General features: G+C 72.7%; 52 protein-coding genes (2 of these 52 cut by a window edge). 24 read left to right on the forward strand and 28 right to left on the reverse strand.

Annotation, left to right across the window (positions count from 1 at the left end):
• A protein-coding gene (locus ABT122_RS02600) for a TetR/AcrR family transcriptional regulator (RefSeq protein ID WP_351544160.1) crosses the window boundary here: on the forward strand, positions 1-97 show its 3' portion. Its footprint begins 512 nt before the window's first position; 97 of the gene's 609 nt are visible here — the last part of the coding sequence; its start codon lies off the left edge, out of view; it ends in the stop codon at positions 95-97.
• A gap of 172 nt (positions 98-269) precedes the next feature.
• Here the strand turns inward: ABT122_RS02600 and ABT122_RS02605 are convergent, their stop codons facing one another.
• Positions 270-3260 carry a bifunctional [glutamine synthetase] adenylyltransferase/[glutamine synthetase]-adenylyl-L-tyrosine phosphorylase gene (locus ABT122_RS02605; protein WP_351544163.1) on the reverse strand — a complete coding sequence of 997 codons (2991 nt, stop codon included), beginning with the start codon at positions 3258-3260 and terminating at the stop codon, positions 270-272.
• Between the two features lie 223 nt (positions 3261-3483).
• Between ABT122_RS02605 and ABT122_RS02610 the strand changes: the two genes are divergently transcribed.
• Positions 3484-3999, forward strand: coding sequence for a pyridoxamine 5'-phosphate oxidase family protein (locus tag ABT122_RS02610; RefSeq protein WP_351544165.1), 516 nt, complete (start codon positions 3484-3486; stop codon positions 3997-3999).
• Positions 4000-4250: 251 nt separating this feature from the next.
• On the opposite strand, the gene ABT122_RS02615 is transcribed toward ABT122_RS02610, so the two are convergent.
• From ABT122_RS02615 to glnA2, 3 genes are all read right to left on the reverse strand, one after another.
• A complete protein-coding gene (locus ABT122_RS02615) occupies positions 4251-4442 on the reverse strand; it encodes an antitoxin (RefSeq protein ID WP_351544168.1) in 192 nt (63 codons plus the stop codon).
• A gap of 156 nt (positions 4443-4598) precedes the next feature.
• Complete coding sequence (locus ABT122_RS02620) at positions 4599-5516, reverse strand: SAM-dependent methyltransferase (protein ID WP_351544171.1); 918 nt, start codon at positions 5514-5516, stop codon at positions 4599-4601.
• A 236-nt stretch (positions 5517-5752) separates the two neighbouring features.
• The gene (glnA2, locus tag ABT122_RS02625; RefSeq protein WP_351544174.1) at positions 5753-7114 is read right to left on the reverse strand and encodes a gamma-glutamylpolyamine synthetase GlnA2; all 1362 of its coding nucleotides are present in this window, start codon (positions 7112-7114) and stop codon (positions 5753-5755) included.
• Positions 7115-7344: 230 nt separating this feature from the next.
• Between glnA2 and ABT122_RS02630 the strand changes: the two genes are divergently transcribed.
• The 3 genes from ABT122_RS02630 to ABT122_RS02640 all read left to right on the forward strand — a co-directional run bounded on the left by ABT122_RS02630 (position 7345) and on the right by ABT122_RS02640 (position 9089).
• The gene (locus tag ABT122_RS02630) at positions 7345-7716 is read left to right on the forward strand and encodes a hypothetical protein (RefSeq protein WP_351544177.1); all 372 of its coding nucleotides are present in this window, start codon (positions 7345-7347) and stop codon (positions 7714-7716) included.
• 66 nt (positions 7717-7782) lie between these two features.
• Positions 7783-8430 (forward strand): thioredoxin-like domain-containing protein, encoded by a 648-nt coding sequence (locus ABT122_RS02635; protein WP_351544180.1) that lies wholly within the window; start codon positions 7783-7785, stop codon positions 8428-8430.
• A gap of 5 nt (positions 8431-8435) precedes the next feature.
• Positions 8436-9089, forward strand: coding sequence for a DUF305 domain-containing protein (locus ABT122_RS02640; RefSeq protein WP_351544182.1), 654 nt, complete (start codon positions 8436-8438; stop codon positions 9087-9089).
• 130 nt (positions 9090-9219) lie between these two features.
• Here ABT122_RS02640 and ABT122_RS02645 read toward each other — a convergent pair whose 3' ends face one another.
• Entirely contained in the window at positions 9220-9651 is a 432-nt protein-coding gene (locus ABT122_RS02645) for a DUF5990 family protein (RefSeq protein WP_351544185.1), read from the reverse strand.
• Positions 9652-9765: 114 nt separating this feature from the next.
• Between ABT122_RS02645 and ABT122_RS02650 the strand changes: the two genes are divergently transcribed.
• Positions 9766-10185, forward strand: coding sequence for a CBS domain-containing protein (locus ABT122_RS02650; RefSeq protein WP_351544188.1), 420 nt, complete (start codon positions 9766-9768; stop codon positions 10183-10185).
• A 21-nt stretch (positions 10186-10206) separates the two neighbouring features.
• Here the strand turns inward: ABT122_RS02650 and ABT122_RS02655 are convergent, their stop codons facing one another.
• Both ABT122_RS02655 and ABT122_RS02660 read right to left on the reverse strand, forming a co-directional pair.
• Entirely contained in the window at positions 10207-11031 is an 825-nt protein-coding gene (locus ABT122_RS02655; RefSeq protein WP_351544191.1) for an alpha/beta fold hydrolase, read from the reverse strand.
• Entirely contained in the window at positions 11031-11693 is a 663-nt protein-coding gene (locus tag ABT122_RS02660; RefSeq protein ID WP_351544194.1) for a DUF998 domain-containing protein, read from the reverse strand. The genes ABT122_RS02655 and ABT122_RS02660 overlap by 1 nt, the downstream gene beginning before the upstream one ends.
• Before the next feature lie 290 nt (positions 11694-11983).
• Between ABT122_RS02660 and ABT122_RS02665 the strand changes: the two genes are divergently transcribed.
• Positions 11984-13741, forward strand: a complete 1758-nt coding sequence (locus ABT122_RS02665) for an NAD+ synthase (RefSeq protein ID WP_351544197.1) — start codon at positions 11984-11986, stop codon at positions 13739-13741.
• Positions 13742-13805: 64 nt separating this feature from the next.
• Here ABT122_RS02665 and ABT122_RS02670 read toward each other — a convergent pair whose 3' ends face one another.
• A complete protein-coding gene (locus ABT122_RS02670) occupies positions 13806-14831 on the reverse strand; it encodes an endonuclease/exonuclease/phosphatase family protein (RefSeq protein ID WP_351544200.1) in 1026 nt (341 codons plus the stop codon).
• Between the two features lie 430 nt (positions 14832-15261).
• Here ABT122_RS02670 and panB point away from each other — a divergent pair, with 430 nt between their 5' ends.
• The 3 genes from panB (at position 15262) to ABT122_RS02685 (ending at position 18167) form a co-directional block, all read left to right on the forward strand.
• Complete coding sequence (gene panB / locus ABT122_RS02675; protein ID WP_351544203.1) at positions 15262-16122, forward strand: 3-methyl-2-oxobutanoate hydroxymethyltransferase; 861 nt, start codon at positions 15262-15264, stop codon at positions 16120-16122.
• Positions 16123-16260: 138 nt separating this feature from the next.
• Entirely contained in the window at positions 16261-17280 is a 1020-nt protein-coding gene (locus tag ABT122_RS02680) for an ATP-binding cassette domain-containing protein (protein WP_351544206.1), read from the forward strand.
• On the forward strand, positions 17277-18167 hold the full coding sequence (locus tag ABT122_RS02685) for an ABC transporter permease (protein WP_351544209.1): 891 nt from the start codon (positions 17277-17279) through the stop codon (positions 18165-18167). The genes ABT122_RS02680 and ABT122_RS02685 overlap by 4 nt, the downstream gene beginning before the upstream one ends.
• A 50-nt stretch (positions 18168-18217) precedes the next feature.
• Here ABT122_RS02685 and ABT122_RS02690 read toward each other — a convergent pair whose 3' ends face one another.
• On the reverse strand, positions 18218-21481 hold the full coding sequence (locus ABT122_RS02690) for an AfsR/SARP family transcriptional regulator (protein ID WP_351544212.1): 3264 nt from the start codon (positions 21479-21481) through the stop codon (positions 18218-18220).
• Positions 21482-22199: 718 nt separating this feature from the next.
• Here ABT122_RS02690 and ABT122_RS02695 point away from each other — a divergent pair.
• Positions 22200-23000 carry a site-2 protease family protein gene (locus ABT122_RS02695; protein ID WP_351544214.1) on the forward strand — a complete coding sequence of 267 codons (801 nt, stop codon included), beginning with the start codon at positions 22200-22202 and terminating at the stop codon, positions 22998-23000.
• Positions 23001-23034: 34 nt separating this feature from the next.
• Here ABT122_RS02695 and ABT122_RS02700 read toward each other — a convergent pair whose 3' ends face one another.
• Together ABT122_RS02700 and npdG are read right to left on the reverse strand one after the other, a co-directional pair.
• Positions 23035-23214: a hypothetical protein gene (locus ABT122_RS02700; RefSeq protein ID WP_351544216.1), complete on the reverse strand. Its 180-nt coding sequence runs from the start codon at positions 23212-23214 to the stop codon at positions 23035-23037.
• A gap of 85 nt (positions 23215-23299) precedes the next feature.
• On the reverse strand, positions 23300-24013 hold the full coding sequence (npdG, locus tag ABT122_RS02705) for an NADPH-dependent F420 reductase (protein WP_351544219.1): 714 nt from the start codon (positions 24011-24013) through the stop codon (positions 23300-23302).
• A gap of 107 nt (positions 24014-24120) precedes the next feature.
• On the opposite strand from npdG, the gene ABT122_RS02710 reads away from it, so the two are divergent.
• Together ABT122_RS02710 and ABT122_RS02715 are read left to right on the forward strand one after the other, a co-directional pair.
• Positions 24121-24723 (forward strand): hypothetical protein, encoded by a 603-nt coding sequence (locus ABT122_RS02710; protein WP_351544222.1) that lies wholly within the window; start codon positions 24121-24123, stop codon positions 24721-24723.
• Between the two features lie 497 nt (positions 24724-25220).
• A complete protein-coding gene (locus tag ABT122_RS02715) occupies positions 25221-26504 on the forward strand; it encodes an MFS transporter (RefSeq protein ID WP_351544225.1) in 1284 nt (427 codons plus the stop codon).
• A gap of 6 nt (positions 26505-26510) precedes the next feature.
• Here ABT122_RS02715 and ABT122_RS02720 read toward each other — a convergent pair whose 3' ends face one another.
• On the reverse strand, positions 26511-26759 hold the full coding sequence (locus ABT122_RS02720) for a hypothetical protein (RefSeq protein ID WP_351544228.1): 249 nt from the start codon (positions 26757-26759) through the stop codon (positions 26511-26513).
• Positions 26760-26840: 81 nt separating this feature from the next.
• Here ABT122_RS02720 and map point away from each other — a divergent pair, with 81 nt between their 5' ends.
• A complete protein-coding gene (map, locus tag ABT122_RS02725) occupies positions 26841-27698 on the forward strand; it encodes a type I methionyl aminopeptidase (protein WP_351544231.1) in 858 nt (285 codons plus the stop codon).
• Positions 27699-27839: 141 nt separating this feature from the next.
• Positions 27840-28517: a biliverdin-producing heme oxygenase gene (locus tag ABT122_RS02730; protein WP_351544234.1), complete on the forward strand. Its 678-nt coding sequence runs from the start codon at positions 27840-27842 to the stop codon at positions 28515-28517.
• 97 nt (positions 28518-28614) lie between these two features.
• Here the strand turns inward: ABT122_RS02730 and ABT122_RS02735 are convergent, their stop codons facing one another.
• The 3 genes from ABT122_RS02735 to ABT122_RS02745 all read right to left on the reverse strand — a co-directional run bounded on the left by ABT122_RS02735 (position 28615) and on the right by ABT122_RS02745 (position 32675).
• On the reverse strand, positions 28615-29376 hold the full coding sequence (locus ABT122_RS02735; protein WP_351544236.1) for a PhzF family phenazine biosynthesis protein: 762 nt from the start codon (positions 29374-29376) through the stop codon (positions 28615-28617).
• A gap of 93 nt (positions 29377-29469) precedes the next feature.
• Entirely contained in the window at positions 29470-31176 is a 1707-nt protein-coding gene (locus ABT122_RS02740) for an HtaA domain-containing protein (RefSeq protein ID WP_351544238.1), read from the reverse strand.
• A 23-nt stretch (positions 31177-31199) separates the two neighbouring features.
• Positions 31200-32675, reverse strand: a complete 1476-nt coding sequence (locus ABT122_RS02745) for an HtaA domain-containing protein (protein WP_351544240.1) — start codon at positions 32673-32675, stop codon at positions 31200-31202.
• Between the two features lie 179 nt (positions 32676-32854).
• On the opposite strand from ABT122_RS02745, the gene ABT122_RS02750 reads away from it, so the two are divergent.
• From ABT122_RS02750 to ABT122_RS02765, 4 genes are all read left to right on the forward strand, one after another.
• The gene (locus tag ABT122_RS02750; RefSeq protein WP_351544242.1) at positions 32855-33949 is read left to right on the forward strand and encodes a heme/hemin ABC transporter substrate-binding protein; all 1095 of its coding nucleotides are present in this window, start codon (positions 32855-32857) and stop codon (positions 33947-33949) included.
• Entirely contained in the window at positions 33946-35127 is a 1182-nt protein-coding gene (locus ABT122_RS02755) for a FecCD family ABC transporter permease (protein ID WP_351544245.1), read from the forward strand. The genes ABT122_RS02750 and ABT122_RS02755 overlap by 4 nt, the downstream gene beginning before the upstream one ends.
• Positions 35124-35957 (forward strand): heme ABC transporter ATP-binding protein, encoded by an 834-nt coding sequence (locus ABT122_RS02760; RefSeq protein ID WP_451068008.1) that lies wholly within the window; start codon positions 35124-35126, stop codon positions 35955-35957. The genes ABT122_RS02755 and ABT122_RS02760 overlap by 4 nt, the downstream gene beginning before the upstream one ends.
• Before the next feature lie 405 nt (positions 35958-36362).
• A complete protein-coding gene (locus ABT122_RS02765) occupies positions 36363-37379 on the forward strand; it encodes an SCO2278 family lipoprotein (RefSeq protein ID WP_351544251.1) in 1017 nt (338 codons plus the stop codon).
• Positions 37380-37518: 139 nt separating this feature from the next.
• On the opposite strand, the gene ABT122_RS02770 is transcribed toward ABT122_RS02765, so the two are convergent.
• Both ABT122_RS02770 and ABT122_RS02775 read right to left on the reverse strand, forming a co-directional pair.
• Entirely contained in the window at positions 37519-38343 is an 825-nt protein-coding gene (locus ABT122_RS02770) for a bifunctional DNA primase/polymerase (protein ID WP_351544254.1), read from the reverse strand.
• A 127-nt stretch (positions 38344-38470) separates the two neighbouring features.
• Positions 38471-39154, reverse strand: coding sequence for a TetR/AcrR family transcriptional regulator (locus ABT122_RS02775; protein WP_351544257.1), 684 nt, complete (start codon positions 39152-39154; stop codon positions 38471-38473).
• A gap of 157 nt (positions 39155-39311) precedes the next feature.
• Here ABT122_RS02775 and ddaH point away from each other — a divergent pair, with 157 nt between their 5' ends.
• Positions 39312-40136, forward strand: coding sequence for a dimethylargininase (gene ddaH, locus ABT122_RS02780; protein WP_351544260.1), 825 nt, complete (start codon positions 39312-39314; stop codon positions 40134-40136).
• A gap of 55 nt (positions 40137-40191) precedes the next feature.
• Here ddaH and ABT122_RS02785 read toward each other — a convergent pair whose 3' ends face one another.
• The 3 genes from ABT122_RS02785 to ABT122_RS02795 form a co-directional block, all read right to left on the reverse strand.
• A complete protein-coding gene (locus ABT122_RS02785) occupies positions 40192-41244 on the reverse strand; it encodes a small ribosomal subunit Rsm22 family protein (RefSeq protein ID WP_351544263.1) in 1053 nt (350 codons plus the stop codon).
• 42 nt (positions 41245-41286) lie between these two features.
• Positions 41287-42567, reverse strand: a complete 1281-nt coding sequence (locus ABT122_RS02790) for a Bcr/CflA family multidrug efflux MFS transporter (protein WP_351544266.1) — start codon at positions 42565-42567, stop codon at positions 41287-41289.
• A 570-nt stretch (positions 42568-43137) separates the two neighbouring features.
• Entirely contained in the window at positions 43138-44805 is a 1668-nt protein-coding gene (locus ABT122_RS02795) for an alkaline phosphatase D family protein (RefSeq protein WP_451068004.1), read from the reverse strand.
• 405 nt (positions 44806-45210) lie between these two features.
• On the opposite strand from ABT122_RS02795, the gene ABT122_RS02800 reads away from it, so the two are divergent.
• On the forward strand, positions 45211-45537 hold the full coding sequence (locus ABT122_RS02800) for a MazG-like family protein (RefSeq protein WP_351544271.1): 327 nt from the start codon (positions 45211-45213) through the stop codon (positions 45535-45537).
• A 16-nt stretch (positions 45538-45553) separates the two neighbouring features.
• Here ABT122_RS02800 and ABT122_RS02805 read toward each other — a convergent pair whose 3' ends face one another.
• Together ABT122_RS02805 and ABT122_RS02810 are read right to left on the reverse strand one after the other, a co-directional pair.
• Positions 45554-46213, reverse strand: a complete 660-nt coding sequence (locus ABT122_RS02805; RefSeq protein WP_351544273.1) for a CGNR zinc finger domain-containing protein — start codon at positions 46211-46213, stop codon at positions 45554-45556.
• 98 nt (positions 46214-46311) lie between these two features.
• A complete protein-coding gene (locus ABT122_RS02810; protein WP_351544275.1) occupies positions 46312-46956 on the reverse strand; it encodes a TetR/AcrR family transcriptional regulator in 645 nt (214 codons plus the stop codon).
• Between the two features lie 185 nt (positions 46957-47141).
• Between ABT122_RS02810 and ABT122_RS02815 the strand changes: the two genes are divergently transcribed.
• Positions 47142-47747 (forward strand): CatB-related O-acetyltransferase, encoded by a 606-nt coding sequence (locus ABT122_RS02815; RefSeq protein ID WP_351544441.1) that lies wholly within the window; start codon positions 47142-47144, stop codon positions 47745-47747.
• Between the two features lie 281 nt (positions 47748-48028).
• Here ABT122_RS02815 and ABT122_RS02820 read toward each other — a convergent pair whose 3' ends face one another.
• The 5 genes from ABT122_RS02820 to ABT122_RS02840 form a co-directional block, all read right to left on the reverse strand.
• Entirely contained in the window at positions 48029-48955 is a 927-nt protein-coding gene (locus tag ABT122_RS02820; RefSeq protein WP_351544277.1) for a GlxA family transcriptional regulator, read from the reverse strand.
• A 10-nt stretch (positions 48956-48965) separates the two neighbouring features.
• Positions 48966-49565: an isochorismatase family protein gene (locus tag ABT122_RS02825; protein ID WP_351544279.1), complete on the reverse strand. Its 600-nt coding sequence runs from the start codon at positions 49563-49565 to the stop codon at positions 48966-48968.
• 132 nt (positions 49566-49697) lie between these two features.
• Complete coding sequence (locus tag ABT122_RS02830; protein ID WP_351544281.1) at positions 49698-50606, reverse strand: S1 family peptidase; 909 nt, start codon at positions 50604-50606, stop codon at positions 49698-49700.
• Positions 50607-51404: 798 nt separating this feature from the next.
• The gene (locus ABT122_RS02835; protein WP_351544282.1) at positions 51405-51752 is read right to left on the reverse strand and encodes a DUF397 domain-containing protein; all 348 of its coding nucleotides are present in this window, start codon (positions 51750-51752) and stop codon (positions 51405-51407) included.
• A gap of 4 nt (positions 51753-51756) precedes the next feature.
• The gene (locus ABT122_RS02840) at positions 51757-52641 is read right to left on the reverse strand and encodes a helix-turn-helix domain-containing protein (protein ID WP_351544285.1); all 885 of its coding nucleotides are present in this window, start codon (positions 52639-52641) and stop codon (positions 51757-51759) included.
• 283 nt (positions 52642-52924) lie between these two features.
• On the opposite strand from ABT122_RS02840, the gene ABT122_RS02845 reads away from it, so the two are divergent.
• Both ABT122_RS02845 and ABT122_RS02850 read left to right on the forward strand, forming a co-directional pair.
• On the forward strand, positions 52925-53413 hold the full coding sequence (locus ABT122_RS02845; RefSeq protein ID WP_351544288.1) for an ATP-binding protein: 489 nt from the start codon (positions 52925-52927) through the stop codon (positions 53411-53413).
• A gap of 63 nt (positions 53414-53476) precedes the next feature.
• Complete coding sequence (locus tag ABT122_RS02850) at positions 53477-54013, forward strand: NUDIX hydrolase (protein ID WP_351544291.1); 537 nt, start codon at positions 53477-53479, stop codon at positions 54011-54013.
• Between the two features lie 220 nt (positions 54014-54233).
• Here ABT122_RS02850 and ABT122_RS02855 read toward each other — a convergent pair whose 3' ends face one another.
• Positions 54234-55571, reverse strand: the 3' portion of a protein-coding gene (locus tag ABT122_RS02855; protein WP_351544294.1) for an APC family permease. Its footprint extends 48 nt past the window's final position; only the last 1338 of its 1386 coding nucleotides appear in the window; its start codon lies beyond the right edge, outside the window — the gene reads right to left on this strand; its stop codon occupies positions 54234-54236.

Genomic DNA, 55571 nt, shown 5'->3' on the forward strand with positions numbered 1-55571 from the left:
GGCGCTGGAGGCGGAGCCGGAGGGGCGGGCGGAGGCCGCGTTCGAGCTGGCGCTCGGTGCCTGTGTCCGGGGTTTCCGGGAGCTGCTGCTCCCGTGACCCGCCGCCGAGCCGAGGCGCGCCATCCAGCCCCTCCGGCGATTGAGGAGCGGGGGCTCGGGGGCCGGCCCCCGCCCCGGACCCGCACCGTGCGGGTCTCGTGTCGCACAGGGCCGTCCCCGGACGCGGGACCGGTCCGGGCTGCCCGGTCCTGTGGAGCGGGGTCCCGGGGTCAGGCGTCGTAGAAGAGACTCTCCATCACCGCGCGGGCGCGGCGCGTGGTGCGGCGGTAGTCGTCCAGCATGTCCCCCACATGCCCGGGCTCATACCCCAGATACCTCCCCACCGCCGCCAACTCCCTCCCGTCCGACGGAAACGTGTCCCCCGCCCTGCCCCGCACCAGCATCACCCCGTTCCGCACCCGCGAAGCCAGCACCCACGCCTCGTCCAGAATCTGCGCGTCCTCCGTGGAGATCAGCCGCGCGGCGTGCGCCGCCGCCAGGGCGCGGCGGGTGCGGGTGGTGCGCAGGCCCGGTTCGGCCCAGGCGTGGCGCATCTGGATGAGCTGGACCGTCCACTCCACATCGCTGAGCCCGCCCCGGCCGAGCTTGGTGTGCAGGGTGGGGTCGGCGCCGCGCGGCATCCGTTCGGACTCCATCCGGGCCTTCAGCCTGCGGATCTCCCGTACCGCGTCCTCCCCGATCCCCTCCAGGGGATAGCGCAGCGGGTCGATCAGCTCGATGAAGCGGGCACCCAGCTCCCGGTCCCCCGCCATCGGCTCGGCGCGCAGCAGCGCCTGCGCCTCCCATCCGAGGGACCAGCGCCGGTAGTAGGCCTCGTACGACGCGAGGGTGCGGACCAGCGGGCCGCTCTTGCCCTCCGGGCGGAGGTCGGCGTCGATCAGCAGCGGCGGGTCGGCGGCGGGGAGCTGGAGGAGCCGCCGCATCTGGGTGACCACCGCGTTCGCGGCGTTCCGCGCCTCCTGTTCGTCGTCGCCCTCGCGCGGCTCGTGGACGAAGAGGACATCCGCGTCGGAGCCGTACCCCAGCTCGTGGCCGCCGAAGCGGCCCATCCCGATGACGGCGAACCGGGTCGGCAGCCGGTCGCCCCACTGCTCCCCCACCGCCGCCCGCAGCGCGCCGGCGAGTGTCGCCGCGTTGAGGTCGGTGACGGCGTTGCCGACCTGGTCGACCAGGGCGCCCGTGTCCGTCTGCGCCGGGTTCTCCTCGGTGCCGTACGAGCCGATGAGGTCGGCGGCCGCGGTCCGGAACAGCTCCCGCCGCCGCACCCCGCGCGCCACCGCGACCCCGGCCTCGGCGGTCTGCGCCCGGCCGACGGCCGCGAGGATCTCCGGTTCCAGGTGCTCCCGGCCGCGCGGCTTCAGCCCGCCGGGGTCGCCCAGGATGGCGACCGCCTCGGGGGCCCGCAGCAGGAGGTCGGGGGCGAACCGTCCGGCGGAGAGCACCCGCGCGAGATTCTCCGCCGCCGCGCCCTCGTCGCGGAGCAGCCGCAGATACCAGGGCGTCTTGCCGAGCGCGTCGGAGACCTTGCGGAACCCGAGGAGCCCGGCGTCCGGGTCGGCGGAGTCGGCGAACCAGCCGAGCAGCACCGGCAGCAGCGTCCGCTGGATGGCGGACTTGCGGGTGACGCCGGAGGCGAGCGCCTCCAGATGGCGCAGGGCGGCGGCCGGGTCGGCGTAGCCGAGGGCCTCCAGTCGCTGCCCGGCGGCCTTGGTGCTCAGCCGGGCCTCGCCGGGCGCGAGCTGGGCGACCGCGTCGAGGAGCGGCCGGTAGAAGAGCTTCTCGTGCAGCCGGCGCACGACGGAGGCGTGCCGGCGCCACTCGCGGTTCAGCTCGAAGACGGGGTCCATCCGCATGCCGAGGGAGCGCCCGAGCCGGCGCAGATCGGCCGGTTCCTCCGGGACGAGGTGGGTGCGGCGCAGCCGGTAGAGCTGGATGCGGTGCTCCATGGAGCGGAGGAAGCGGTACGCCTCGTCGAGCTGTCCGGCGTCCGCGCGGCCCACATAGCCGCCGGCGGCCAGCGCCTGGAGGGCCTTCAGGGTGGAGCCGCTGCGCAGGGTGGTGTCGCTGCGCCCGTGCACCAACTGGAGGAGCTGGACGGCGAATTCCACGTCCCGCAGCCCGCCGGGTCCGAGCTTCAGCTCCCGTTCCACCTCGGCGGCGGGGATGTTGTCGATGACCCGGCGGCGCATCTTCTGGACGTCGGGGACGAAGTTCTCCCGCTCGGCGGCCTGCCAGACGAGCGGGGAGACGGCGTCGATGTACGCGTCGCCGAGTGCGGGGTCCCCCGCGACGGGCCGGGCCTTGAGGAGGGCCTGGAACTCCCAGGTCTTGGCCCACCGCTGGTAGTAGGCGAGATGGCTGGAGAGGGTGCGCACCAGGGGGCCGTTGCGCCCCTCGGGGCGCAGATTGGCGTCCACCGGCCAGATGGTGCCCTCGACGGTGGTCTCGGAGCAGATCCGCATCAGATGGGAGGCGAGCCGGGTCGCGGCCTGGATCGCGGGGTTCTCCTCGGCGCCGCCCGCCGGTTCGGCGACGAAGACGACATCGACGTCGGAGACGTAGTTGAGTTCATGGCCGCCGCACTTGCCGAGCGCGATCACGGCGAGCCGGCAGAGCGCGGCGTCCTCGGGCGCGGCGGCGCGGGCGATGGCCAGGGCGGCGCGCAGGGTGGCGGTGGCGAGGTCGGCCAGTTCGGCGGCGGCCTCGGCGACATCGGTGGTGCCGCAGACGTCGCGCGCGGCGATGGCGAGCAGACAGCGCCGGTAGGCGATCCGCAGCGACACGGGGTCGTCGGCACCGGCGAGGCCCTGCTCGAACTCGGCGACGCCGGGGTGCAGATCGACCGACTCCCAGGTGGTGAGGGCCTGCCAGTCGCCGGGGTGGCGGGCGAGGTGGTCGCCGAGGGCCTCGGAAGCGCCGAGGACGCCGAGGAGCCGGTCGCGCAGGGGTTTCGCGGTGACGAGGGTGTCGAGGAGTACGCGGCGGTCGGCCTCCCGCTCCGCGTCGACCAGGCGGACCAGGCTGCGCAGCGCGAGATCGGGATCGGCGACCGCGCCGAGCGCCTCCAGCAGTACCGCGTCGTCGTGGACGGCCGCCATGTCGGGGAGGTCGAGCAGCCGCTCGGCGACACCGGGGTCGGTGAAGCCGTGCCGCAGCAGCCGTGTGAAGGTACTGCTCCTGCGCCCGGGTGCCGCCGTCATGGTCGCCGTCTCCTCGTTCTGGGAGGGGTGCCGCATCACCCGTCCCGTGTCTCGCGCACCGCGCCCCGTCCTGCGATCAAGGCCCGTGGGACCGAGACTAGCCGCAGGGCGGCCCCGCCGAACGAAATGATCATCCCTGGAGCGATGAGTACCGGCCGCTCCGGCGGTCGGCACCACGGCGGCACGACGCCGGCACCGCGCTTTCGAGGAAGAGGTCACGACCATGACGGAGACAGCCCCGCGCACCGAACTGGACGCCCGCTACAGCGAGGAGGGGGCGGCGGCCGAGGGGTGGTCCGGCGCGGTCGGGCGGCTGACGGCGGCGGAGGTCTTCTGGCTGTCGACGGTACGCCCGGACGGCCGCCCGCATGTCACCCCGCTGATCGCCGTCTGGCTGGACGGAGCGCTGCACTTCTGCACCGGGCCCGACGAGCGCAAGGCGCTGAACCTCCGGGAGAACCGGGAGGTGGTGCTCACCACCGGCACCGACACCCTGAGGGAGGGGTTCGACCTGGTGGTGGAGGGGGAGGCGGTCGCGCTGACGGACGAGGCCCGGCTGCGGGAGGTGGCCGCCGCGTTCCTCGGGAAGTACGGCGAGGAGTGGACCTTCGAGGTCCGGGACGGCGCCTTCGTGGGCGACGGCGGCCGGGCCCTGGTGTTCCGGGTGGAGCCGCGCACGGCCTTCGGATTCGCCAAGGCGCCCTATGCCCAGACCCGCTGGCGGTTCACCCGGCCGTAGTGGCCGCGCGCTGACGCGGAGGGGCGCGGAGGCGAAGGAGCGCCGGCGCGGAGGAGGTGCCGGCGCGGAGGAGGTGCCGGCGCGGAGGAGGTGCCGGCGGGTCACCGCCCGCCGGCACCTCCTGTCGCTCACCGGTCGCCCTCCGGTCACCGCTCCCGGCTCTCGCCGGTGATCCGGGCCGGGCAGCCGCTGTCCGGGCCGCGCGGGCGGGCGCCGCCGCTGTCGCTGTCGCCGGGGCCGTACCGGCCGGGTCAGACCTGTGGCGGCTGGTCCTTGCGGCCCGTGCCGTACTGGTCCTTCAGCTTGTCCTGACCGGTGTCGACCTGGCGGCTGTACTTGCCCTGGGTCTTGGAGTCGACGGCGTCTCCCGCCTTGTCGACCCCCTTGTCGACCTGGGACTCGTGGCCCTTGAGCATCTGCTTGAGCTTGTCCATCACGGACATGGGTCATCCCTTTCACCGCGTTTCCCCCACGTCTCCAGGGTCACCGCACACCCCGGACTCCGCATCCCGGGGAGCCGCGGCCACCTCGCGCGGCTCCCCGGACGCCCCGGACGCCCCGGACCGGCCGGTTCCGCCGGGAGGGAGGGACAGGCGGGGTCAGGGCTTGACGGCGACCATCCCGCAGATGTTGATGTCGGTCTCGGTCACATCGTGGATGTCCAGGTACTTGGTGCGGTCCAGCTCGTCCAGCTCCTCGGCCCCGTCCCCCGCTCCGGCGGGCTCGGCGGTGAGCCGGACCGCGTCCGGCGCGTGGTCCGGGCGCCAGCGGTAGGTCTGGACGACTCCGGGCTCGACGATCTCCAGTCCGTTACGGGTGGCGAACTCGGCGACCCGCTCCCGGCTGCGCAGGACGAAGTCGACCCCGCGCCCCTTGTAGGACGCGGCGACCGCGCGGGCGGACTCGGGGTTGAAGTCGTCACTGAGGTGGCTGAAGATCAGCGCGCTGCCGGACGGCAGGGCGTCGAGGAGGTTCTTGGCGGCCCGGTGGGCCGGCTCGTCCTCGACGAAGTGCAGAATCGCGGCGAGGACCAGGGCGACCGGCCGGTCGAAGTCCAGGGTCCGCGCCGCGCCGCTCAGGATGTCGGCGGGCTCGTGCAGATCGACATGGAGGTAGTCGGTGCGGCCCTGGGGCCCGGAGGCGAGCAGGGCGCGGGCCTGGGCGAGGACGACGGGGTCGTGGTCGGTGTAGACGACCCGGGACTCGGGGGCCAGGCGCTGGGCGATCTGGTGGACATTGTCCTGCGTGGGCAGGCCGGTGCCTATGTCGAGGAACTGGCGTATGCCGGCCTCGGTGACCAGGTGGGTCACCGCCCGCCGTAAGAAGTCGCGGTTGTGGCGGATGTCGAGGTACCCGCGGGGATTGTGGGCGAGCGCCGCCTTGGCGGCCTCGCGGTCGACCGGGAAACTGGCGCTCCCGCCGAGAAAGACATCGTAGATCCGGGCCGTGTGCGGCTTCGATGTGTCGATGTCGCGCAGCGGGTCGGCGGGGTCGTGGGCGCGGGTGGCACCGGGCATGAGGACTCCCTGAAGATCGTCGAAGGCTTCAGCATCGGAACTTCCACATCACTGTAGATGCCGGACGCGATCACAGACAGACCGCCCTTTTCGGCGTATCCCCTGCTGGGAAAGGGGAGTTGGGGAGCCTTGGACGAGAGGCCCCCGCCGGCGGCCGGACCGCTCCGGCCACCGCCGGGGGCCACCTGCGGGGGACGGCCGCCGGCGGGGGACGGCCGCATGGCTGCGGCGCGGGACTACAGCACCGGCAGGTTCTTCCGCAGCTCGAAGGCGGTGACCTCGGAGCGGTACTCCTCCCACTCCTGCTTCTTGTTGCGGAGGAAGAAGTCGAAGACATGCTCCCCCAGCGTCTCGGCCACCAGCTCGCTCCGCTCCATCAGGGCGATCGCCTCGCCCAGGTTCTGCGGCAGCGGCTCGATGCCCATCGCGCGGCGCTCGGCGTCCGACAGCGCCCAGACGTCGTCGTCGGCGCCCGGCGGCAGCTCGTACCCCTCCTCGATGCCCTTGAGGCCCGCCGCCAGCAGGACCGCGTAGGTCAGATAGGGGTTGGCGCCGGAGTCGATGGAGCGGACCTCGACCCGGGAGGAGCCCGTCTTGCCGGGCTTGTACATGGGGACGCGGATCAGCGCGGAGCGGTTGTTGTGGCCCCAGCAGATGTACGAGGGTGCCTCGCCGCCGGCGCCCGCGCTGCGGGCCGAGCCGCCCCAGATGCGCTTGTAGGAGTTGACCCACTGGTTGGTGACGGCGGAGATCTCCGCCGCGTGCCGGAGCAGACCGGCGATGAAGGAGCGGCCGACCTTGGAGAGCTGGTACTCGGCGCCGGACTCGTAGAAGGCGTTGCGGTCGCCCTCGAAGAGGGAGAGGTGGGTGTGCATCCCCGAGCCGGGGTACTCGCTGAACGGCTTCGGCATGAAGGTCGCCTGGACACCCTGCTCCAGCGCCACCTGCTTCATCACCAGCCGGAAGGTCATGATGTTGTCGGCGGTGGAGAGCGCGTCCGCGTACCGCAGATCGATCTCCTGCTGGCCGGGGGCGCCCTCGTGGTGGCTGAACTCCACCGAGATGCCCATCGACTCCAGCATGGTGATCGCCTGGCGGCGGAAGTCCATGCCGACGTTCTGCGGGGTGTGGTCGAAGTAGCCGGAGTTGTCCGCGGGCGACGGGCGGCTGCCGTCCAGCGGCTTGTCCTTGAGCAGGAAGAACTCGATCTCGGGGTGGGTGTAGAAGGTGAAGCCCAGATCGGAGGTCCGCGCCAGGATGCGCTTGAGGACATAGCGCGGATCGGCGAAGGACGGCGAGCCGTCGGGCATCAGGATGTCGCAGAACATCCGGGCGGTGCCGGGGGCCTCCGCGCGCCAGGGGAGGATCTGGAAGGTGGCCGGGTCCGGCTTGGCGATCATGTCGGACTCATAGACCCGGGCGAAGCCCTCGATCGCCGAGCCGTCGAAGCCGATGCCCTCGTCGAAGGCCTGCTCCAGCTCGGCGGGGGCCACCGCGACCGACTTCAGGAAGCCGAGCACATCGGTGAACCACAGGCGCACGAACCGGATGTCACGCTCTTCGAGCGTGCGGAGCACGAATTCCTGCTGCTTATCCATTTCCACCCAATCCTTGCTGGTCAAGCCGCCTGCTCCCCCGAGCATCCCATCCATGGGTTTCCGGCACATTGCGAACCCCGGGCCGAGCCCCATTGTGGGTCAGCGGTCCCGGGGAAACGAGCCCGGAGGTCCCGGACCGGTCCCGCACCGGGCCCGCACCGGTCGCGGGGTGGCCGTATCCCCGCCCCGTATGAGGTGCGCGGCGCCCGTGCTCGCTACGATCTGCGAGCATGGGGGGTTCGCCGCTCGGGCCGATAGCCCGCACCAGGCGTCCCACGGCGCTGCTGAGCGCCGTGGCGACGTTCCTCGGCGCGCTCTTCATCTGCCTGGGCCCGGCCGCCGAGCACCACTCCACCACGGTCACGCTCGCCCTCTCGGCCGAGCAGGTGCCCGCCTTCTCGTGCCCGTACGACCGGGGTGCCTGCGGGCTGCTGCCGGTGGCGGGACCCGCGGTGCTGACCGCGCCGCCGCCGGACGCCCCGCCGGCCGCCCGGGAGCCGCTCCCGCGCCTCGGGCAGCTCGACCGCCGGGGGCCGACGGCGCTCGCCATGGCCCAGCCGCGCGCTCCTGACCTGTACGTCCTTCAGGTGCTGCGGACCTAGACACCCCCGCTTCCGCATTCGCCCCGCGTACCCCCCTTGATCATCTCTCCCGTGAAGGACGACACCATGGCTTCCCGTAAGAACAGCGACGACCGCCGCGCCCGCATAGAGGCCATGCGCCGCGCGGAGCAGTCCCGCGAGCGGCGCAGCCGCATCATCACGATCGCCCTCAGCGGTGTGGTCGTGGCCGGTCTCGTCGGCTTCGGCGTCTATGTCCTCAACAAGGAGTCCGAGGAGAAGGAGCAGGAAGTCGCGATGGCCAAGGAGCCCATCGCGCAGGAGAAGTCCTGGGACGCCAAGAAGCTGGGCCGCAACCATGTGGACAAGACCGTCAGCTATCCGCAGAAGCCGCCGGTCGGCGGGGACCACCACCAGGCGTGGATGAACTGCGACCGCAATGTCTACAAGGAGCCGATCCCCAACGAGAACGCGGTGCACTCGCTGGAGCACGGCGCGGTGTGGGTCTCCTACAACGACAAGGCGCCCCGGGCCGAGGTGAAGAAGCTGGAGGACAAGGTCAAGAAGACCTCGTACACGATGATCAGCCCGGTCAGGGACCAGGCCGACCCGATCATGCTGACCGCGTGGGGCAAGCAGGTGAGCGTGGACAGCGCCGACGACAAGCGCGTGACGCAGTTCTTCGGCAAGTACATCCAGGGCCCGCAGACCCCTGAGCTGGGCGCGGCCTGCACCAACGGGGTCAGCGGCAAGTGAGGGGGATGACGCGTACGCACGGGGCCGCGATCGCGGCGGTGGTGCTCGCCCTGCTCTTCGCGGGCGCCGCGACGGTCGCCTCCGCCGGTGACGGCGAGCGCTCCGGGCCCGCCACCCCGGTGTCGGGCTCGGCGGACGCCGGGTTCGCGCGGGACATGTCCATCCACCACCAGCAGGCGGTGGAGATGTCGTTCATCGTCCGGGACCGCACGGACGACGAGGACGTGCGCCGTCTCGCGTACGACATCGCCAACACCCAGGCCAACCAGCGCGGCATGATGCTGGGCTGGCTGGATCTGTGGGGTCTGCCGAAGGTCGCCCCGGACGCCGAGCCGATGGCGTGGATGGCGGACGGGGAGGGCGGGCACGGCGGTCACTCCATGGCGAAGGCCGAGGAGGGGTCGCTGATGCCCGGGATGGCGACCGATGAGCAGCTCGCCCGGCTGGGGAAGCTCAGCGGGAAGAAGGCGGAGATCGAGTATCTCCAGCTGATGATCGTCCACCACAACGGCGGGGTCGACATGGCCGAGGGCTGTGTACGGCTCTGCGCCGTGGGAGCGGAGAGGACGCTCGCGCAGGGGATGGTGGACGCCCAGCGCTCGGAGGTCGAGCTGATGGTGGATCTGCTGCGGGAGCGCGGCGCCCAGGTCCGTACCTGACCACGCGTGGCGGACCGACCCGTGTCCCGGCCCCGGCGGTTCGTCCGCCGGGGCCGGGCCCGTGCCGGAGGCCGTCAGGAGCCGGGGGCCGTGCCGGAGGCGTCAGGGGGCGGGGCCGTGCCGGAGGCCGTCAGGGGGCGGTCAGGGACCAGGTGACCAGGGGTGGGCGGAGGCCGGCGCACCGGGGCAGGCCCTGGTCGTCGGTGAGGCCGAGCACCGTCTCGGCCGTGCCCCCGTCCGCCGCCCCGGGGGGCAGATCCGCCAGGAAGAGCTTCGCGCGCCGGAACATGGTGAACTCCCCGCCCGGCGGCAGTTCGCCCCAGGTGAGATAGACGAACCGGGCGCCGCGCCGGCCCTGCGCGTACGGGCCCCGGAAGTCGGGCGTGCCGTCGGCGGCGGTGACGGTCTCGACCGGGATCTCGAAGACCGCCTCGGCGGCGTCCGCGCGCACCAGCTGGTCGGGCTCGCGCCCGCGCTGGGTGCCGAGGTGGACGTGCCGGTACCCGCCGCAGTCGGCGCCGGGCAGCTCGCGCGCCGTGATCCGCAGGGTCAGCTCCGCCATCGCGCTCCCTCTCCCCCATCACCCGTTTGGCCTACACCGGTCGCGTACTCCGAATGGCCCCGCGGACGATGGTCTGGCCTGTACACAGACCGCCCGTGAGGAGGCGCGTACACCATGACCACCGCCAAGGACATCATGCACCCCGGGGCCCAGTGGATTCCCGCGCACGAGACGCTCGACCGGGCCGCGCAGCTGATGCGCGAGCTGAACGTGGGCGCGCTGCCCATCGCCGACGCCGATGAGCGGCTCTGCGGCATCCTCACCGACCGGGACATCGTCGTCGGGTGCGTGGCCATGGGCCACGACCCCGCGAAGGTGACCGCCGGGGAGATGGCGCGGGGCACCCCGCGCTGGGTCGACTCGGGCTCGGGGGTGGAGGAGGTGCTCCGGGAGATGGAGGGGCACCAGATCCGGCGGCTGCCGGTGATCGAGGACAAGCGGCTGGTCGGGATGATCAGCGAGGCGGATCTGGCGGGGCATCTGTCGGACGAGCAGCTCGCGGGGTGGGTGGAGCGGGTCTACGCCAGGGGGTGAGCCTCCCCGGGGGCGCGGCGGTCATCCCCGGTCGCCGAGGATCGCGCGGGCGACCGCGTCCGGGCGGTCCAGCATCAGCAGATGCCCGGCGGGGGTGATCTCGCGGAAGCGGGCGCCCAGCTCCAGGGCCAGTCCGCGCTGGCGGGCGGTCCAGCGCCGGCCGCCGTCCGTCCCCGCGAGGACGGTGACCGGCGCGGCGGGCGGCAGGGGGCGGTGCGCGCGCAGGGCGAGGAGTTCGGCGGCGACGGCCCGGTAGTGGGTGTTCTCCAGGAGGGCGCCGCGCAGCACGCGTGAGGTGGAGTAGCAGCGGCGCACCAGGCCGGCGGGGGCCGGGTCGCCGCCGCCGGTCCTGGAGAGCCGCACCACGGCCCGCCGGGCGGACGGCCCGAGGGCGGCGGGCAGCCCCAGGGCGCCCAGCGCGCCCCCGGCGGCCCGGGTGAGGGCGGTGCGCAGGGCGGGTGCGGCGGGGGTGGTGGCGTGCTCCTCGACGCTGGAGTCGACCAGCACCACGGCGGCGGTACGGGCGGGGTGGAGCCGGGCGAACGCCTCCGCGTGGAACCCGGCGATGGAGTGCCCGACGACGGTGGCGGGGCCGTCCGCGCCGAGGGCGTCCAGCACGGCCGCGACGCGGTGCGCCTCACCGGCGGCGGACGGGGGGACCCGGGCGGGGCCGCTGAGCCCGTGCCCGGGGCGGTCGAAGCGGACCACGGTGCGGTGCGGGGCGAGCAGGGGGACGACGGGGTCCCAGTCGAACCAGCTCAGCGCGAGGCCGGCGGAGAGCACACAGACGGGGCCGCTGCCCTCGGCGACCACATGGTGCGGTACGCCTCCGATCCGTACGAACATCACTGGACCGCCTTGTCGGTGCGCTCCCGCGCCAGGGAGAGCGCGAGCAGTCCCAGCCAGACTGCCACGAGGAGCACCTGGAGCCGCTGTCCGGCCCCCAGGCCCCAGGTGCCGTGGCCGGCGGTGAAGGCGGCGACGGAGGCGAGGGTCCAGACGGTGGCGGCGAGTTCGAGGGCGACGAGCAGCGGGCCGGTACGGGCGAGCAGCGGCCACCAGCCGTGGCGGCGGGCGGCGACGGTGAGGGCGGCCATGCCGATGACCGCGCCGGTCATGGCGACGGAGGAGCTGACGGCGTGGGCGGTGTGGGTCGCGGGGACGAGTCCGGCGGCCTCGCGGGCGGCGCAGGCGGCGTCGTCGGTGGGGGCGCAGCTCAGCGGGAGCCGTGAGTCGATGGCGGTGGCGGCGCCGAAGAGCGCGACGCCGCCCCACCCGATCAGGGCCCAGGGCGTGCGGGGGGTGCGGAGCAGGGCCCAGAGGGCGCCGGCGAGGACGAGGAGGCCGGCGAGGAGGTCGGTGGTGCGGAAGAGGGTGCCGAAGGGCTGGTTCTGGGCGGCGAGTTCGCTGACGTAGGAGTGGAGGGGGTGGAGGCCGGTGTTGAGGGCGGGTTCGATGAGCCAGGCGGTGTAGACGAGCGCCCCGCCCCCGAGAAGTGCGGCGATCATCCCTCCATGATCCCCGAGCCCCCCGCCGGGGCAGCCGCCACCCGGCGCGGGGGACGCGGCCCCTGGGGTCCGCCCGGCGCGGGGAGGCCCGGCCCCTCGGGTCCGCCCGGCGCGGGCTCCTGTGGCCCGGGGTCCGTCCTCAAACGCCGGACGGGCTGGGTGTGCCGGACCGGCTGGATCTCTCAGCCCCTCCGGCGATTGAGGAGCGGGGGCTCGGGGCCGGCGCCCGAGCTGGGTTCGGGGGGGGCGGGGAGGGGCATTGCGTCAGAGAGACGATTACACTGGGAGGCGTGCCTCAACTTCGCCTCGCCCTGAATCAGATCGACTCCACCGTCGGCGACCTCCCCGGCAACACCGAGTCAATCCTCCACTGGACCCGGCACTCCGCCGAGCAGGGCGCCCACCTGGTCGCCTTCCCCGAGATGGTGCTCACCGGCTACCCGGTGGAGGACCTCGCCCTGCGGTCCTCCTTCGTCGAGGCCTCCCGCGCCGCCCTGCGCGCCCTCGCCCGGCGGCTGGCCGAGGAGGGGCTGGGCGAGCTGCCCGTCCTCGTCGGGTATCTGGACCGCTCCGAGAGCGCCCAGCCGAGGTACGGGCAGCCCGCCGGCACCCCGCGCAACGCCGCCGCCGTGCTGCACCGGGGCGAGGTGGCGCTGCGGTTCGCCAAGCACCACCTCCCCAACTACGGCGTCTTCGACGAGTTCCGCTACTTCGTCCCCGGCGACACCCTCCCCATGATCCGCGTCGGCGGCATCGATGTGGCCCTCGCCATCTGCGAGGACCTCTGGCAGGACGGCGGCCGTGTCCCCGCCGCCCGCTCCGCCGGCGCCGGCCTGCTGCTCTCCATCAACGCCTCGCCCTACGAGCGCGACAAGGACGACACCCGGCTGGAGCTGGTCGCCAAGCGCGCCCAGGAGGCCGGCTGCACCACCGCCTACCTGGCGATGATCGGCGGCCAGGACGAGCTGGTCTTCGACGGCGACTCGATCGTGGTCGACGCGGCGGGCGAGGTCATCGCCCGCGCCCCGCAGTTCTCGGAGGGCTGTGTCGTCCTCGACCTGGAGCTGCCGGCCGCCGGCGAGATCCCCTCGGGCACCGTCGACGACGGCCTCCGCGTCGAGCACGCCGTCATCTCCGCCGACCCCTTCCCGGCGTACGAGCCGGAGCTGACCGGCGGCTACGCCGAGCGCCTCGACGACGACGAGGAGATCTACTCGGCACTGGTGGTCGGCCTGCGCGCGTACGCCGCCAAGAACGGCTTCCGCTCCGTCCTCGTCGGCCTCTCCGGCGGGATCGACTCCGCGCTGGTCGCCGCCATCGCCTGCGACGCGGTCGGCGCGCGGAACGTCCACGGCATCTCCATGCCGTCCAAGTACTCCTCCGGGCACTCCCGGGACGACGCCGCCGAGCTGGCCCGCCGCACCGGCCTCAACTTCCGCACCGTGTCGATCGAGCCGATGTTCGACGCGTACATGGGCTCGCTGGGCCTGACCGGCCTCGCGGAGGAGAACCTCCAGTCCCGGCTGCGCGGCACCCTGCTGATGGCCGTCTCCAACCAGGAGGGCCACATCGTGCTGGCCCCGGGCAACAAGTCCGAGCTGGCGGTGGGGTACTCCACGCTCTACGGCGACTCCGTCGGCGCGTACGGCCCCATCAAGGACGTCTACAAGACGACGGTCTTCCGGCTGGCCGAGTGGCGCAACCGGGCCGCGGCGGAGCGCGGGCAGACCCCGCCGATCCCGGAGGCGTCCATCACCAAGCCCCCGAGCGCGGAGCTGCGCCCCGGGCAGATGGACACCGACTCGCTGCCGGACTACAACGTCCTGGACCGCGTCCTGGAGCTGTATGTGGACCGGGACCGGGGCAAGGACGAGATCGTGGCCGCCGGGTTCGACGAGGAGCTGGTGGCGCGGACCCTGCGGATGGTCGACACCGCCGAGTACAAGCGGCGGCAGTACCCGCCGGGCACGAAGATCTCGGCGAAGGGCTTCGGCAAGGACCGCCGGCTGCCGATCACCAACCGCTGGCGGGAGTCGACGGCGCGCTGACGCCGCACCGCGACGGCGAGGGGCCCCGGAGCGCGCTGCTCCGGGGCCCCTCGCCGTCCGCCGTTCAGAGCTGGACGCGCGCCGCGACCGGCAGATGGTCGCTGTCCGTGCGGGGCAGCGTCCAGGACGACACCGGCTCGACGCCCTTCACCAGGATCTGGTCGATCCGCGCCAGCGGGAAGGAGGCCGGCCAGCTGAAGCCGAAGCCGTCGCCCGCCGCGCCCTGGGTCGAACGCATCTGGGAGGTGACCGCGTTCAGCGCCCGGTCGTTCATCGTGCCGTTGAGGTCGCCGAGCAGCACCACCTTGCCGGAGCGCTCCCGGGAGATCGCCTCGCCGAGCGCGTCGGCGCTGTCGTCGCGCTGCCCGGCGGTGAAACCGGCGCGCATCTTCACCCGTACGGACGGCATATGGGCGACGTACACCGCGACTTCGCCCTGGGGGGTCGCCACGGTGGTGCGCATCGCGCGGGTCCACCCCATCCGGATTCCCACCGGCTTGGTGCCGGCCAGCGGGTACTTGCTCCACAGCCCGACCGTGCCCTGCACCGAGTGGTACTTGTAGGTGGAGGAGAGCGCCTTCTCGTACGTCTTCACCTGACCCTGGGCCAGCTCCTGGAGCGCCAGCACATCCGCGCCGGACGCGGCGACCTTCGCGGCCGTGCCCTCGGGGTCGGGGTTCTCGGCGTTGACGTTGTGGCTGGCGACGGTCAGATCGCCGCCGCCGGTGGACTTGTCGGTGAGCAGCCCGCCGAAGAGGTTGAGCCAGACCACGGCCGGCAGCAGCACCGCGATCAGGGCGGTCGCCGAGCGCCGCCAGAGCGCGGCGGCGAAGAGCACCGGGACGAAGATCACAGCGAGCCAGGGGAGGAAGGTCTCCCCGAGACTGCCCAGATTGCCGATCCGGTTGGGGATCTGCGCGTGGAAGATCATCACCAGGGCGACCAGGACCGCGCAGACCGCCAGCACGATCCCGCGCCGCCAGATGCCCCGGTCACCGCGCCAGCGGGCGAACGGACGCCGGGCACGGGGTCCGCCGACGAGGGTCTCCGGGCCGCCGCTTCCGGTCTCCGTCTTGTACGCCTGCACCATGGAGCTGTCCTTACTGCCTTGCTGCCATCACACGAGCCTCGCCAATGACCCTAGGCGATGACGGTACTTGTCCTGCCGCCCCGGGTGCGGCGGTTCTGTGCCCATGACGAATGGGCGACACCCGTGGTTCCTGATATCGGTCCAGGTGGGGGACGTGTCACACCATCCACACACCGTGCGGGGAACCACGGTGCGCGGGGCCTCTTCCGGCGCGGCGCCCGAATCGACGCGATCATGTCAGAAATCCAGCGCCCCGGGCACCCCCCGGACACCCTCTGGCACGCCGTGCCGGGGACACGCGCCGTGACAGACGCGGGACCCTCCGTGCACCTGCCCGCCCCCTTCCGCGCGAGCGGCACGAAGTGCCACCATGGAGGTGGTCCGGGGACGCCGTCAGGGCGCCTCGAGATGACGTAAGGAGCCGTTGGCCATGTCGCTTCAGGCTGCCCGCAACCCCGCCGACAGCAGCAGAGCGCTGTACGGCGGCAAGGGCACGCGCCGCCTCACCGTCCACGACATCGCCGCCGCCAAGGAGCGCGGCGAGAAGTGGCCGATGCTCACCGCCTACGACGCGATGACCGCGTCCGTCTTCGACGAGGCCGGCATCCCGGTCATGCTCGTCGGCGACTCCATGGGCAACACCCACCTCGGCTACGACACCACCGTCCCGGTCACCATGGACGAGATGACCCTGCTCTCGGCCGCTGTCGTCCGCGGCACCAGCAGGGCCCTGATCGTCGGAGACCTCCCGTTCGGCTCGTACCAGGAAGGGCCCGTACAGGCCCTGCGCAACGCCACCCGGCTGGTCAAGGAGGCGGGCGTCGGCGCGGTCAAGCTGGAGGGCGGCAAGCGGTCCCTCCCGCAGACCGAGCTGATCATCGAGGCGGGCATCCCCGTGATGTCGCACCTCGGGCTGACCCCGCAGTCCGTCAACACCATGGGCTACCGGGTGCAGGGCCGTGGCGACGAGGCGGCCCACCAGCTGCTGAACGACGCCAAGTCGGCGCAGGACGCGGGCGCGTTCGCCGTCGTCCTGGAGCTGGTGCCGGCGGAGCTGGCGGCCGAGGTCACCCGCTCCCTGCACATCCCGGTCATCGGCATCGGGGCGGGCCCCGACACCGACGCCCAGGTTCTGGTCTGGACCGATATGGCCGGTCTCACCGGAGGCAAGGTGCCGCGCTTCACCAAGCAGTACGCGGACCTGCGCCGCACCCTGGGCGACGCGGCGAAGGCGTTCGCCGAGGATGTCGCCGGGGGCGCGTTCCCGCAGGAGGAGCACACCTTCCACTAGCCGCGGACCGGACCCGCCGGCCCCACCAGCCACTCCCGGCACAGACGACAGCCCGCCGAACTTCCCCCGTCGGCGGGCTGTCGGGTTCTGTCGGCGGACTGTCGGCGGGCTGTCGGTGGCGGGCGCCAGGGTGGGGGCATGACACAGATCGACAGGAACCCGGGCGGCGGCAGGGGCCTCGCCGTCGAGGTACGGGGGCTGGTCAAGCACTACGGCGAGACCAGGGCACTGGACGGTGTGGACATCGACGTCCGCGAAGGCACCGTCCTCGGAGTGCTGGGACCCAACGGCGCCGGCAAGACCACCCTCGTACGCTGCCTCGCCACCCTCATCGTGCCCGACGCGGGCACCGCCACCGTCGCCGGCTACGACGTGGTGCGCCAGCCCCGCCAGCTGCGCCGCACCATCGGGCTCACCGGGCAGTACGCCTCGGTCGACGAGAAGCTCTCCGGCTGGGAGAACCTCTACATGATCGGGCGGCTGCTCGACCTCTCCCGGTCCGCGGCCCGCGCCCGCGCCGACGCGATGCTGGAGCGCTTCTCGCTCACCGAGGCCGCCAGGAAGCCCGTGATGCAGTACTCCGGCGGAATGCGCCGCCGGCTCGACCTCGCCGCCTCCATGATCGGGCAGCCGTCCGTGCTCTATCTGGACGAGCCGACCACCGGGCTCGACCCCCGGACCCGCAACGAGGTGTGGGACGAGGTCAAGCGGATGGTCTCGGAGGGGGTGACCGTCCTGCTCACCACCCAGTACATGGAGGAGGCCGAGCAGCTCGCCGACGCGCTGACCGTCATCGACCGGGGCAAGGTCATCGCCAACGGCCGGGTCGCGGAGCTGAAGGCCAGGGTCGGGGGACGCACCCTGCGGATTCGGCCCAGCGACCCGGCGGTGCTGCCCGCGATGGCGGCGGCGCTGCGCGAGTCCGGGCTCGACGGGATCGCCGGCGCGACCGTCGTCGCCGACGAGGGACGGCTGTACGTGCCCATCCTGGCCGACGAGCAACTGACCGCCGTGGTGGGCCTGCTGGCCGCCCGCGGCTTCGGCATCGCCGACATCGGCACCCATCTGCCCAGCCTGGACGAAGTGTTCCTGGCGATCACCGGAGAGAAGGCGACGGTGTCCGCACCCGAGCCCCAGAGCGCGGAGGCCGCGGCATGAGCACCGGAACCACATCCCGCCCGGAGAAGACCGGCCCGGCCACCGGCCCGGCCACCGATACGGCGGTGAGCACGGCGGGGCCCGGAGCGCCGGGCCGGCCGCGCGGCGAGGGCCGGATCGGGCCGCGCTCCCATCTGCGGCACATCGGCGCCCTGGTGCGCCGCAACGCGCTCCAGATCAAGCAGGACCCCGAGTCGATGTTCGACGCGCTGATGACGCCGATCGTCCTCACCCTGCTCTTCGTCTATGTCTTCGGCGGGGCGATCTCCGGCAAGGGCAATCAGGACACCTATGTCAACTATGTCGTCCCCGGCCTGATGGCGATGATGGGGCTGAGCATCGCGATGGCCGTGGGCACCGGCATCAACACCGATGTCACCAAGGGGGTGATGGACCGCTTCCGGTCCATGCCGATCGCCCGCTCATCGGTGCTCGTCGCGAAGATCGTGGTCGAGATAGGCCGGATGTCGATCGCGATGGTCATCCTGCTGGGCATGGGCTTCCTGCTCGGGCTGGAGATCAAGACCTCCGTCCCGCACCTGCTCGCGGCGATGGGGCTGTCGATCGTCTTCGGCGCGTCGCTGATGTGGATCTTCATCCTGCTGGGTCTCGCGATGAAGACGGCTCAGGCCGTTCAGGGAACGGCCATGCTGATCCTGATGCCGCTCCAGTTCGGCTCGTCCATCTTCGCCCCGCCGTCGACGATGCCCGACTGGCTGAGGACCTTCACCGACTACAACCCGCTCTCCAATCTCGCGGACGCGTCCCGGGCCCTGATCAACGGGGGCCCGGTGGCGAGTTCGGTGTGGTGGACGCTCGGCTGGGCGGTGGCCATCACGGCGGTCACCGCGCCGATCGCGGTCGCGAAGTTCGTCAAGAAGAACTGAGGCGCCGGACCGCGCGGGTCCGGACGGCCCGGGCGCGGACGGCCCGGGGCTCAGACGAGGTCGGCGGCCTCCTCCAGCGTGAGGCGGCCGCCCTCGGCGTGCGCGGCGTCGAAGGCGGCGCCGCCCAGCAGGGCGCGGATCTCCGCCTCCGCCCGCTCGCGGCCGATCCGCTCGTACATCGCGGGGTGATGCCCGCCGGGGAGCATGGCATCGGAGGCGCCGAGCAGCCGGGCCGCGTCCGCCGCCCGGCCGGGGTCGCTCGCGGCCACGGCACCCGCCGCCGTCACCAGATGCGCCGAGGCCAGCTGGGGCGCCACCACCACGGAGAGCGGGTCCTTGGCCCGCTCCAGCGCCTCCCGGACCCGCTCCAGGGCCGTGGCCCAGTGGCCGTCGCCCAGTTCGATCCAGGCGAGCAGGCCGATGACCATGCCCTGGAAGACGGCGAGGGTGTTGGGGTGGAACTGGGTGCGCAGCGCCTCAATGTGCTCGCGCGCCTCGGCGCGGCGGCCCGTGTGGCCGAGCCAGAGCGTGAGATGGATACGGGACACGGCGGTGCACTCGTTGACGGCGCCGCCGTACTCGGCGAGGACCTCGCGGATCATCGCCTCACCGCGCTCCCCCTCCCCCAGCTGGAGCAGCACACCGCCGAGCCGGGCCCGGCAGAGCGCCAGATGGGCGCGGGCGCCCATCCGCTCGGCGTAGCCGACGGCGGCGGTGAAGTCCTCGGCGGCGAGCGCGTACTCGCCGCGCCGCTCCCGGGTCTCGGCGCGCGCGCAGAGCGCCTCCGCCGCGCCCCAGGCGTCCCCGATCCGGGTGAAGATCTCCAGGGCCTCCTCGGCGTCGCGTGTCGCGTCCCCGCCCCCGGTGCCCCGGTTGGCGAGGATGTTGGCGCGCTGCTGGAGGCCGGCGGCCAGTTCCCACTCGTAGCCGAGGTCCCGGCAGGTGCGGACGGACTCGTCCAGCAGCTCCCACAGCTGCTCGGCCCGCCCGCCCATGACGACGGCGAAGAACCAGAGGATGCCCGGGCCCCGGCAGGTCTGCGGCAGACCGGGCCGGTAGGCCTCGGCGACCCGGGCGAGACGCTCCAGGGTGTCGCCCCCGCCGACACCGGCCTCGTTGACGAGGAAGACCAGATGGATCATGGTGGCGGCCCGGCGGGCCTCCTGGAGCAGCTCGGGTCCCATCGGCGGCGGCGCGTCGGTGAACCGTTCGTGGACGGGGGGCACGGGTGCCACGGGCGGAGCGAACGGGTCGGGCCCCAGCGCGGCGGCGGCGCCGGCCCAGTGGCTGGCCTCGGAGGTCAGATCCCGCAGCTGCCAGTACCAGAAGAGGCTGAGGACGAGGGAGAGCGACTCCTGCTCGTTCCGGGCGGCGGTGGCGCGGCGCAGGGCGGTGCGCAGATTCTCGTACTCGCGCTGGAGCAGCTCGATCGCGGCGCGCTGGGCGGGGCCGCGCAGCAGGGGGTCGGTGGTGCGGGCGAGTTCGCGGTAGTGGACGAGGTGGCGCTGTTCGGCGGCGGGGCGCTCGCCGGCGTGGTCGAGGCGTTCGGCGGCGTACTCGGCGACGGTCTCCAGGAGGCGGTAGCGCATGCCGCGCGCGCCGTCGGGGGCGGCGACGACCAGGGACTTGTCGACGAGCGCGGCGAGGGCTTCGAGGGTGTGGGGGCCGCAGACGGCCTCGGCGGCGGCGAGGTCGCAGCCGCCCGCGAAGACGGACAGGCCGCGCAGGACGGCCTGCTCGTGCCCGTCGAGGAGGTCCCAGGACCAGTCGACCACCGCCCGCAGGGTCTGCTGGCGCGGCAGGAGGGTGCGGCTGCCGCCGGTCAGGAGGCGGAAGCGGTCATCGAGACGGGCGGCGATCTGCCGGGGGGTGAGCAGCCGCAGACGGGCGGCGGCCAGCTCGATCGCCAGCGGGAGGCCGTCGAGCCGGCGGCAGATCTCCGCGCAGGCCTCCGGGTCGTCGTCCGTGCGGAACCCGGGGCTCGCCGCCGCGCCCCGCTCCCCGAGGAGCCGCAGCGCGCTCGGCGCGGCCAGCGGGCCCACCGGCCGCACCAGCTCACCGGGGACCCCCAGCGGCTCCCGGCTCGTGGCCAGCACCCGCACCCCGGGGCAGTGCGTCAGCAGGGCCTCCGCCAGCGCCGCCGCCGCACCCACCACATGCTCGCAGTTGTCCAGCACCACCAGCATCCGCCGCCGCGCGCAGTGCTCCACCAGCCGGGTGACGACGCTGTCACCATGGCGTTCGGCGGCCCACAGCTCCTCGGTGGCGCCGCGCAGCACGGTCTGGCGCCCGCCGAGGACGGTGAGGACCGCCTCGGGGACGTCGTCGGGGTCGTCGACCGGGGCCAGCTCAGCGAACCAGACGCCGTCCGGGGCCCGCTCGGCGACCAGCTCGGCGACCTCCTGCGCCAGCCGGGTCTTGCCCGCTCCCCCGGGTCCGAGGAGGGTCACCAGCCGGGCCGCCGCGAGATCCTCCCGCAGGACGGCGATGTCCCGCTCCCGGCCGACGAAGGAGGTCAGCCGGGCACGGAGGTTGCCCGGGGGCGGGGAGCCGGCGGGTATGGAGCCGGGGGCGGGGCGGGCCGCCAGGAGTTCGGCGTGGAGGGCGCGGAGGGCGGGGCCGGGGTCGGTGCCCAGGCGGGCGGCGAGATCGCGGCGGAGGGTGTCGTAGGCCGCGAGGGCCTCGGCCGGGCGGTCCGTGGCGCGCAGGGCGCGCAGGCGCAGGGAGTGCAGGGCCTCGTCGATGGGGTGGGCCTCGCAGAGGGCGGTCAGCTCCGGGAGGGCCTCCTCGGCGCGGCCGAGCGCGAGCAGGGCGGTGAGCCGGGCGCGGCGGGCCTCCAGGCGGCGGGTCTCCCAGCGGGCGGCCTCCGCCGCGCGGTCGGGCAGGTCCGCGAGGACGGGGCCGCGCCACAGCTCCAGCGCCTCGTCGAGCAGGGTCGCCGCCTTGGACGCGTCGCCCTGCTCCAGGGCGCGGGAGCCCTCGCCGGTGAGCCGGTCGAAGCGGTGCAGATCGATCTGGTCGGGTTCGGCGAGCAGCCGGTAGCCGCCGCCTTCGGCCGAGGCGACGGCCTCCCGTCCGATCGCGCGGCGCAGCCGCCCCACGAGGGCCTGGACGGCGGCGGGGGCGTCGGCCGGGGGTTCGCCGTCCCAGACCTCGCCGATGATGAGGCCGACGGGGACGGTGCGGCCGGGGCGCATGGCGAGCACGGTGAGCAGCGCGCGCAGCCGCGCGCCGCCGAGGGGGACGGGGGTGCCGTCGCCCCGGAGGGCGTGGGTGGTGCCGATTACCGAGAAGCGCACCCGCTCATTCTCCATGCGCGGGCCGCGCCCCGGGCGCCCCGAGCCGGAGCCCCCTCCGTGCGGGGCCCGTCCGGAGCTGCTTCTGGGGGTGCCCTCGGACGGGCTGGGGTTGTTCGGCCCCGCCGATCCGTGAGGCACCCCCACCCGGCTCCCCACCCCACGAGCCGCGCCCCTCGGCCCCGCTGGCGTCCGAGCCGCGCCGACTCAGCCTCTCCGGGCGAGCCGAGGCACAAGAACCAGCCCCCGCCGGAGAGCTGAGGCACGAAACCCAGCCCACCGGGCGAGCCGAGGCACAAGAACCAGCCCTGGCCGGCGAGCCGAGGCACGAAACCCAGCCCCTCCGGCGATTGAGGAGCGGGGGTTCGGGGGCCGGCCCCCGACCGTGGCCCGCGGGATGCGGGGTCCTGTCGCACAGGGTCCGTCCGCAAACTCCCCCAGAGCTGCCTCTGGGAGGTGCCCCCAGACAGGCTGGGCGTGCCTGGACAAGCTGGGATTGCTCGGGCCGCCCGTGGCGCGGGGTCCGTCCTCAAACGCCGGACGGGCTGGGGTATGCCGGACGGGCTCGGGGTGGCCGGACGGGGCGGGATTGCTCGCGGGCCCGTGGGTGCGGGAGGCCCGGGCGCGGGGGCCCCGGGTGTGGGGCCCGGGGGTGCGGGGCCACGGGGATGGGGGCTTGGGGTGGGAGGGGGCGGGTACGGTTCGGGGCGCAGGTCCCCGCACCCCAGGAGCCCCCATGCCCACCCCCCACAAACCCCCCACCCGCGTCAGCCCCGTCTTCCTCGGGATCACCGCGGTCATGGCGGTCACCGCCTGGGCGGTGTGGACCGACTTCTCCGCCTCCCCCGGCCTCGCCGTCTTCCTCTTCGTCACCTCGGCCTGGATCGTCTCGCTCTGTCTGCACGAGTACGCCCACGCCCGCACCGCCCTCCACAGCGGTGACCTCTCCATCGGCGCCAAGGGCTACCTCACCCTCAACCCCCTCGCCTACACCCACGCCATGCTCAGCCTCGTCCTCCCGGTGCTCTTCGTGATCCTCGGCGGCATCGGCCTGCCGGGCGGCGCGGTCTTCATCGAGCGGGGCCGTATCCACGGGCGCTGGAAGCACAGCCTGATCTCGGCGGCCGGTCCCCTGACCAATGTCCTGTTCGCGGTGGTGTGCACGGCCCCGTTCTGGCTGGACGCGCTGGACGGCGTGCCGGTGCTCTTCCAGTACGCGCTCGGATTCCTGGCGCTGCTCCAGGTCAGCGCCGCGATCCTGAACTTCCTCCCGGTGCCGGGGCTGGACGGCTACGGAGTGGTCGAGCCCTGGCTCTCGCACCGCGTCCGCCGCCAGGTGGAGCCGCTCGCGCCGTTCGGGCTGTTCCTGGTCTTCGCGCTGCTCTTCATCCCCGAGGTGCACGGGGTCTTCTTCGACGCGGTCCACGCGATCCTGCGGGGTCTGGGCGTCGACGAACTCGCGAGCGGCTGCGGCTTCGACTACTACCGCTTCTGGCAGGGCGAGAACGAGTACTGCGCCTCCTTCACCGGCCGCTGACCGGCTGGAGGGGGAGGCGGGGGCGGCGGCCGGTTCAGCCGGCCGCCGCGCGCTCCAGCTTCGCCTTGCGGAGGTAATACCAGGCCATGTTGGACGAGAGACCGGCGATCAGCACCCAGACGACACCGAGCCACAGGCCCTGGGTGAAGGAGACGACGGCCGCCGCGACGGCGAGGGCGCAGACGACGAGTGCGTAGAGAGCGAGGCGGGGCATGGGGTGAGGCTCCTGTCGGGGGTGTGTCCGTCCCGTCCAGTGTCCCCCATGCCCCCGGCGGGCCCGCACCTCACCCGGGCATCGCTCAGACGTCGGTGATCCGCAGTCCCGCGTGGGCCTTGTAGCGGCGGTTCACCGAGATCAGGTTGGCGACCAGGGACTCCACCTGGTGGGCGTTGCGGAGCCGGCCGGCGAAGACTCCGCGCATCCCGGGGATGCGGGCGGTGAGCGCCTGGACGAGATCGGTGTCGGCGCGGGACTCGCCGAGGACCATCACATCAGTGTCGATCCGCTCCACCGACGCGTCCTGGAGCAGGACGGCCGAGAGGTGGTGGAAGGCGGCGGTGACGCGGGAGTCCGGCAGCAGGGCCGCGGCCTGCTCGGCCGCGCTGCCCTCCTCGGGCTTGAGGGCGTAGGCGCCCTTCTTGTCGAAGCCGAGCGGGTTGACGCAGTCGATGACGAGCTTGCCGGTCAGCTCCTCGCGGAGGGCTTCGAGGGTCTTGGCGTGGCCGTCCCACGGCACGGCCACGATCACCACGTCGCTGCGGCGGGCGCACTCGGCGTTCTCCGCGCCCTCGATGCCGAGGCCGAGTTCGGCGGCGGCGGACTCGGCGCGCTCGGCGGCGCGCGAACCGATGATCACCTTCTGGCCGGCCCGGGCGAGCCGGTAGGCGAGGCCGCGCCCCTGGTCGCCGGTGCCACCGAGGACACCGACGACCAGGCCGGACACGTCGGGGAGGTCCCAGGGGTCCTTGGGGGTGGGCTTGGCGGCTGCGGCTGTGTTCTCACTGGAGGTCATGGGGTGACCCTACTTCGCGGGTACGGACCGTGGCCGGGACCCTCGTACGGGTGAGCCCGGGCCGACGCCCCGACGCCCGGGCGGCCGGTGGCGGAGGATGCGGGGGCATGGACGCGGTACGAGTGGCGCTGCTGCGCGAGGTTCTGGCGGGCACCGAGTGGCCGGGGGCGACCCGGCGGTTCGCGAGGGTGCTGAGGTCGTCGGTGGTGCCGCAGGGCGGCGGGCTGCTGCTGGTCGGCACGGAGAAGTACGAGCCGTGGCACCTGGCGGCGCATCTGGTGGACGAGGCGGCCTGGTCGGGGCTGCCGGAGCTGACGCCGACGCTGGTGCGGCACCGGGCGCGGCCCGGGGACCCGGCGCATCTGGCGGTGGGGCTCGGGCGGCTGGAGGCGGTGCGGCGGGGGGAGACGGTGCTGGTGGTGGCGCCGGGGGCGCCGGAGGAGGGGTTGCTGGAGCGGGTGGGGGACGCGCGGCGGGCGGGGGCGAGGGTGCTGGTGCTGGAGGAGGGGGGCGGGGGGTTGGAGGGGGTGGCGCATGAGTGGCTGGCGGTGCCGGGGGGTGGGGAGGTGGACATGGACATGGTGCAGCACCTGGTGAGCGCTGCCGCGGGCGAGAACAGTCTCCCGGTGCCGAGGGGCCGCCTCCGCTTCCGCGACCGCCTCTCCCGCTTGGCGGACCAGCTGACGTCTCCCCCGCCTTCCCCCTGGTGACCCCCGAGCCAAGAGCCACCCGAACAACCCCGGCCCACCGGAGCAAACCCAGCCCACCCGGCAAACCCAGCCCGCCCGACCACCCCAGCCTGTCCGGGGGCACCTCCCAGAGGCAGCTCTGGGGGAGTTTGAGGACGGACCCCGCACCACAGGACCCCGCATCCCGCGGGCCACGGTCGGGGGCCGGCCCCCGAACCCCCGCTCCTCAATCGCCGGAGGGGCTTGGGTTGCTCAGGTCGCCAGCGAGGCTGGATTTCGCGCCTCGGCCTGCCCGGAGGGGTGGGGGTGGCGCGCCTCAAACGGCGGCGGGGCCGGGGGGCCGCCTCCAGGGGAGCTTGAGGGCGGACCCCGCACCACGGGCAACCCGGGCCGGCACCGGGAGCAGCAACCCCGAGCCGACGCGGGCCCCGAACCCGGGGCCCCCCGGCAGGGACATCGCCCAGGTCACAGGGAAATCAGTTGCTCGGGGCAGCGAAAGAGACCGACGATGGTCCGTTGTGACCTCGAAGCTCTCCGCGATACTCCCCGACCTCTCCCCCTGGCGCTCCTCCCCCGACTTCCGCCTCCTCTGGATTCAGGGCCTCATCGCCCACTTCGGCAGCGCCATGGCCATGATCGCCCTCCCCCTCCAGATCAAGCACCTCACCGGGTCACCGCTCGCGGTCGGGGCCATGGGGGCCGTGGAGCTGATCCCGCTGATCGTCTTCGGGCTGTACGGCGGGGCGCTCGCCGACTCCGCCGACCGGCGGAAGCTGATCATCTGGACGGAGGCGGGGCTCGGGGTCCTCGCCGTGGTCCTCATGATCAACGCGCTGCTGCCGGAGCCCATGCTCTGGCCGCTCTATCTCGTGGCGGCCGGGGTCTCCGCCATGGCTGGGCTCCAGCGGCCGGCGCTGGACGCGCTGATGGCGCGGATCGTCCCGCACGACCAGCTCACCGCAGCCGCCGCGCTGAACAATCTCCGCTGGCAGCTCGGCGGGATCGCCGGGCCGTCGGCGGCCGGGCTGGTGGTGGCGTACTCGGGGCACGCCACGGCGTACGGGATCACGATCGCCGGGTTCACGGTCTCCGTGCTGATGTGTCTGCGGCTGCGCCCCGCCCCGCCCGCGCACGACGCGGAGAAGCCGTCGCTGCGCGGCATCGTGGAGGGCGCGCGGTACGCCGCCTCCCGCCCCGTCCTGCTCGGCACCTACGCCATCGACCTGGTCGCGATGATCTTCGCCTTCCCGATCGCGATCTTCCCCTTCCTCGCGGACGACCTGGACGCCCCCTGGTCCCTCGGCCTGATGTTCGCCGCGCTGTCGGTGGGCTCGGTGCTGCTGAGCGCCATGAGCGGCTGGACCACCCGGGTGCGGCGGCACGGTCTGCTGGTGATCTACGGCGCGGGCTCCTGGGGGCTGGCGATCGCCGCGGCGGGGTGGTTCGACAATGTGTGGCTGGTGCTGCTGGCGCTGGCCTTCGCGGGCGCGGGCGACACACTCAGCGGTCTGGGCCGGATGACGATCTGGAACCAGACGATCCCGGACGAGCTGCGGGGGCGGCTCGCGGGCATCGAGGTGCTCTCCTACAGCGTCGGCCCGCAACTGGGACAGGTCCGCTCGGGCGCGATGGCCGGCTGGACCGGGACCCGGGCGGCGATCTGGAGCGGCGGTGTGGTCTGTGTGGCGGGTGTGGTGCTGCTGACGGCGGCGCTGCCGAAGCTGCTGCGGTACGACTCCGCCACGGACGAGGACGCCCTGCGCCGCCGCGCCCAGTCGGAGGCGGCGGCGCTCCCGGAGTAGGGGCGCTCAGGCGCCGGGCCCACGCCGAGGGCCGCCCTGGGGGCCCTCGGGGGCGTCATGCCACTTGGGGTCGGTCTCCCACTCCAGATTCCGCTCCCGGGCGGTCTCCATCGCGTGCTCCGCCTCCTTCCGCGACCCGTACGGGCCGAAGCGGTCCTTCGCCGGACAGTCCGGCCCCTCCTCGACCTTCTGGTGCTTGAGGCAGTAGTACCACTCGCCCGGTTTGCCCACCGTGCGCCTCTTGAACAGGGCCATGGTCCGCTCCCTTCCCGTCGGGTCCTGGTCGTGCCGTCAGTAGCCATGCTGCCCCAGACCCCCCTGGTTAGACTCGCTGGCATGTCTGGCCAGTCACTGCTCGTGCCCGGGGAACTCTCCCCCCACCGCCCCGTCCCCGCCGCCATCCGGCGCCCCGAGTACGTCGGGAAGTCCGCCCCGACCCCGTACACGGGCCCGGAGGTCCAGGACTCCGACACCGTCGAGCGCATGCGGATCGCCGGCCGTATCGCCGCGCGGGCGATGGAGGAGGCCGCCCGGCACATCGCCCCCGGGGTGACCACGGACGCGTTGGACCGGGTCGCCCATGAGTACATGTGCGACCACGGCGCCTACCCCTCCACCCTCGGCTACCGGGGCTTCCCCAAGTCGCTCTGCTCCTCGGTCAACGAGGTCATCTGCCACGGCATCCCCGACTCCACGGTGCTGCGCGACGGCGACATCGTGAACCTCGACGTCACCGCGTACATCGGCGGGGTGCACGGCGACAACAACGCCACCTACCTCTGCGGCGAGGTCGACGAGGAGTCCCGGCTGCTGGTGGAGCGGACCCGTGAGTCGCTGAACCGGGCCATCAAGGCGGTCCGGCCCGGCCGCCAGATCAATGTGATCGGGCGGGTCATCGAGTCGTACGCCAAGCGGTTCGGCTACGGCGTGGTCCGCGACTTCACCGGCCACGGGATCAACACCGCCTTCCACTCCGGTCTGATCGTCCCGCACTACGACTCCCCGCACGCCACCACCGTGATCCAGCCCGGTATGACCTTCACCATCGAGCCGATGCTGACGCTGGGGACGCACGAGTACGACATGTGGGACGACGGCTGGACCGTGGTCACCAAGGACCGCAAGCGCACGGCCCAGTTCGAGCACACGCTGGTGGTGACGGAGACCGGAGCGGACATTCTCACCCTGCCCTGAACAAACGGCGCGGAATCTTTTTACCGACAGGACGTCGGGAACCCATTGACTTAGGTAAGCCTAAGTAGGATGATCGGAGGCGGTACCGGCCATGGCCGCGTGCCGCCCGTTCGTCCGCCCCCTGTCCTGGAGGTCCCTGCCTTGGACGCCACCGCCACCGCCACGCCCACCGGCACACCTTTCTCGACGCTGATCCGTGTGGCATCGCACGAACAGCACACCGAGGCGGAGAGCTCCCCGTTCATGGGGCACCTCCTCGGCGGCAGACTCGGAGTGGAGGCGTACGCGCGCTACACCGAGCAGCTCTGGTTCGTGTACCGCGCGCTGGAGGGAGCGGCGGAGGCGCTGCGGAACGACCCGGTCGCCGGGCCGTTCATCCAGTCGGAGCTGTTCCGCACCGCCGAGCTGGAGCGCGATCTGACGCATCTGCGGGGCGAGGGCTGGCAGGCGAGCGCGACCCCGCTCCCCGCGACGGCGGCGTACGCCGAGCGGGTCGAGGAGTGCGCCCGCGTCTGGCCCGCCGGTTACATAGCGCACCACTACACCCGCTATCTGGGCGACCTCTCCGGCGGCCAGATCATCCGTGACCGCGCGGAGAAGACCTGGGGCTTCGAGCGCAAGGGCGACGGCGTGCGCTTCTACGTCTTCGAGGGCATCGGCAACCCGGCGGCGTTCAAGCGGACCTACCGCGAGCTGCTGGACGCGGTGCGCGCCGACGACCTGGAGAAGCAGCGGATCATCGACGAGTGCAAGCGCGCGTTCGACTTCAACGGCGCGGTCTTCCGCGAGCTGAACGGCGAGTTCCCGCTCAGCGCCTGAGCCCTGAACCGCTCCCGCGCGACCGCGCACCCGCGACCGCGCGGCGGCACCCGCACCCGCACGCACGAGCCCCGGGGCCTTCGAGAGGCCCCGGGGCTCAGCTCATGAGCCGCAGCGCCTCGGCGACGCTCAGCCGGCGGGCCGGCACCGGGGCCGGGCCCGCGATGCCCCGCGCGCGCGGGGGCGCGGGCGCGGCGAGCCGTACCCGTCCGCCGATCTCCACCGTGCCGTCGGGGCCGGGGGCCGTGAGAATCTGCGACCCCCGGCCCTGGGTGATGTTCAGGGCGCGCCCGAGCAGGTCGGTGAGCAGCAGGGCGGCGGCGCCGGTCGCCTCGTCCTCCGCGATGCCGTCGTCGCGCCGGGGGAAGCCCCGGGCGCGCACCCGTCCCGCGGCCTCGTCCTCCCACGCCCAGGCGTAGAGCCAGCCGTCGCCGGGGGGCGGCGCGGGCAGGGCGTCGACCTCCGCCGGGGTGGCGTACCGCTCCAGGAGACGCGGGGGCGCCCAGGCGGCGCGGGCGGTGATCCAGGTGAACTCGCCGTCCCCGCGCGCCCACACGGGCCCCGCGGGCGGGTTCAGCTCCTCCAGGTCCAGCAGCCAGGCGGCGCCCACGAGAGGGTGTCCGGCGAAGGGGAGCCGGAGGGTGGGAGTGTAGATGTCCACGGTCCCGCGCTCGGGGTCGTCCACGAAGACGGTCTCGCTGAAGCCGAGTTCGGCGGCGAGTCTCTGCCGGGACGCCCGGTCGGGGAAGCCGCGCGGATCGCGGACGACCCCGAGGGGGTTGCCGTGCCGGCCGTCGGCGTCGCAGAAGACATGGAGCACATCGAGCACATGGCGCAGCTCGCGATCGCGTTCGTTCACGGGGGCATTGAAGCACCAGCGGGGCCGCGATCCGCGCGAAGTGCGCTGATCGCGGCCCTGTTGTCACCCTGAGGCGGTGCCGTGCGGGCGGTGTCAGGAGGCGGTGGTCCCGGTGCCCCGGCGGCGGACGGCGAAGACCACGCCCGCTCCGGCCGCGACGATGCCCGCCGACGCGGCGATCAGCGCGGTGGCGGGGAGGTCGGCGCCGGTGGAGGCGAGCGCACCGCTGGTGGAGCCGCCCGTCGAGCCGCCGGTCGCACCGCCCGTGGTGCCACCGGTCGTGCCGCCGCCGGTCGAGCCGCCGACGGAGCCCGAGCCGCCCGTGGTCCCGCTGCCGGTCGTGCCACTGCCCGTGCCACTGCCCGTGGAGCCGCCGGTGGTGCCACCGGTGGAGCCGCCGCCCGTCGAGCCGCCGTCGGAACCGCCGGAGGTGTCGGGGACCTCGGTGTCCTTGTCGAGCGAGACCGCGAGCGTGATCGGGTCGAGCGGCTCGTTCACCTCGTACAGGTCCTCGAAGCCCTTCCTGGCGCCCTCGGCGGTGAGCTTGCCCGGGACGGCGGTGAGCTTCACGATGTTGTTCTCGGCCTTGAGGCCGCCGGCCGGGATGGTCAGCGCGCCCAGTTCGACGTCCTTGTGGACGGAGACCTTGCCCGTGTCGCGGGACTTGGTCCTCACATCCACGACGATCGAGCCCTTGGTGCCGCTCGCCCTGACCTCGATGCCGCTCATCGTCAGGTCGAGGCCGTAGGCGCCGTCCTTGAGGTGGCCCAGGAAACGGACGCTGCCGTCGAAGGAGGCCGCGAGGGTCTTCGTGCCGGCGTCGAAGGTTCCCGTGCCCTTGGTGAAGCGGTAGAGGTCGCCCGACTTCACCGCGCCGTCCGCGAATTCGGCCTTGCCGTGGGCGATCGGGCCGGAGACGTACTTGCGCCAGCGCTCCATCAGGCCCCAGTCGAGATTGCCGTCGGCGATCACACCGTTGCGCGCGGCCGGGCCGCCGGAGGAGCCGGTGCCGCCGGACGGCTTCGCCTCCGGCCTGAACCCGGAGTTCTTCGTGTGCGAGGGCGCGGGGGAGGCGGAGGTGGTGGCCTCCGGCTCGGTCTCCGGCTCGGTCTCCGGGTCCGGTGCGGGGGAGGTGGAGGTGGAGGTGGACGGGGAGGGCCGGGTGCCGCCGCCCGCCGTCTTCACCGAGAGGGAGACCGTGTCCAGCACCTCGTCCTCCGGGTAGTTGAGGAACGCCTCGGCGCCCTCGGCGGTCAGGGTCGCCGGGATGGACCCGAAGAGCATCTCGCCCTTCCCGCCCGAGCCCTTCGTCGCCTTGGTCATGTCGAGGTCGGCGATCGGCACGTCCTGGGTGGTCTTTCCGTCCAGGGTGATGTCGCCCTGGATCGTCCCCGCCTCCCGGTCGCTGATCATCCGCACATCGGAGAGCTTGAGGGAGAAGTGGCGGGCGGAGAAGAGCACACTGCCCCGGAAGGCCACCTTGTTGACATGGGTGCCCAGGTCGTACGTGCCGGTGCCGTCCGTGAAGCCGAAGGGGCCGTTGCCCGCGGCCTGCTCGGCGCCGTCGGCGACCGTGATGTTCTCCGCCTTCACATACTCGCGGAAGGACTTCTTGAAGCCCCAGTCCAGCCGGCCCGCCTCCAGCTGGTACACGGTGGAGCCGGACGGAGCGGACGCCGCCGGGGCGGCGGGCTTCGAGGTGTCGGCCGCGACCGCCGGGAGGGCGAGGGCACTGGCTCCCAGCGCCGCGGCGGTGGCCGCGGCGGCGGCGAGGACGAGGGGACGGCGGGTGGCTGGCATGGTGCGTTGCTCCTTGGGGGGAATCAGTTCTGCGGCGTCGTGCGGCGACGGCGCACAACGGTCAGGGCGATGGCGGCGGCGACGAGCAGCCCGGCGCCCACGGCGATGTACACCCAGGTGAGGGAGGAGGAGTCGGAGGAGTCGGCGGCGGGGGCCGCGTCGTCGGCGGACTTCCCGGCGGACTTCTGGGCCGTCTTCTGCTCGCTCTGCTCCGCCGCCGGGCTCGGCTCGCTGCCGAGGTCGGGCAGCGCGGGCAGTTCGGCCTTCTTGTCGACGGCCACGGCGAGCGAGACCGGGTCCATGGCGGTGCCCGCCTTGTACATCGAGCCGAACGCCTTGGCGCCGCCCTCGGTGAGCGTGGCCGGGGCCTCGGTGAGGGAGGCGAGCCCGTCCTTCACGGCGAAGTCCTTCGCGGCGAAGGTGACCAGCTCCACGTCCTTCTGCGTCCTGCCCTCGCTCGCCACATCGGCGCTGAGGGTGCCCCTGCCGTCCTTCACCTCGGTGGTGACCTCGGAGAGGGTGAGGTCGAGGTGCTCGCCGGTGAAGCGGACGGCTCCGGCGAAGGAGGCGTTCAGGGACTGCTTCCCCGCGTCGTAGGTGCCCTTGCCCCGCGGGAAGCGGAAGAGGGCCCCGCCGTCCTGGGCGCCTTCGGTCAGGGTCCACTTGCCCTGGGCGATGGAGCCGGTGACGTACTCGCGGAAGGTGCGGCGCACGCCCCAGTCGACGGCCCCGTCCCGCACCGGGCCCGAGCGCTGCCCGGACGCGGCGGCCCCCTTCTCCGTCCTCTCCGTCTTCTCCGCCTTCTCGGCGGGCTCGCCCGCCTCGGTCCCCTTCTCGTCGGCCGGCGGCGCGGCGGGGGTCTCCCGCCGCTGGTCGGCGGCGACGTCGACGCTGAGGCTGATCGGGTCCAGCGGGGTGCCCGCGGTGTAGAAGCCGGCGAAGGCGTCGGCGCCCTGCGAGGTCAGCGTGGTGGGGATGTTGTTGAGCCGGACCGGCCCCGTGCCGCCCTTCATGTTGATGCCGGAGAGGTTGAGCGCGGCGAAGGGGACCTGGGTGGAGGTGGTGACCTCGCCGGTGCCCCGGGCCTTGCTCACCATGTCGACATGGAGCGTGCCCTTCCCGCCGGAGACGCGGACCGTGGGGCGGCTGACCTTGAGGTCCATCTCCCGGCTGCCGTCGGGCTTCTCGTGTCCGGTGAAGTGGACACCGCCGCTGAAGCGGGCCTCGAACGCTCCGGTCGCGGGGTCGTAGCCGCCCTGGGCCGAGTGGAAGCGGAAGAGGCTGTCCCCGACGGTGGCCGCGCCGCCGGTCAGGGTGAAGTTGCCCTTGGCTATGGGGCCGGTGACGTACTTCTGGAAGGAGGACTTCAGCCCCCAGTCGAGTCTGCCGCCCTGCACCGAGCGTTCCGCCGCGTGGGCGGTGCCCGTCGGGAGCAGGGTTCCGAGCAGGGCCGCGAGGATGGCGGCGGCCGGCACACGGGCCCGTCTGTACGGCAGCATGAGGTCCCTCCGGGGGGTACGGCATCTAGCAGAGCGAGGTAAGGCTAACCTAAGCTATGTCCAGCCTGTGCCGGTAGCCCCATGCATTCCGGTTTTGGCCATTCGGGTCCGGTTCCGGCGCAGTCGGCGAACCCGGGACAACCAGGGGGAATCGCCCCCAGCGCCACGCCGACAACGGCATGGAACGGAACGACAGGACGGTGCTCTCGGTGCTCTCGCAGGCCTCGGTGCCCTTGGTGCCCTCGGTGCGCAGATTTCGGCTGGTGGGTGCGGCGCTGACCGCGTTCACCGTCGCCCTGGTGGCGACGGGCTGTGGCGGTGGTTCCGCTTCGCCCGCCGGGGACGGATCGGGGAAGGCGAAGCCGGCCGCTTCCGCGACCGCCGACCGGGTCGAGCCGCTGGGCGGCACACCCACCCCCGAACTGCCGGTCACCGTGGACTCGGCGGACGGGCGGAAGGTGACCGTCGCCTCCACCGAGCGGATCGTTCCGCTCACCGGATCGCTGAGTGAGATCGTCTTCACCCTGGGGCTGGGCGAGCGGGTGGTGGCCCGCGATGTCACCGCCACCTTCGAACAGGCCGAGAAGCTGCCGGTGGTGACCCGGGGCCACGATGTCTCCGCCGAGAGCGTGCTCTCGCTGAAGCCCACCGTTGTCCTCGCCGAGACCGTCTCCGGTCCCGCTGAATCCATTCAGCAGATCCGCGACGCGGGCATTCCGCTGGTGGTGGTGGAGACCGCGAAGGGCCTCGACGACGTGGGGACCCGGATCGACGCGGTGGCCGGGATGCTGGGTGTGCCGGCCGCGGGCGAGGAGTTGAGGGAGCGTACGCGGGACCGGATCGCAGCGGTCCAGAAGAACATCCCGGAGCCGGCCGAGGGCAAGAAGCCCCGGGTGGCGTTCCTGTATCTGCGGGGCACGGCCTCGGTGTACCTGCTCGGCGGCGCGAACTCCGGCGCCGCGTCGCTGCTGGAGGCGGCGGGCGCGGTGGACGCGGGCAAGGAGTCCGGACTGACCAAGGACTTCACCGCGATCACCAGCGAGGCGCTCGCCAAGGCCGCGCCCGACGCGATCCTCGTGATGTCCAAGGGGCTGGACTCGGTGGGCGGCGTGGACGGCCTGGTGAAGATCCCGGGCGTGGCGCAGACCCCGGCGGGCATGGACCGCCGCGTGGTGTCGGTGCCGGACGGGGTGCTGCTCAACTACGGGCCCCGCACGGACGAGGTGCTCCAGTCCCTGGTGGACCAGTTGTACGCGGGCGGTAAGGGACGATGACGACAGAAGCCGCGTCCCGTACGCCGGAGCCGGCGGGGACGCCCTCGGCCGGGGAGCCCGCCGGAAGACCTCCCGTACCGCTCGCCGGGGAAGCACCCGCCGGTGCCGGGGAATCCCCCGGGAAGCCGGTGCCGGTGGTGCCCGCCGGGCGGCGCACCACCGCGTATCTCCTCACCGCCGGGATGCTCGGCGCGCTCTTCCTCATCACGCTCGTCTCCGCCGGATACGGCGCCTACGACATCCCCGTCGGCGATGTCATCGCCTCCGCCCAGCACCGTCTGGGCCTCGGCGGACAGGCCCTGGACCGGGTCGGCGAGAGCGTGCTGTGGAACGTGCGGCTGCCCCGGGTGGTGCTCGCGCTGCTCGTCGGGGCGTCGCTGGGGTGCGCCGGGGCGCTGATGCAGGGGGTCTTCGGCAATCCGCTCGCCGAGCCCGGCATCATCGGCATCTCCTCCGGTGCCGCCGTGGGCGCGGTGGCCTCCATCGCGCTCGGGCTGAGCTTCTTCGGCAACTGGACCATCACCGCCTGCGCCTTCGTCGCGGGGCTCGTGACGGTGCTGCTGGTGTACGCGCTCTCGCGCTCCGGCGGGCGGACCGAGGTCGTCACGCTCATCCTCACCGGTATCGCCGTCAACGCCTTCGCGGGCGCGCTGATCGGTCTCTTCATCTTCTTCGCGGACAACGCGCAGATCACCCAGATCACCTTCTGGCAGCTGGGCTCGCTCTCCCAGGCGACCTGGCCCAAGGTGCTCGCGGTGCTGCCGTGCACCGTCCTCGGACTGCTCATCGCGCCCTTCTACGCGCGGAAGCTGGATCTGCTGGCCCTCGGTGAGCGGCCCGCCCGCCATCTCGGCGTCGATGTGGAACGGCTCCGTATCGTGCTCATCCTGGTCGTGGCGCTGCTCACCGCCGCCGCGGTCGCCGTCGCCGGCATCATCACCTTCGTGGGGCTGCTCGTACCGCATCTGCTGCGGATGGCGAACGGGCCGGGGCACCGCTTCCTGGTGCCCGGCTCCGCGCTCGGCGGGGCGCTGGTGCTGGCGCTCGGGGATCTCGCGGCGCGGACGATCGCCGAGCCCGCCGAGCTTCCGCTCGGGGTGCTCACCGCACTCTTCGGCAGCCCGTTCTTCTTCTGGCTGCTGCGCAGGACCCGTCGCAGGCAAGGTGGTTGGGCGTGAGGGCTCTCTTCGGTATCCGCAGGCGCGAGTTGCCCGGGCGTCCCGCGCCCGGGGAGGTGCTCGCCGAGGCGAGCGGGCTGCATGTCCGGCTCGGGGGGCGTGAGGTGCTCGCCGGGATCGAGATCGCGGCGCGCGCGGGTGAGGTGCTGGCGCTCGTCGGGCCCAATGGCGCGGGGAAGTCGACGCTGTTCGGGGCGCTCGCCGCCGATCTGGCCGCCGACCGGGGCTCGGTACGGATCGCCGGGCGGCCCGCCGGGGAGTGGACCGCCGGGGAGCTGGCGCTGCGGAGGGCGGTGCTGCCGCAGGCCGCGGCGCTCTCCTTCCCCTTCCCGGTGGAGGAGGTCGTCCGGATGGGGCGGGCGCCGTGGGCGGGGACGGAACTGGACGAGGAGGACGACGCGGCGGTCGCGGAGGCGATGGCGGCGACGGAGACCGGGGAGTTCGCGGGGCGTCCGTTCGCCGCGCTCTCCGGGGGCGAGCGGGCCCGGGTGGCGCTGGCCCGGGTGCTGGCCCAGCGGGCCTCGCTGCTGCTGCTGGACGAGCCGACGGCGGCGCTGGACCTGCGCCACCAGGAGCTGGTGCTGCGGATCTGCCGGGAGCGGGCGGGGGCGGGGGACGCGGTGGTGGTGGTCCTGCACGACCTGGGGCTGGCGGCGGCGTACGCGGATCGGGTGGCGGTGCTGCACGAGGGGCGGGTCGCGGTGGAGGGGGGGCCGGCGGAGGTTTTCGAGGAGGGCTTGCTGAGCCGTGTCTACCGCCAGCCGGTGGAGGTGTTCCCCCACCCGCGCTCGGGCACCCCGGTGGTCCTCCCCCACCGCGCCACCCCCTAGGTCGTCTCTTTCGGATCGTGCCGGGCTCGCGAGCCCTGACCCGTCCGACCCGTGAGGACGGCCCCCTGTGCCACAGGCCCCCGCATCCCGCAGGCCACGGTCGGGGGCCCACCCCCGAACCCCCGCTCCTCAAACGCCGGAGAGGCTGGGTTCGCTCGGGCTTCCAACAGCCTGAGTGGGTGCACCCCAGCCGGTCCGGGGGCACCTCCCAGAGGCAGCTCTGGGGGAGTTTGAGGACGGACCCCGGGCCACAGGACCCCGCACAGTGCGGGCCCGGGTCGGAGGCCCCCGTGGCTCAGTCGGCCGGCCGGGCCGGGGGCGCCGGTGTGGACGGGCGAGCACTCGTCACCCCGCCCCACCCCGGTAGGCTTCGGGCGTTCACCGGGGGCGAGGAGAAGACGACGGATGAGAAGGCAGCCGAACCGCCGGAGCCGGGCGGCGACGGGTGGCCCGGTGGTCGCGGTGGCGCTCGCGCTCGCGCTGGCGGCGAGCGGGTGTGTGACGGTGCACGGCGAGCGGGCGATCGTCCCGGCGGCCACCCGCGCCGAGGCGGCCGAGGCGCTGAAGGAGTTCACCGCCGCGTACAACGCCGCCGACAAGGCGTACGACCCCGCCCTCAGCGCCCCCCGCGTCACCGGCGCGCTCGGCGCCATCAACCAGGCGGGCCTGCGGTCCCGGAGCGTCACCTTCCCCGACGGCAACAAGGACCATGTCCCCCTGGAGCTGACGGACGCGAAGTTCACCGTCCCGAAGAAGGCCGGCTGGCCCCGCTACTTCCTCGCCGACGCCGACTCCAACCGCGACGACGACGTCGGCCCCGCCGACAACCGCTGGGTGATCGTCTTCCTCCGCAACGGCCCGGACCAGCTCTGGCGGGCCGCCTATCTGACGATCCTCGCCCCGGCCGACATCCCCGCGCTGAAGACCGACAAGGACGGCTTCGGCGAACCGGTCGCCGTCGACACCACCGCGCTGTCCCACGCGCCGGGCGGACTCGGCGAGCAGTACGTCTCCTACCTCCGGACCGGCGAGCCGGCCGCCTTCGAGGACGGCCCGCACACCTCCGTCTGGCGCGAATCCCGCGCGAAGGCCGCCAAGCGGCCCGGCCGCTCCCGGCAGTATCTGGACGAACCGGTGGACCGGGGCGACTACGCCCCGCTGGCGCTGGCGACCGAGGACGGCGGGGCGCTCGTCTTCTTCACCGTGCGGAACTTCGAGCGCGAGACCACCGCGAAGGGGGTCCGGATCGAGATCGGCCCCGATGTGCGGGCGCTGCTGAACGGCGAGGTCACGAACTCGCTCACCAAGGAGATGGTCTCCGGCCAGGCGGTGCGCGTCCCGCCGGCGGGCGGCGGGGCGGCGGACGGCAGGGTCGAGGTGCTGGGCAGGCTGACGGGGATGACCTCGGCGAAGGGCTTCTAGGTCGTCTCTTTCGGATCGTGCCGGGCTCGCGAGCCCCGGCACCGCGCCTCGCCGATCCGGCCCGATCCGAAAGAAACTCCCCAGCGCCCCGGGAAATCCCGGACACCCCGGACATCCCGGGGCCCCCGGAGGCCCGGGATCAGCGCCGCCCGCCCATGGGCCACGCCACCCGGTGTCCCGACAGCCCCTTCTCGTACCGCTCGTACTCCGCGTACGCCTCGTCCGCCGCCAGCGCCTGCACCTCGCCCGCGTACCGCGCGCACGCGTCGGTCAGCGTCTCCAGCAGGGTCAGCGGGTCGGGCAGCGGATGCTCGGGGCCGCGCACCCACCGCACGTCGTGGTCGCCGGGCAGCCGCGCGGGCGGTACGAGGACATAGCTGCCCCGGCAGTGCCAGCGCAGCCCCGGGTGCTCGTCCATGGTCTCGGGGCGGCAGTCCAGCTCGCAGGGCCACCACTCGTCCTCGTCCTCCGGGGTGCCCCGGGTGGCGGTGAAGAAGAGCGCGCGCCCCTCCTCGCCCTCGCCGCCGGACTCGGCGACGGGCCCGACCTCGACGCCCTCGTCGAGGAGCCGCTCCAGGGCGGCGCGCCCGGCGTCCAGCGGGACGTCCAGCACATCGTGGATCATGCCGGTCGCGGTGATGAAGTTGGCGTCCGGCTCGCCCTCGGCCCAGCGCTGGATCTGCGCGCGGTCGGTGGTGGACTGGGTCTGCCAGGCGAAGGAGACGGGGTGCCGGCCGGGGGTGGGACAGCCGATCCGCTCACACGAGCAGCGGTACGCGACGGGGTAGGCGGCGGGTGCCAGTGGCATCCCGGCGGCGGCGACGGCAAGCAGCAGATTCTCGCGGCGGGAGCCGTCGGTCTCGGTGGTGTCCTTGGGGCGCCTGCGCAGCCACTGGGGCAGCCGGCTCTCCCAGGTGAGCCTGTTCTCCGTGCCGCTGGTGTTGCGGCCTTTGCCGTCGCCCATCTATCCCCTCACACCTCACACTCGCCCCAGGTGGTCTCTACCATCGTCCCACCATCCTGCGCTGTGGGTGTCCACAGTTTCCCACCGGGGGGTTCCCGGCGCGGGGGGCGGCCGGGGGCGGAAAGGGTCAGTCGTGGGGCGCGAGGCCGCCGAGGGCGTAGTCGACCAGGGTGTCCGCGTACGCGTGGGTGAGCGGAAGGGTCCGCAGCAGCCAGCGGTGCATCAGCGGTCCGACAAAGAGTTCGAGCGCGATCCGGAGATCGAGTTTGGGCCGCAGTCCGCCCGCCTCCTCGGCCGCGCGCAGCCGGTCGGCGTAGAGCCGGAGGGAGGGTTCGAGGAGCTTCTCCACGAACTGCGCCCCCAGCGCCGGATCGACCACTCCCTCGGCGGCGAGCGCCCGGGTGGGGCCGTCGTAGACCGGGTCGTTCATCTCGTCGACGGTGGCGCGCAGCACCGCCTTGAGGTCGGCGGCGAGATCACCGGTGTCGGGGATGGCGGTCTCGCCCCCGGCGGCCCGGTCGGCGAGGTCGAGATAGGCCTCCAGGAGCACGGCGGACTTGGAGGGCCACCAGCGGTAGATCGTCTGCTTGCCGACCCCGGCGCGGGAGGCGATTCCCTCGATGGTGGTACGGGCGTAGCCGGCCTCGGCGACCATGGCGAGGGCGGCGTCGTAGATGGCACGGCGGGAGCGCTCGCTGCGGCGGCCGGCGTCGGGCGCCTTCGCGCCCGGGGCCCTGCCGCTCCGGGCGCCGCCGCCGGGCGCTGCTGTGGTGCCGTGCGCCTGTGCGCCCCGCGCCTCGGAATCGTTCATGGGCCCAATCTAGCAATGCCGAATCCGAGACGTTTCGTCTTCTTTCGATTCCGGTGGTGTCCGCTCCGGAGCGCCTCCGGCGAATTGGCCTCACCATGGCTGGAACACGCACGCCGACCGCGTGCCGACCACCGCAGTCGTATGTGAGGAGCCCTCATTGCGCTCATCGCTCCATGACGCATCGCCGCGCCGCTATCTGATGTGCCCACCCGCGCACTTCATGGTGACGTACTCCATCAACCCGTGGATGGACCCGGCGAAACCCGTTGACCTGCCGCTGGCCATGACCCAGTGGGAGGATCTGCGGGACCGTTACCGCTCGCTCGGCCACACCGTCGAGCTGCTCGGCCCGCGCCCCGGCCTGCCGGACATGGTCTACGCCGCGAACGGCGCGACCGTCGTCGACGGCAGGGTCCTGCTCGCCCGGTTCGCCCACCGGGAGCGGGAGCCGGAGGCCGAGGCCCATCTGGACTGGTTCCGGGGGGCCGGGTTCACCGAGATCCGGGAACCGGTCCACATCAACGAGGGCGAGGGGGACTTCGCGGTCACCTCGTCGTACGTCCTGGCCGGGCGGGGGTTCCGGTCGAGCCCGCTCTCCCACGGAGAGGCCCAGGAGTTCTTCGGCAGGCCGGTGATCGGCCTGGATCTGGTGGACCCGCGCTACTACCACCTCGACACCGCGCTCGCCGTGCTCGACGACGCGGCGGACGAGGTCATGTACTACCCCGGGGCCTTCTCGCCCGGCAGCCGCGAGGTGCTGGCGAGGCTCTTCCCGGACGCGCTGCTCGCACGGGAGCGGGACGCGGCGGCGCTCGGTCTGAACGCGGTGAGCGACGGGCTGCATGTGCTGCTGCCGCAGGCGGCGGTGGGCCTTTTCGAGCCACTGCGGGACCGGGGGTATGAACCGATCGGGATGGATCTGGGCGAGTTGCTCAAGGGCGGCGGCAGCGTGAAGTGCTGTACGCAGGAGCTGCGGCCGTGAGCTGAGACACCCGCCGGGCCCGGCGCGCCGGCTCCCGCCCTCCCTCCCCCCGGGCTCAGCCCCGGGGCGGAGCCGGGGGCGGGGGCCAGGGGTCGCCCCACTCGGCGTCGCGGGCGGCCTTGTAGAGAGGGCCCTGCCGCTTGGTGACGTTCTCGCGGCCCAGGGACCCGTCCGCCGCGCAGAGGTCCAGCTGGACCAGGCCCTTGCGGATCTGGGGGCGGCGGGTGACGCGGGCGGGCGCCGGGGCGGGCGGGAAGCGGGTGGCGGCGACATAGCTGAACTTCTCGTCCTCGTAGGGCAGCGATCCGCCCTTCACCTGCCGGTGGAGCGAGGAGCGGCTGACCCGGGCCGCGAAGTGGCACCAGTCGGAGCCGGGGACGATGGGGCAGTCCGCGCTGTGGGGGCAGGGGGCCGCGACGGTCATGCCCGCGGCGATCAGCCGCTCGCGGGCCTCGATCACACGGCGATAGCCGTCGGGGGTGCCGGGCTCGACGATCAGCACGGCGCCGAGGGCGGCCCGCGCGGCCTCGGTGACGACGGCGGCGCGGTCGCCCTCGGTCAGCTCCTTGAGGACGTACGACACGGTGACGAGATCGGTGCTCTCGATCCGGAGCGACGCACTGATACGAGAGCGCTCCCAGCGGGCGGTGGTGAGCCCCGGCACCCCGGAGGCCATGGCCAGCTCCCGGCCGAGGGCGAGCGCGGGCTCGGCCCAGTCCAGGACGGTGGTCCGGGGCCCCTCGCCGTCGCCGCCGCCGTCGCCGTCGCCCGTGGGTGTCTCGCCCTCCCATGCCTCCGCCACCGCCCAGCTCGCCGCGCCGGTGCCGCCGCCGATGTCGGTGTGGGTGGCCGGCACCCAGGCGGGGGCGGCGTCCCGGAGCGCGGCGAGCGCCGACCGTACGGCCTCGAAGGTCGCGGGCATCCGGTACGCGGCGTAGGCGGCGACATCGGAGCGGTCCCGCAGCACCGGGGCGTCGGTCGGGGTGGTCCCCCGGTAGCTGGAGATCAGCCGGTCGACGGCCCGGGCGGCCTGGGTCGGCGGCAGCCCGTCGAGCAGCCCGGCGAGGGCGGAGCGCAGGGCTTCCGCAGGGGGGAGGGTGGAAGGCACTGGGAGATTCTAGGCGCCGGGCACCCGGGCCCCGGGCCGGGCTCACATCAGCGGGGCCCCGGACCTGCGCTGCTGCTGCCAGGGGCGGCAGAGCCCCAGGAAGCACCCCACCGCCGCCAGCGCGCACACCAGCTGCACCACGGCCATCGGCACGGCCGTGTCCTCCCCCGCGATCCCGACCAGCGGCGAGGCGATCGCCCCGATCAGGAACGAGGAGGTCCCCAGCAGCGCGGAGGCGGAGCCCGCCGCGTGCGGGGTGCGGTTCAGGGCCAGCGCGTTGGTGTTGGGCATGCCCAGGCCCATGGCGGCCATCAGCACGAAGAGCCCGGCGGCGATGGGGAGGAGCCCGACCTCGCCGAAGACGCCGAGGGTCATCAGCAGCAGCGCGAGCGCGGCGAGGACGATCACCGCGAGGCCGGTGCCGAGCACCTTGTTGAGGCTGACCCGCCCCACCAGCAGCCGGCCGTTGACCTGGCCGACCAGGACGAGACCGATGGAGTTGACGCCGAAGAGCAGGCTGAAGGTCTGCGGCGACGCGCCGTAGATCTCCTGCACCACGAACGGGGAGGCGGCGATGTAGGCGAAGAGCGTGGCGAAGGCGAGCCCGCCGGTGAGCATGTACCCGGTGAAGACCCGGTCCGCGAGGAGCCCGCGCATGGTGCGCAGCGCCTGCCCGACCCCGCCGCCGTGCCGGCGCTCCGGGGGCAGGGTCTCGGGGAGCCACTTGACGACCACGACGGTGAGCAGCACCCCGACGGCGGCGAGGACGACGAAGATCCCGCGCCAGTCGGTGACCCGGAGGACCTGCGCGCCGATCACGGGCGCGATGACCGGCGCGACCCCGGAGACCAGCATCAGGGTGGAGAAGAAGCGCGCCATCGCGACGCCGTCGTAGAGATCGCGCACCACCGCGCGGGCGATGACGATGCCGGCGGCCCCGGCGAGGCCCTGGAGCAGCCGGAAGCCGATGAGGAGTTCGGCGGTGGGGGCGAAGGCGCAGATCGCGGTGGCGACCACGTACACGACCATCCCGATGAGGAGCGGTCTGCGCCGCCCCCACCGGTCGCTCATGGGTCCGACGACGAGCTGCCCGAGCGCCATTCCGGCGAGACAGGCGGTGAGGGTGAGCTGAACGGTGGCGGCGGGCGAGGAGAGGGATTCGGTGACGGCGGGGAGCGCCGGGAGGTACATGTCCATGGAGAGCGGCGGGAGGGCGGTGAGGCCGCCGAGGACGAGGGTGAAGAGGAGGCCGACGCGGCGGGGGGAGGTGAGGGGGGGTGGGGGGGTGCCTGGGGTGGGGGTGGGGGTGCCTGGGGTGGTCATTTCCAGGGCGGTGATGTGGGGGTGGGGTATGTGGCTTTCGCTGCTGTCTGGGCTGCTGCCCGGCTTCCGCATCACAACTCCGTATCGTCGAATCCCCCCCATGCTCTCAGCTCCCTCACCCACCCGGACCCGCACCGTGCGGGCACCTGCGGCACAGGGTCCGTCCTCAATCGCCGGACGGGCTGATCAAACCCGGCCCGTCCGGGGGTACCTCCCAGGGGCAGCTCTGGGGGAGATTGAGGCTCACCACTCCAGCACCGCCGGCGTTTGAGCCCGCACCCTTCAGCCTCGCCGGAGACCTGAGCAAATCCAGCCCCGCCGGAGACCTGAGCAACCCAAGCCTCGCCGGAGACCTGAGCAAACCCAGCCCCGCCGGCGATTGAGGCGCGGGGGCTCGGGGGCTGGCCCCCGACCGTGGCCCGCAGGATGCGGGGGTCCTGCGGCACAGGGTCCGTCCTCGAACGCCGGGCGGGCTGATCAACCCAACCCCGCCGGCGATTGAGGCGCGGGGGCTCGGGGTCGGCTGCCGGCCGGGGCCGCGGCGGGCGGGCAGGTGTCGGATCGGCTGGGTCAGGTGGGGTGGAGGGTGGGGGTGCCGGAGAGGGTGGTCAAGGAGGCGGCCGTCGCGAGAGGCGCCCCGGGGGTGGTGACAGCGGCCACCGTCCGGAAGTCCGCACGCGCCCGCGTCTCGGTGAGCGTCACCACCACATACCCCCGCCGCCCATTGAAGAACCGCAGATGCGGATTGGCGCGCGTCACCGCCTCATACCCGGCCGGCCGGTCCGCCCCATCCCTCCCACTGCTGATCGAGGTCGTGACGATCTCCGTCCCGAGCGTGCGGGACCCCGGATCGTCCCAGTCCGCCTTGAGGTCGTACCCGCACGCCTCGTGCACATCCCCCGTCAGCACGAGCAGATTCTCCACCCCCGCCTCCCCGGCCCCCTCCAGCAGACGCCTCCGCGCAGCCGGATACCCGTCCCACGAGTCCATGTTCAGCCGGTGCCCCGCGCCCGGCGCGTCCCGCCGCCGCGCGAAGTTCATCTGCTGCGGCACCACATTCCAGCGGGCGTGCGAGTTCCGCCACCCCTCCAGCAGCCAGCTCTCCTGCTCCGCCCCGGTCATCGTCCGCGCGGGGTCGTCGATCCCCGGCCCGGGGAGCTGCCAGCCGTCCCCGGCGAGCTGGTCCGAGCGGTACTGCCGGGTGTCGAGGAGATCGAACTGCGCGAGCCGCCCGAAGTGCAGCCGCCGGTAGAGCCGCATACCGGGCCCCCGGGGCTTCTGCGGCATCCGCAGCGGCTGGTTCTCCCAGTACGCCCGGTAGGCGGCGGCCCGCCGCAGCAGGAACTCCTCGGTGGGAACGTCCGCGTTCTCCGACCGCCCGGCGGCGTAGTTGTTCTCGGTCTCGTGGTCGTCCCAGGTGAGGGCGAAGGGGTGGGCGGCGTGCGCGGCCTGGAGATCGGGGTCGGAGCGGTAGAGCCCGTACCGCAGCCGGTAGTCCTCCAGGGTGACGGTCTCGCGGTTGAAGTGCGCCGGCAGCGGTGGCCCGGTGAGGGCGCGGGCGCCGCCGGCGGCGTCGACGGGATGCTCGTAGAGGTAGTCCCCGAGGTGGAGGACGACATCCAGCTCCTCGTCGGCGAGATGCCGGTACGCGGTGTAGTGGCCGTGGTGGTACGCCTGGCAGGAGACGGCCGCGAGCCGCAGCTCCCCGATCGGGGCCGTGCGGGCGGGTGCGGTGCGGGTCCGCCCGGCGGGGCTGATCCAGTCACCGGCGCGGAAGCGGTAGTGGTAGACGCGGTCGTTCTCCAGCCCGTCGATCTCCAGGTGGACGCTGTGGTCGACCTCGGGGTGCGCGGTGGCGGTGCCGCTGCGGGCGATACGGGTGAAGCGGGGGTCGTGGGCCAGCTCCCAGCCGACGGTGAGCCTGCCCGCGGGGAGTCCGCCGCCGGGTTCCCAGGGCCGGGGGGCGAGCCGGGTCCACAGGAGGACGGAGTCGGGTTTGGGGTCCCCGGAGGCGACGCCGAGGGTGAAGGGGTTCTCCTTGACGGTGTTCTTCGCGTCGAGCCCGGCGGTGTGGGCGGCGCCGGTGCCGGGGAGGTCGGTGGTGAAGGCGAGCGCGGCGACCGCGCCGGTGAGGAATCGCCGGCGGGCGAGGGGCCGGGCGGCGGGCCCGTCGCCGTCGACCCGCTGGGCGATCCGGCGGGCGGCGGCGCGGAGCACGGACGGATGGGCCGGCCTCACGCTCCCCCCTCCCCCGGCGAACGCGCGGGCCCCGGGGCGGCCGGCGGTGGCGGGCCGCCGCGCGGAGGCGCGGGAGCGGGCGGAGCCGCCGTCGGACGGAAGGGTCCTCTGTGTGCCCGCTGATGTGACGTCACCGACCGATGTGAACATGCTTTTTGGCACAGTATGCAAGGATTTCGACCGTGTCGACCTGTTGTTCAACAAGGCGGGTGCGTCCGGTGCGCGCGATATCCCCTTCGCGGACACCCGCGGGAGGAACGGTGGGCACGAGGAGGAGACCTGGGGGACACGGCACACCCCTTGTGGCGAATGTGCGGTTCGCGACCGTCATGGCGATGGCGATGCCGTATATCGGCCATGGATGAGGGGGGTCGGAGAGGCCGTGCGCATGGGACTCTGATGCGTATGGATCACAGCACCCTCGACCCGATCTGGGACACCGTCGACGACCTTCACACCTGGCTCAACGACCACACCACCCGCCCCCCGGAGGAGGAGTTGCTCCTCCGGGTGCTGAAACTCTCCGAGGAGGTGGGGGAGGTGGCCCGGGCGGTGATCGGGGCGACCGGCCAGAACCCCCGGAAGGGCGTCTCGCACGGCTGGGGCGATGTCGCGTCCGAGCTGTCCGATGTCATCATCACGGCCATGGTCGCCCTGCGCTCCCTGACCCCGGACGCGGCGGGTGTCTTCGCGGGCCGTCTCAGCACGGTGGCGGCGAGATCACCGGCCTGAGCCGGAGGCGGCGGGCTCAGCCGTTGGCCGTGGCGCGCTTGGCGGCGTAACGGCGGGCCTTGGTGCGGTTGCCGCAGACGCGCATGGAGCACCAGCGGCGGCTGCGGTTCTTGGAGACGTCCCAGAAGACCCAGGCGCAGGCGTGCTCGGCGCAGCGCTTGAGGCGGTCGGCGTCGCCGGTGATGAGGAGTTCGCTCCAGGCGATGGCGATGACGGCGAGCGCGTGCCGTACGGGAGTGAGGTGCGGCGCCGGTACGAGCACGGCGCCGCCGGGGCGTCCCCCGGCGAGCAGGGGGAGTTCGGCGAGGGCTCCGCCGGCGGCGGAGGCCGCTTCCGGATCGGGGGTGTCGCCCGCCCGCGCGCCCAGTTCGGCGCGGATGCCGTCGCGGAGGGAGAGCCCGAGGCGGTGGTCCCCGGGGGTGACGGACACGCCCGGATCGAGCAGCCGGTGGTGGGCGAGCCAGGCGGCGAGCCGGTCGGGCCCGGAGCACCCGCCGGGTCCGGAGTGCCCGTCAGGTCCGGAGTGCCCGTCACGTCCGGCGAGATCGTCACGTCCGGCCAGATCGTCACGTCCGGCCAGATCGTCACGTCCGGCCAGATCGTCGGTGCCCCGATCCACGTCCACGGTGTTGACGAACGCCTCGACCAGCCGGGCCGAAGCCGGCGCCTCGATCACGGTCCACCTCCTGGGGAACCCGTCCCGGCCGGCCACCCAACCTTCCAACCGCTTGACCGGTCACCGGGCAACACAACACTGCACCCTACACGCAACGGTCAGACGGCCGGCGGGGCGAAGGCCCCGGCGGCTGCGGCGAGGGCGGCGGTTCCGGCCGCGCGGGCGGGCAGCCCCGGGTCGTGGGGCGTACGGAGGATCACCAACTGGTGGTAGAGCGGCGCGGTGGCGGTGATGAGCAGCCGCCGGGCGTCGGTGCGCGGCGGGAGTTCGCCGCGCCGGACGGCCCGGGCGACGATGACCTCGCAGCGGGCGTACCGGTCCTCCCAGAGCCGCCGCTGGGCGAGGGCGGCCTTCTCGGAGCGGAAGGAGGCGGCGATCAGCGCCGCCATGACCGATGGCCGCGCGGTCATGGCGGTCTGGATCTCCTGGTTCAGCGCCGTCAGATCACCCTCCAGCGACCCGGTGTCGGCCGGCTGCCAGTCGTCGTCGCCCGCCGCGTCGAGAACGTCGGCGAGCAGACCTCCGACGTCCCCCCAGCGCCGGTAGACGGTGGCGCGGTGCACCTCGGCGCGGGCGGCGACGGCGTCCACGGTGAGCCCGTCGTATCCGTGGTCGCCCAGCTCCGCGCGGACCGCTTCGAGGACCCGGGTACGGATACGGGCGCTGCGGCCCCCGGGGCGGCGCCTGGCCGGCGGCGGGGCGGGCTGAGGGGCTTCCGGTTCCGGGGCCTCGGGTGTCGTCACGGGATGTGCCTTTGCTGTGGGGGGCTGCGCCATGACAGCATGCCCGCATCTTAAAGCAACAGACGTCGCGATAGCAGCGGCGATCGGAACAGCCCGCCCACTCCCCCGAGCCCGCCCACTCCCCCGAGAAGGAAGCCCCCCCCGTGACGCGACCCGTTCCCGCCGATCCGACCGTGGTGCACCCGATGCCCGGGCAGCCCCGGGTGGTGCTGCTGAAGCCGCTGATCACCTCGCCGCTGATCGAGGCGGGCGAGTTCTCCTACTACGACGACCCCGACGACCCGACCGCCTTCGAGACCCGGAACGTCCTCTACCACTACGGGCCGGAGAGGCTGGTCATCGGACGGTTCTGCGCCCTGGGGACAGGGGTGCGGTTCCTGATGAACGGCGCCAACCACCGTATGGACGGCCCCTCCACCTTCCCGTTCCCCATCATGGGCGGCTCCTGGTCCGAGCACTTCGACCTCATCACGGGCCTGCCCGGGCGGGGCGACACGGTGGTGGGCCACGACGTCTGGATCGGCCACGGGGCGATGGTGATGCCCGGTGTGCGCATCGGCCACGGAGCGGTCGTCGCCTCCGGCTCGGTCGTCGTCGACGACGTCCCCGACTACGGCGTCGTCGGCGGCAACCCCGCCCGCTTGATCCGCCGCCGCCACAGCGACGCCGATATCGCCCGGCTGCTGGATCTGGCCTGGTGGGACTGGCCGCTCCAGCACCTCACGGACCACATCCGCACGATCATGTCCGGCAGCGTCGACGAACTGGAGGCGGTGGCACCAACGCCCTGAGCGGGACTGACGATCAGCTGAGCGCTCGCCTCCGGACGGCCGGCGCTCCCCGCGTCCGCGGGGGTGGCCCCTGCGGGAGGGTGAAGGCCATCGTCTCTCCGCGGAACGGCCCCGCGCACACCGGCTCGACGACGAGTCGTCCCCGCCCACGCGGGGGTCCCCCCAACCCCCGGCCCGGATACGCGCCGGGTCCGCCTCCCTGTGCCCCCGCGCACGCGGAACTACCCGGCGGTGCCGGCGGGGACGGTGACCGCGTAGGCGTGCCCCCCGCCCACGCGGAACTACCCCCACCCCGCCGGAGGCGCTCCCCTTCCCCGCAGCCTTCTCAGCATCCGCGCGTCCCCGAACCCCACCCCCCTCGCCGCCGCCTCCACCGTCGCCCCGTGCCCGATCAGGTGCTCCGCCCGCTCCAGGCGCAGAGCCTGCTGGTAGCGCAGAGGCGTCAGCCCCGTCGCCCGCGCGAACACCCGCGTCAGCGTCCGCTCGCTCACCCCGGCCTCCGCCGCCAGCCCCGCCAGGGGCAGCGGCTCCGCGAAACGGGCATCGATCAGATCCTGGACGCGGTGGACCGTGTCGTCCACATGGGAGCGGTGGCGGAGCATCGCGCTCTCCTGGGGGGAGCCGCCGTTGCGGCGGGCGTACACCACCATCTCGCGTGCCGCCCGCGCCGCCACCGCCGGGCCGTGGCGGGACGCCACCAGGTGGAGCGCCAGATCGATCCCGCTGGCGATGCCCGCCGAGGTGATCACCCGGTCGTCGGATGTGAACAGCACATCCCGCACCACCACCGCCCTGGGATACCGGCGCGCCAACTCCTCCTGGACGTCGTGGTGCGTCGTGCACCGGCGCCCCGTCAGCAGCCCCGCCCTCCCCAGCGCCTCCGCCCCCGCGCACACACTCGCCACCGTCCCGCCGCTCTCGTGGTGCTCCCGGAGCACCCGGAGAGCCGTGGCGCCGATCCCGGGTCCGTCCGACAGCCTCCGCCCGCGCCAGCCCGGCACCACGATCAGGTCCTCGGGGCCCAGCGGCGGCCAGTCCGTCCCCGCCGTCAGCGGCACCCCCTGCGCGCTCGGCACCCGCGCGGCCTCGGCCACGTACGACAGCGCGTACGGACACCCGAAGTCCGCCGCCGTCGAGAAGACCTGGGCCGGGCCGGCCAGGTCCAGCAGATGCACTCCCGGCACCAGGAAGAAGACAACACGGCTCACGATCCGGTCATCATGCCCGACGCTCCGCCGCCGCCTCCAGCCCGTCCACCGTCGCGATCGTCGCGAACCGGCCCGCCAGCGCGTACTCCGTGCGCCGCACGACCTCTTCCGCCGGGAGCGTACGAGGGTCCGCCAGCAGCTCCGCCACGCTCCGGCCTGCCGGCGCGTCCCGGTGCGGGATCGGGTTCGTCGCCGTCGCGTCGACCACGAACGTCACCTCGTACCCGAGATCGCTCCCCACCCGCGCCGTCGTCTCCACGCACTGCTCGGTACGGATGCCGCACACCACCAGCTCCCGCACCCCCGCCGCCGTCAGCACCTGCTGGAGATTGGTCGTGGTGAACGCGTTGTGCGAGGTCTTGTGGAGCAGCGGCTCCCCCTCCTCCCGCTCCAGCTCCTCCATCAGCCGGACATGGCCCAGGGCCGGGTCGAACACGTCACCGCTCCCCGGCTCGGAGTGCAGCACCCACACCACCAGGTCCCCGGCCCCCCGCGCGAGCCGCACCAGCCGGTTCACCTTGTCGGCGATCTTCAGGTCCGATGTGGTCTCCCACAGCGGACGGGCACGGAAGGACTCCTGGACATCGATCACGATCAGCGCTCGGTTCATGCCCCCACCCTCCCTCCGCGACACCGGGGGCCGACAGACCCCATCGGGTCCGGCACCGGACCGATCCGGTCACGGAACGCACAAGGCGGTGGCCCCTGCCAGAAGGAGCAGGGGCCACCGCGCGGGGTGTGGCTAGAAGACGCTCAGGCCGTGGATGCCGAGCGGCCGGGTGACCGGCTCGTAGAAGGTCGTGCCGCCGACGGAGCAGTTGCCGCTGCCACCGGAGAGCAGACCGTGCGCCGTGTTCCCGCTGAAGAGCGGGCCGCCGCTGTCACCGGGCTGGGCGCAGGCGTTGGTCTGGATGGTGCCGTAGACGACCTGCCCGCCGCCGTAGTTCACGGTCGCGTTCAGCGCGGTCACGCGGCCCGTGCGGTAGCCGGTGGTGCTGCCGCTGCGCTCGATCGCCTGGCCGACGCTCGGGGTGTTGGCATTGATGATGTCCCGGTACGTACCGTTGTGGAGGTAGACCCGGCCGTCCGCGTTCGCGTTGTTCGCGTGGCGGATCACGCCGTAGTCGTACGTCGGGAACTGTCCGGCCGCCACGTTGCCCAGCGTCCCGCCACCGAACGTCCAGGTGGGCCGTCCGTTGGTGCAGTGGCCGGCGGTGAGGGCGTAGTACACGCCGCCACCGACCACGTTGAAGCCGAGGGAACAGCGGGCCCCGGCGCCGTAGATGGCCTCGCCGCCCGCGATCATGCGGGTGAACTTCCCGGCCGTGCGCTTGATCTGGAGCGTCCCGGCCTGGTCGCCCGCCGCCTGCCTGATCTTGGCTATCTCGGCGGCCGAGACCGTGCTGTCGGCCGTGACGACGACCTTGCCCGTGCCCTTGTCGGTGTACCAGGAGGTACCCCCGACATCCGCGCCGTGGACCGCGTCGCTCGCCTTGGCGAGCTGGGCCGTGGTGGCCTTTGCGCCAACACCCGTGTCCGCGATCGCCGTGGGTGCGGCGAGCGCGGACACCGTGACCAAGCTGGCCGCGACGGCGACCAGACGAGCGCGTCTGGCGATGGCTCCCTTGGGCGAGAACTTCTTGATGTTCACGAATCCTCCAGAATCCGGGGCCCGTTCGGTTCCGGGCCCACTCAATACAGAAGGCAGTCCCATGGACGGTGCGGACGGTCATGAGCCTGCCAAGCGGCGTGATATGGATCGTGGGGTCCAGGTGACTCCCCCACAAGCTCCGCTTTTGGTCGCACTACGCGCGTCCGGATCGGCGACTTGGCCAACTGGCGCGTTCGTGCTCTTGCGCGCACATTCCGGGTGGCGCCGATTCGAAGATCAGGGAAAGGGGGGCACGGGTGGGCCCGGAGGACTATTGCCGGATTCCGGCGCGCGGCGTCCGGCCCGATATTCGAACAGTCCTCGTGAAGATCCCGTGGAGTTCCCCGCCAGGGGCATATTCAGGGGTCCGGCTGCTCAGCGTGTACTTGACAGTCACCTACACCCCACCCGGCCACCGGTGGCACCATTCCGCATTCACACGGCGACCGAGGCGTACGCGCCATTCCGGTACGCCGAGGATTCAGCTTTCGCGCCCCCGCAGCCGGACTGCCTGGGGGGACGCCGTCCGGCGCGGAAAAAATCGGGCCATCACCGGGCCCAGTGGCCGGATGCTCCTGCGGAACACGTCCACCCGGCCCCCCGGACCTCGCTGGTATGAGCTGATTGTCCCTCTTCGATTACGGGGGGCTCGTGACTGGTTTACGCGTGGCGCGCCCACCGGGGCACGCTCCCCCGGGCTGATTATCTGACTGCATGTCAGCTTCAGGCCAACAAGGAAACGGGCCACCCCACCGTCCGGGAGGGACGGCCGGATGGCCCGTTCGCAGCGGCGGCGCGCTAGAGATCGCCCGCCTTGAGGGAGGTGAGGAAGCCTGTCCAGGCGGGTCCGGCGAAGACGAACGCCGGGCCGGCCTCGGCGAGCTTGGTGTCGCGGACCGCTATCGCGTCGGGCAGCCGCGCCGCCTCGACGCACTCGCCGCCCTGGTTGTTGCTGTAGGTGGAAGTGAACCACCGCGCTCCGTCGAGCTGTGCCACCTCCACGCACTGACCTCCCTGGTTGTTGCTGTAACTGGAGGTGAACCACCGTGCTCCGTCGAGCTGCGCCACCTCCACACACTGGCCGCCCTGACCGTTGCTGTACGTGGAGGTGAACCAACGCGCCTGGACCAACAGTTCGTTGATCATGTACCTAGTGCTCCTTTATGGCTTCGCGGATCAAGCTCAAGGACTCCTTCGGCCCCAGAGCATCGGCTTGTAGGTCTGTAAACACCCGTTCGTACTGATCTACGTCCGACGTGCTGCGCACCACCTGGGCATCTCCCAGATTCTCCAGATAGACGATCGGTTTCAGGGCATCCGTGTCCCGGAAGGCCAGGATCGTGAAGGCTCCGTTCATCCCCGCGTGTGCCCCACTCTTGAAGGGCACGACTTGGACTCGGACCACGGGGAGAGACGATGCGACCTCGGCGATGTGCTCCAACTGCGCCCTCATGACCGAGGACCCGCCCACCTCGCGGTGGAGTACAGATTGATTGATCACGGCCGTGAAGCGGAGAGGCAGTTCCTTACGACCCAGCACGTCCTGGCGGGCCATGCGGACGGCCACGTGCGTATCGATCTGCCCAGGATCACGGTCCTCGTGCGCCACCTGATAGATCGCTCGGATGTACTCCTCCGTCTGGAGCAGACCCGGGACGAACTCCGCCTCGTACTTGTGCATCGCGGCAGCGGTCTCCTCCAACCCCAGGTACGCCCTGAACGTCGGGCTTATGGCCGGCCGGTACTCCGCCGTCTGCCACCAGTCCTTCTTCGTCTTCGTCACCGCCGCGTACGCCGTCAGCAGTGCCCGCTTCTCCCCGTCCGCGCCGTACATGTCGCAGAGCGCGATCACGTCCGACGGCTCGACCGTGGCGTTCTCCCCGGTCTCCAGCCGTGTCAGCTTCGACGGGCTCCAGATCAGCCGCCGCACCACCTGCGTGGACTTCAGGTCGGCTGCCAGCCGCAGTTGCCGTAACTCCGTTCCCAAGTGCAGACGGCACAGAGCGGGCGTGGCCGACTCGATGTCCGTGATCATCTGCTGTCCTTCCTGCGCGCGTTACCCAGTGTGGTGGCGATGGTTCCGCCCGTGCAAGAAACGTTCTGCGCCAGAGCGGGAGCTTCTGCTCCGGCGTGAAAGACCCGCGAAATAGCAGCACTTCACGCAGAAATTTGATTTCAGAAGGCCCCTGAATCGGTCACCAGCGTAGCCGTTCTCCTGCCACCCTGGGTTCAGATTCTTCCGGATCTCAGCGATCTGCCCGCACGGCACTCCACTTTCCCGTGGAGTCCAACGAGGCAACCGGCAAAAGGATTTGGCGATGCCCTCAACTCCCCATCCCACCCGTCTCCCGGAGAGTTCGACATCCGTTCGAGCGCGCACCGGACTGGAGCCCACATCGACGCGTATTCAACGAATCGAGGTCTCGTTCCCCTCTCAGCTCACCTCGGTCCGCCGGATGCGGAATCTCACCGCTCTCCTTCTCCAGCGGAGCGAACTGATCGACCCGGACCTGGTCCACACCGTGCAGTTGCTGGTCAGCGAGATCGTCACCAACGCGATTACCCACGCGCACGCGCACTCCCACCCGCCCGGCGCCGATCTGGGGTTCGCGCTGGAATGCGATCCGCTCAGCGGGGTGCGTATCGAAGTGGACGACCACGCCACCGGCGTACCGCAGGTCAAGCACCCGGGGCCGGACGAGGAAAACGGGCGCGGGATGCAGCTGGTGGAGGCGCTCGCGGAGGCGTGGGGGCGAAAGGGCTCTTGTACGTGGTGCGTCGTGCCGACACAAGGAGTGGTGGTCTGACGGGTTCTGGAATATCGAATCGTCGGACGATCCGGCCGGACGCACGACGGGAGCAGGTGACTCATGCCTGTCGCAGACAGCGACATCGTGAAAGCACTCACGGGTTATATGCATCAGCACCCCACGGAGACGGGGGCGCTCATGCCCCTGTACGAGGCGATGCGTGACCACTCGGCGCTCGGGGTCTGTCCCCATGACGCCCAGTGCCCCCTGGTGAAGGCGGCGGCGCTGGTCGTCGACGAGGAGGAGCGGGTGCTGGCGTTCAGCCACCGGACATGGTGGGCGGTGGCGGAGGGGGCGCCGCAGGACGGGGACCAGTCGCTGGGCGAGGCGGCGCTGCGGGTGCTGGGCGAGTACGCCGGGATCAGGGGCGTATGGGCGGTGCCGGGGGCGGAGGACCCGGTGGACGTGGATGTCATCTGGGCGGCGCCGGAGGAGGGGCGGCGGCTGCGGTTCGGGTTCCGGTATCTCTTCCGGGCGGACTCGCGGGCGCTCCCGAGGGGGCTGGTGGAGAGCGGGCAGGCGCGGTGGGTGCCGATGTCGGGGATCGCGCCCCGGCTGGCGGCGCGGCTCCGGTCGCGGCTCGTGATGCCGCTGTGAGTCCGAGGGCCGAGCAGATCGCGTACATCATCTCCGTGCTCGCCCTGACGGGGGCGCTGGCCTGGGCGGTCCTCGGCAGCGGACGGTGAGACGGCGGGGCTGCGGGGCGGCGGGGCGGCGGGGTCGTGAAAAGGCGGGGCGGGTGGTGCCGGATTCCCCCGGCACCACCCGCCCCGCCCGCCGGGCCCTCGCGGAGCCCGTCACCCCGGAGCCCGGGGGCTCAGCTCTGGCGTACCGCCTCCTCCGGGCCCGGCGCCGGGTCGCCCGTCTCCTCCATGTGCAGTTCGGGCGGCTGCCGGGTGAAGAAGCGGGTGGTGATCGCGAGCAGGACCAGGCCGGCGGCCATCCACAGCAGGCCCACCACGAACGTCTCGCCGGTCAGGCTGGTCCACAGCCACACCGTGGTCGCGAAGCCGAGGCCCGGCAGCAGGCCGTTGACCAGCAGCGAGCGCGGGGTGACCGGGCCTCGGCCCCGGCCGAGCAGATAGTGCTTGATCACGCTCAGGTTCACCATCGAGAACGCCGCCAGCGCACCGAAGTTGATCATCACCACGGCCTGGTCGAGCGTGAGGACGGTGGAGAGCAGGGCCACCGCCGAGACCGTGACCAGCGCGGCCACCGGCGTACCGAACTTCGGGTGCAGCCGGCCGAAGACCCGGCGCGGCAGCAGACCGTCGCGGCCCATGGAGAAGATGATCCGGGAGACGCTGGCCTGCGAGACCATGGCGGAGCCGAAGCAGCCGAGGACGTACACGGCGGTGAACGCGCCGCTCAGCGCCGAGCCGCCGACGATCTCCATCAGCTCCGCGCCCGCCGAGTCGGGGTCGCTGAAGTTGTTGTCCGGACGGACCAGGGAGCCGACCCACGCCACCAGGATGAAGAGGCCGCCGCCGATCGCGGTGGTGAGGATGATGCCCAGCGGGATCGTCCGGCGCGGGTTGTGGGCCTCCTCCGCGAGCGTGGAGACCGCGTCGAAGCCGAGGAAGCTGAGCGCCAGGATCGCCGCGCCGCCCGCGAGCAGACCCCACTGGCCGGACTCCGGGATGAACGACTGGAACGCCTCGCCCGCCGACACCTGGGAGCGGACGCCGCCGAGCGTCACGAAGGCCACCAGCAGCAGCGCCGTCGCGCCCATGATGATCGCGGTGATCCGGCTGACGAACTTCACGCCCAGGACGTTGAAGACCAGCACCACCAGCAGGACCAGCACACTCCACACACCCTGTGGCACCCCGGGGAACTGGGCGTGGAGATAGATGCCCGCGAGGAGGAAGGAGACCATGGGGAGGAAGAGGTAGTCCAGCATCAGCGTCCAGCCGGTCAGAAAACCGATATGGCCGCCGAACACCTTCTGTGAATACTTGTACGCGGAGCCGGCCGCGGGAAAGCTGCGGACCATGCGCCCGTAACTGTGTGCGGTCAGCAGCATCACGCCCAGGGCCAGCACATACGCGGCGGGCAGATGGCCGGCCGTCTCGTCATTGACGATGCCGTAGGTCGTGAACACCGCGACGGGCGACATATAGGTGAGGCCGAACAGCACGATCGCGGGCAGCCG

The sequence above is a fragment of the Streptomyces sp. NPDC001985 genome (genome assembly GCF_040296845.1).
Taxonomy (GTDB): domain Bacteria; phylum Actinomycetota; class Actinomycetes; order Streptomycetales; family Streptomycetaceae; genus Streptomyces.

Coding starts and splice junctions, on each gene's coding strand:
- ABT122_RS02640 (WP_351544182.1), top strand. CDS start 8,436: ATGACGCGTACGCACGGGGCCGCGATCGCGGCGGTGGTGCTCGCCCTG.
- ABT122_RS02620 (WP_351544171.1), bottom strand. CDS start 5,516: ATGCCCGGTGCCACCCGCGCCCACGACCCCGCCGACCCGCTGCGCGAC.
- ABT122_RS02700 (WP_351544216.1), bottom strand. CDS start 23,214: ATGCCCCGCCTCGCTCTCTACGCACTCGTCGTCTGCGCCCTCGCCGTC.
- glnA2 (WP_351544174.1), bottom strand. CDS start 7,114: ATGGATAAGCAGCAGGAATTCGTGCTCCGCACGCTCGAAGAGCGTGAC.
- map (WP_351544231.1), top strand. CDS start 26,841: ATGTCTGGCCAGTCACTGCTCGTGCCCGGGGAACTCTCCCCCCACCGC.
- ABT122_RS02790 (WP_351544266.1), bottom strand. CDS start 42,567: ATGACCACCCCAGGCACCCCCACCCCCACCCCAGGCACCCCCCCACCC.
- ABT122_RS02645 (WP_351544185.1), bottom strand. CDS start 9,651: ATGGCGGAGCTGACCCTGCGGATCACGGCGCGCGAGCTGCCCGGCGCC.
- ABT122_RS02765 (WP_351544251.1), top strand. CDS start 36,363: ATGAGAAGGCAGCCGAACCGCCGGAGCCGGGCGGCGACGGGTGGCCCG.
- ABT122_RS02690 (WP_351544212.1), bottom strand. CDS start 21,481: ATGGAGAATGAGCGGGTGCGCTTCTCGGTAATCGGCACCACCCACGCC.
- ABT122_RS02610 (WP_351544165.1), top strand. CDS start 3,484: ATGACGGAGACAGCCCCGCGCACCGAACTGGACGCCCGCTACAGCGAG.
- panB (WP_351544203.1), top strand. CDS start 15,262: ATGTCGCTTCAGGCTGCCCGCAACCCCGCCGACAGCAGCAGAGCGCTG.
- ABT122_RS02745 (WP_351544240.1), bottom strand. CDS start 32,675: ATGCTGCCGTACAGACGGGCCCGTGTGCCGGCCGCCGCCATCCTCGCG.
- ABT122_RS02815 (WP_351544441.1), top strand. CDS start 47,142: ATGCCCGGGCAGCCCCGGGTGGTGCTGCTGAAGCCGCTGATCACCTCG.
- ABT122_RS02840 (WP_351544285.1), bottom strand. CDS start 52,641: ATGATCACGGACATCGAGTCGGCCACGCCCGCTCTGTGCCGTCTGCAC.
- ABT122_RS02685 (WP_351544209.1), top strand. CDS start 17,277: ATGAGCACCGGAACCACATCCCGCCCGGAGAAGACCGGCCCGGCCACC.
- ABT122_RS02825 (WP_351544279.1), bottom strand. CDS start 49,565: ATGAACCGAGCGCTGATCGTGATCGATGTCCAGGAGTCCTTCCGTGCC.
- ABT122_RS02710 (WP_351544222.1), top strand. CDS start 24,121: ATGGACGCGGTACGAGTGGCGCTGCTGCGCGAGGTTCTGGCGGGCACC.
- ABT122_RS02615 (WP_351544168.1), bottom strand. CDS start 4,442: ATGTCCGTGATGGACAAGCTCAAGCAGATGCTCAAGGGCCACGAGTCC.
- ABT122_RS02660 (WP_351544194.1), bottom strand. CDS start 11,693: ATGATCGCCGCACTTCTCGGGGGCGGGGCGCTCGTCTACACCGCCTGG.
- ABT122_RS02775 (WP_351544257.1), bottom strand. CDS start 39,154: ATGAACGATTCCGAGGCGCGGGGCGCACAGGCGCACGGCACCACAGCA.
- ABT122_RS02655 (WP_351544191.1), bottom strand. CDS start 11,031: ATGTTCGTACGGATCGGAGGCGTACCGCACCATGTGGTCGCCGAGGGC.
- ABT122_RS02695 (WP_351544214.1), top strand. CDS start 22,200: ATGCCCACCCCCCACAAACCCCCCACCCGCGTCAGCCCCGTCTTCCTC.
- ABT122_RS02740 (WP_351544238.1), bottom strand. CDS start 31,176: ATGCCAGCCACCCGCCGTCCCCTCGTCCTCGCCGCCGCCGCGGCCACC.
- ABT122_RS02670 (WP_351544200.1), bottom strand. CDS start 14,831: ATGGTGCAGGCGTACAAGACGGAGACCGGAAGCGGCGGCCCGGAGACC.
- ABT122_RS02680 (WP_351544206.1), top strand. CDS start 16,261: ATGACACAGATCGACAGGAACCCGGGCGGCGGCAGGGGCCTCGCCGTC.
- ABT122_RS02835 (WP_351544282.1), bottom strand. CDS start 51,752: ATGATCAACGAACTGTTGGTCCAGGCGCGTTGGTTCACCTCCACGTAC.
- ABT122_RS02650 (WP_351544188.1), top strand. CDS start 9,766: ATGACCACCGCCAAGGACATCATGCACCCCGGGGCCCAGTGGATTCCC.
- ABT122_RS02635 (WP_351544180.1), top strand. CDS start 7,783: ATGGCTTCCCGTAAGAACAGCGACGACCGCCGCGCCCGCATAGAGGCC.
- ABT122_RS02800 (WP_351544271.1), top strand. CDS start 45,211: ATGGATCACAGCACCCTCGACCCGATCTGGGACACCGTCGACGACCTT.
- npdG (WP_351544219.1), bottom strand. CDS start 24,013: ATGACCTCCAGTGAGAACACAGCCGCAGCCGCCAAGCCCACCCCCAAG.
- ABT122_RS02755 (WP_351544245.1), top strand. CDS start 33,946: ATGACGACAGAAGCCGCGTCCCGTACGCCGGAGCCGGCGGGGACGCCC.
- ABT122_RS02720 (WP_351544228.1), bottom strand. CDS start 26,759: ATGGCCCTGTTCAAGAGGCGCACGGTGGGCAAACCGGGCGAGTGGTAC.
- ABT122_RS02605 (WP_351544163.1), bottom strand. CDS start 3,260: ATGACGGCGGCACCCGGGCGCAGGAGCAGTACCTTCACACGGCTGCTG.
- ABT122_RS02845 (WP_351544288.1), top strand. CDS start 52,925: ATGCCCTCAACTCCCCATCCCACCCGTCTCCCGGAGAGTTCGACATCC.
- ABT122_RS02630 (WP_351544177.1), top strand. CDS start 7,345: ATGGGGGGTTCGCCGCTCGGGCCGATAGCCCGCACCAGGCGTCCCACG.
- ABT122_RS02770 (WP_351544254.1), bottom strand. CDS start 38,343: ATGGGCGACGGCAAAGGCCGCAACACCAGCGGCACGGAGAACAGGCTC.
- ABT122_RS02850 (WP_351544291.1), top strand. CDS start 53,477: ATGCCTGTCGCAGACAGCGACATCGTGAAAGCACTCACGGGTTATATG.
- ABT122_RS02750 (WP_351544242.1), top strand. CDS start 32,855: ATGGAACGGAACGACAGGACGGTGCTCTCGGTGCTCTCGCAGGCCTCG.